Source organism: Mesorhizobium sp. Arg314 (assembly GCF_053714275.1).
On the sequence record NZ_JBSKBP010000005.1, the window covers coordinates 170,232 to 215,111 of the forward strand.

Annotated in this window: 38 protein-coding genes and 2 pseudogenes; 28 read left to right on the forward strand and 12 right to left on the reverse strand. The window is 64.5% G+C overall.

Annotation, left to right across the window (positions count from 1 at the left end):
• Positions 1 to 42: 42 nt before the first annotated feature.
• From ACWGS9_RS07750 to ACWGS9_RS07810, 13 genes and pseudogenes are all read left to right on the forward strand, one after another.
• Positions 43 to 222, forward strand: a pseudogene (locus ACWGS9_RS07750) (NAD(P)-binding domain-containing protein); the annotation flags it as partial.
• A gap of 110 nt (positions 223 to 332) precedes the next feature.
• The gene (locus ACWGS9_RS07755; protein ID WP_454504685.1) at positions 333 to 1,145 is read left to right on the forward strand and encodes a shikimate dehydrogenase family protein; all 813 of its coding nucleotides are present in this window, start codon (positions 333 to 335) and stop codon (positions 1,143 to 1,145) included.
• The gene (locus tag ACWGS9_RS07760; protein ID WP_454504686.1) at positions 1,138 to 1,944 is read left to right on the forward strand and encodes an SDR family NAD(P)-dependent oxidoreductase; all 807 of its coding nucleotides are present in this window, start codon (positions 1,138 to 1,140) and stop codon (positions 1,942 to 1,944) included. The genes ACWGS9_RS07755 and ACWGS9_RS07760 overlap by 8 nt, the downstream gene beginning before the upstream one ends.
• 10 nt (positions 1,945 to 1,954) lie before the next feature.
• Positions 1,955 to 2,295: pseudogene (locus tag ACWGS9_RS07765) on the forward strand (RidA family protein).
• Positions 2,296 to 2,367: 72 nt separating this feature from the next.
• Positions 2,368 to 3,156, forward strand: a complete 789-nt coding sequence (locus ACWGS9_RS07770) for a FadR/GntR family transcriptional regulator (RefSeq protein WP_454504687.1) — start codon at positions 2,368 to 2,370, stop codon at positions 3,154 to 3,156.
• Positions 3,157 to 3,438: 282 nt separating this feature from the next.
• Positions 3,439 to 4,149: an SDR family oxidoreductase gene (locus tag ACWGS9_RS07775; protein WP_454504688.1), complete on the forward strand. Its 711-nt coding sequence runs from the start codon at positions 3,439 to 3,441 to the stop codon at positions 4,147 to 4,149.
• Positions 4,150 to 4,160: 11 nt separating this feature from the next.
• Positions 4,161 to 4,910 (forward strand): SDR family NAD(P)-dependent oxidoreductase, encoded by a 750-nt coding sequence (locus tag ACWGS9_RS07780; RefSeq protein ID WP_454504689.1) that lies wholly within the window; start codon positions 4,161 to 4,163, stop codon positions 4,908 to 4,910.
• 82 nt (positions 4,911 to 4,992) lie between these two features.
• On the forward strand, positions 4,993 to 5,940 hold the full coding sequence (locus ACWGS9_RS07785; RefSeq protein WP_454504690.1) for a LysR substrate-binding domain-containing protein: 948 nt from the start codon (positions 4,993 to 4,995) through the stop codon (positions 5,938 to 5,940).
• 198 nt (positions 5,941 to 6,138) lie between these two features.
• Positions 6,139 to 7,809: a thiamine pyrophosphate-binding protein gene (locus ACWGS9_RS07790; protein WP_454504691.1), complete on the forward strand. Its 1,671-nt coding sequence runs from the start codon at positions 6,139 to 6,141 to the stop codon at positions 7,807 to 7,809.
• Entirely contained in the window at positions 7,806 to 9,902 is a 2,097-nt protein-coding gene (locus ACWGS9_RS07795) for a hydantoinase/oxoprolinase family protein (RefSeq protein ID WP_454504692.1), read from the forward strand. The genes ACWGS9_RS07790 and ACWGS9_RS07795 overlap by 4 nt, the downstream gene beginning before the upstream one ends.
• Before the next feature lie 11 nt (positions 9,903 to 9,913).
• Complete coding sequence (locus ACWGS9_RS07800; protein WP_454504753.1) at positions 9,914 to 11,530, forward strand: hydantoinase B/oxoprolinase family protein; 1,617 nt, start codon at positions 9,914 to 9,916, stop codon at positions 11,528 to 11,530.
• Positions 11,530 to 12,732 carry a pyridoxal phosphate-dependent aminotransferase gene (locus ACWGS9_RS07805; RefSeq protein ID WP_454504693.1) on the forward strand — a complete coding sequence of 401 codons (1,203 nt, stop codon included), beginning with the start codon at positions 11,530 to 11,532 and terminating at the stop codon, positions 12,730 to 12,732. The genes ACWGS9_RS07800 and ACWGS9_RS07805 overlap by 1 nt, the downstream gene beginning before the upstream one ends.
• 3 nt (positions 12,733 to 12,735) lie before the next feature.
• Positions 12,736 to 13,551, forward strand: coding sequence for an NAD-dependent epimerase/dehydratase family protein (locus tag ACWGS9_RS07810; protein WP_320215306.1), 816 nt, complete (start codon positions 12,736 to 12,738; stop codon positions 13,549 to 13,551).
• Between the two features lie 147 nt (positions 13,552 to 13,698).
• On the opposite strand, the gene ACWGS9_RS07815 is transcribed toward ACWGS9_RS07810, so the two are convergent.
• Together ACWGS9_RS07815 and ACWGS9_RS07820 are read right to left on the reverse strand one after the other, a co-directional pair.
• Entirely contained in the window at positions 13,699 to 14,679 is a 981-nt protein-coding gene (locus tag ACWGS9_RS07815; RefSeq protein ID WP_454504694.1) for a membrane dipeptidase, read from the reverse strand.
• Positions 14,676 to 16,124 carry an aldehyde dehydrogenase family protein gene (locus ACWGS9_RS07820; RefSeq protein WP_454504695.1) on the reverse strand — a complete coding sequence of 483 codons (1,449 nt, stop codon included), beginning with the start codon at positions 16,122 to 16,124 and terminating at the stop codon, positions 14,676 to 14,678. The genes ACWGS9_RS07815 and ACWGS9_RS07820 overlap by 4 nt, the downstream gene beginning before the upstream one ends.
• Before the next feature lie 100 nt (positions 16,125 to 16,224).
• Here ACWGS9_RS07820 and ACWGS9_RS07825 point away from each other — a divergent pair, with 100 nt between their 5' ends.
• From ACWGS9_RS07825 to ACWGS9_RS07845, 5 genes are all read left to right on the forward strand, one after another.
• Entirely contained in the window at positions 16,225 to 17,133 is a 909-nt protein-coding gene (locus tag ACWGS9_RS07825) for a LysR family transcriptional regulator (protein WP_454504696.1), read from the forward strand.
• A 15-nt stretch (positions 17,134 to 17,148) separates the two neighbouring features.
• Positions 17,149 to 18,153, forward strand: coding sequence for an Ldh family oxidoreductase (locus ACWGS9_RS07830; RefSeq protein WP_454504697.1), 1,005 nt, complete (start codon positions 17,149 to 17,151; stop codon positions 18,151 to 18,153).
• A gap of 254 nt (positions 18,154 to 18,407) precedes the next feature.
• Positions 18,408 to 19,805 carry a hypothetical protein gene (locus ACWGS9_RS07835; protein ID WP_454504698.1) on the forward strand — a complete coding sequence of 466 codons (1,398 nt, stop codon included), beginning with the start codon at positions 18,408 to 18,410 and terminating at the stop codon, positions 19,803 to 19,805.
• Complete coding sequence (locus tag ACWGS9_RS07840) at positions 19,802 to 20,383, forward strand: DUF3726 domain-containing protein (RefSeq protein ID WP_454504699.1); 582 nt, start codon at positions 19,802 to 19,804, stop codon at positions 20,381 to 20,383. The genes ACWGS9_RS07835 and ACWGS9_RS07840 overlap by 4 nt, the downstream gene beginning before the upstream one ends.
• A 12-nt stretch (positions 20,384 to 20,395) precedes the next feature.
• On the forward strand, positions 20,396 to 21,502 hold the full coding sequence (locus ACWGS9_RS07845) for a class I SAM-dependent methyltransferase (RefSeq protein WP_454504700.1): 1,107 nt from the start codon (positions 20,396 to 20,398) through the stop codon (positions 21,500 to 21,502).
• A gap of 57 nt (positions 21,503 to 21,559) precedes the next feature.
• Here ACWGS9_RS07845 and ACWGS9_RS07850 read toward each other — a convergent pair whose 3' ends face one another.
• Complete coding sequence (locus ACWGS9_RS07850; protein ID WP_454504701.1) at positions 21,560 to 23,629, reverse strand: oxidoreductase; 2,070 nt, start codon at positions 23,627 to 23,629, stop codon at positions 21,560 to 21,562.
• 213 nt (positions 23,630 to 23,842) lie between these two features.
• Between ACWGS9_RS07850 and argE (ACWGS9_RS07855) the strand changes: the two genes are divergently transcribed.
• A complete protein-coding gene (argE, locus tag ACWGS9_RS07855) occupies positions 23,843 to 24,994 on the forward strand; it encodes an acetylornithine deacetylase (protein ID WP_454504702.1) in 1,152 nt (383 codons plus the stop codon).
• 113 nt (positions 24,995 to 25,107) lie between these two features.
• Here argE (ACWGS9_RS07855) and ACWGS9_RS07860 read toward each other — a convergent pair whose 3' ends face one another.
• The 5 genes from ACWGS9_RS07860 to ACWGS9_RS07880 are packed head-to-tail and all read right to left on the reverse strand — an operon-like array spanning position 25,108 to position 30,019.
• Positions 25,108 to 26,043, reverse strand: coding sequence for a LysR family transcriptional regulator (locus ACWGS9_RS07860; protein ID WP_454504703.1), 936 nt, complete (start codon positions 26,041 to 26,043; stop codon positions 25,108 to 25,110).
• A gap of 47 nt (positions 26,044 to 26,090) precedes the next feature.
• Positions 26,091 to 27,581 carry an aldehyde dehydrogenase gene (locus ACWGS9_RS07865; protein WP_454504704.1) on the reverse strand — a complete coding sequence of 497 codons (1,491 nt, stop codon included), beginning with the start codon at positions 27,579 to 27,581 and terminating at the stop codon, positions 26,091 to 26,093.
• Positions 27,582 to 27,602: 21 nt separating this feature from the next.
• Positions 27,603 to 28,277 (reverse strand): DUF1028 domain-containing protein, encoded by a 675-nt coding sequence (locus ACWGS9_RS07870; protein ID WP_454504705.1) that lies wholly within the window; start codon positions 28,275 to 28,277, stop codon positions 27,603 to 27,605.
• 5 nt (positions 28,278 to 28,282) lie between these two features.
• Entirely contained in the window at positions 28,283 to 28,699 is a 417-nt protein-coding gene (locus tag ACWGS9_RS07875; RefSeq protein WP_320215312.1) for a RidA family protein, read from the reverse strand.
• A 45-nt stretch (positions 28,700 to 28,744) separates the two neighbouring features.
• Positions 28,745 to 30,019, reverse strand: coding sequence for a flavin-containing monooxygenase (locus ACWGS9_RS07880; RefSeq protein ID WP_454504706.1), 1,275 nt, complete (start codon positions 30,017 to 30,019; stop codon positions 28,745 to 28,747).
• Positions 30,020 to 30,321: 302 nt separating this feature from the next.
• Here ACWGS9_RS07880 and ACWGS9_RS07885 point away from each other — a divergent pair, with 302 nt between their 5' ends.
• Together ACWGS9_RS07885 and ACWGS9_RS07890 are read left to right on the forward strand one after the other, a co-directional pair.
• On the forward strand, positions 30,322 to 31,953 hold the full coding sequence (locus tag ACWGS9_RS07885; RefSeq protein ID WP_454504707.1) for an amidohydrolase: 1,632 nt from the start codon (positions 30,322 to 30,324) through the stop codon (positions 31,951 to 31,953).
• Between the two features lie 21 nt (positions 31,954 to 31,974).
• Positions 31,975 to 33,594 (forward strand): GMC family oxidoreductase, encoded by a 1,620-nt coding sequence (locus ACWGS9_RS07890; RefSeq protein WP_454504708.1) that lies wholly within the window; start codon positions 31,975 to 31,977, stop codon positions 33,592 to 33,594.
• Positions 33,595 to 33,876: 282 nt separating this feature from the next.
• Here ACWGS9_RS07890 and ACWGS9_RS07895 read toward each other — a convergent pair whose 3' ends face one another.
• The 4 genes from ACWGS9_RS07895 to ACWGS9_RS07910 all read right to left on the reverse strand — a co-directional run bounded on the left by ACWGS9_RS07895 (position 33,877) and on the right by ACWGS9_RS07910 (position 37,897).
• Positions 33,877 to 34,635, reverse strand: a complete 759-nt coding sequence (locus tag ACWGS9_RS07895) for an ABC transporter ATP-binding protein (protein WP_454504754.1) — start codon at positions 34,633 to 34,635, stop codon at positions 33,877 to 33,879.
• Between the two features lie 122 nt (positions 34,636 to 34,757).
• The gene (locus ACWGS9_RS07900; protein ID WP_454504709.1) at positions 34,758 to 35,561 is read right to left on the reverse strand and encodes an ABC transporter permease; all 804 of its coding nucleotides are present in this window, start codon (positions 35,559 to 35,561) and stop codon (positions 34,758 to 34,760) included.
• A 127-nt stretch (positions 35,562 to 35,688) separates the two neighbouring features.
• Positions 35,689 to 36,672: an ABC transporter substrate-binding protein gene (locus ACWGS9_RS07905; RefSeq protein WP_454504710.1), complete on the reverse strand. Its 984-nt coding sequence runs from the start codon at positions 36,670 to 36,672 to the stop codon at positions 35,689 to 35,691.
• Positions 36,673 to 37,039: 367 nt separating this feature from the next.
• The gene (locus tag ACWGS9_RS07910; protein WP_454504711.1) at positions 37,040 to 37,897 is read right to left on the reverse strand and encodes a GNAT family N-acetyltransferase; all 858 of its coding nucleotides are present in this window, start codon (positions 37,895 to 37,897) and stop codon (positions 37,040 to 37,042) included.
• On the opposite strand from ACWGS9_RS07910, the gene ACWGS9_RS07915 reads away from it, so the two are divergent.
• The 7 genes from ACWGS9_RS07915 (at position 37,881) to ACWGS9_RS07945 (ending at position 44,759) form a co-directional block, all read left to right on the forward strand.
• Positions 37,881 to 38,129 carry a hypothetical protein gene (locus ACWGS9_RS07915; protein ID WP_454504712.1) on the forward strand — a complete coding sequence of 83 codons (249 nt, stop codon included), beginning with the start codon at positions 37,881 to 37,883 and terminating at the stop codon, positions 38,127 to 38,129. The genes ACWGS9_RS07910 and ACWGS9_RS07915 overlap by 17 nt on opposite strands.
• A 53-nt stretch (positions 38,130 to 38,182) precedes the next feature.
• Positions 38,183 to 39,307, forward strand: a complete 1,125-nt coding sequence (gene argE / locus ACWGS9_RS07920) for an acetylornithine deacetylase (RefSeq protein ID WP_454504713.1) — start codon at positions 38,183 to 38,185, stop codon at positions 39,305 to 39,307.
• Between the two features lie 11 nt (positions 39,308 to 39,318).
• Complete coding sequence (locus tag ACWGS9_RS07925; RefSeq protein ID WP_454504714.1) at positions 39,319 to 40,242, forward strand: 2-hydroxyacid dehydrogenase; 924 nt, start codon at positions 39,319 to 39,321, stop codon at positions 40,240 to 40,242.
• 23 nt (positions 40,243 to 40,265) lie between these two features.
• Positions 40,266 to 40,619, forward strand: coding sequence for a cupin domain-containing protein (locus ACWGS9_RS07930; RefSeq protein WP_454504715.1), 354 nt, complete (start codon positions 40,266 to 40,268; stop codon positions 40,617 to 40,619).
• A gap of 147 nt (positions 40,620 to 40,766) precedes the next feature.
• The gene (locus ACWGS9_RS07935; protein WP_454504716.1) at positions 40,767 to 42,230 is read left to right on the forward strand and encodes an aldehyde dehydrogenase family protein; all 1,464 of its coding nucleotides are present in this window, start codon (positions 40,767 to 40,769) and stop codon (positions 42,228 to 42,230) included.
• A gap of 10 nt (positions 42,231 to 42,240) precedes the next feature.
• Positions 42,241 to 43,284, forward strand: a complete 1,044-nt coding sequence (locus ACWGS9_RS07940; protein WP_454504717.1) for a tartrate dehydrogenase — start codon at positions 42,241 to 42,243, stop codon at positions 43,282 to 43,284.
• Positions 43,285 to 43,301: 17 nt separating this feature from the next.
• Positions 43,302 to 44,759, forward strand: a complete 1,458-nt coding sequence (locus ACWGS9_RS07945; RefSeq protein ID WP_454504718.1) for an NAD-dependent succinate-semialdehyde dehydrogenase — start codon at positions 43,302 to 43,304, stop codon at positions 44,757 to 44,759.
• Positions 44,760 to 44,880 lie beyond the last annotated feature (121 nt).

The window sequence follows — 44,880 nt, forward strand, 5'->3', positions numbered from 1 at the left end:
TGGGAGTTGCGCGTGAAAATCGGCTTCATCGGGCTGGGGGTCATGGGTGCGCCGATGGCGCGGCATCTCGCCGATGCCGGACATGAGATCGTCACTGTCCTGAACCTCTCCCCCTTGCCGGAAGACCTGAAAGCATCGGTCGTCGCCTCCCCGGCCGAAGTGGCGCGCGTCTCCGAGATCGTCATCACCATGCTGCCCGACACGCCCGATGTGGAGCGCGTGCCTGCTCGGCTCGAGCCCGAGCCGGTGGCGCGGAAGCCGACCATTCGTCGCTCGTGCGGGCCCTCGAAATCCTGAGTGATCACGAACTGTCAAACAGAAAGGAATAACCGATGCGCGGAACCGGCAAAGCCGACATCTTCGTCATGCTGGCCCATCCCGTGGGCCATGCGAAGAGCCCTGGGATATTCAACGAAATCTTCGAGCAGAAGGGACTCGACAGCCTGATGGTGCCGCTGAGCTGCCGTCCGGAAGATTTCGGCACTTTCTGGGCCGGCATCACGGCGGCCGAAAACATCAGGGGTGTGATCATCTCGGTGCCCTACAAGGTCCCGGTCTACCACAAATGCGCGGCGGCTCATGACCGTGCCGCGCGCGTGCAAAGCGCCAACTCGGTGCGCCGGCAGGCCGACGGGACCTGGTATGCCGACAATTTCGATGGCGTCGGCTTCATCGATGGGCTGAAGGCGGGCGGCCACCAGATCGCCGGCAAGCACATCCTCCAGGTCGGCGCCGGCGGCGCGGGCTCCTCCTTGACCTATTGCCTGGCCGAGGAAGGCGCGGCCGAGATTCGTCTCACCGATGTCGACAGGGACCGCGCGCAAAAGCTCGCTGTGCTGGTCAACAAGTCGTTCCCCAATTGCCGCATCGAGATTGGCGAGCCCGATCCGTCCGGCATGGATATGGCGATCAACGCCACGCCGGCCGGCCTCAAAGCCAGCGACCCGCTGCCGATGGATGTGAGCAAGCTGACCCCGAACATGACGGTGGTCGACATCATCATGGAGCCGGCCGAAACGGCACTGCTCAAGGCCGCGAAAGCGATCGGCTGCCACATCCAGCCCGGACGGCCGATGATGGACTTCCAGGTCGAGGCCATGGCCGAATTCTTCGACATCGAGCGCAAGGATCGCCGCAATGGCTGATGCGAAGACCGCCGTCGTCATCGGCGGCACGTCCGGCATCGGACGCGCAATGGCCGAACGCTTCGCCGAGGATGGCTATCAGGTGGTCGTCGCTGGCCGCGATGCCGTCCGAGGCAAGGAGACAGCCAGCGCCTGCGAGAGTGCAGGCGCGCCACGCGCCCTCTTCGTGCAGACCGATGTCGGCAACCCCGCCTCTGTCGAGGCTCTGGCTGCAGATGTCGTAGACGCGTTCGGCACACCCTACGTGGTGGTCAATTGCGCCGGCATCCTGCAGAGCGGCAAGCACGTGCTGGACCAGGATCTTGCCGAAGACGAGCGGATGTGGCGCATCAACTATCGCGGCACGCTGCTGGGCTGCCAGGTGTTCGGCCGGCTGATGTCGGCCGCCGGGCGCGGCGCGATCCTCAATGTCGGCTCGCTTGCCTCTTTCGCGCCGCTGTCGCTCCCGGCCTACACACCCGGAAAGCACGCGGTTCTGGCGCTCACGCAGATGCTGGCCGCCGAGCTCGGTCCGCACGGTGTTCGCGTCAATGCCGTGGCGCCCGGCTACACGCTATCGGACGGACTGAAAGCAAAGATCGAGAAGGGCGAGCGCAACCCGCAAGCCATACAGGCCACCACCGCGCTGCGCCGTTTCGTCGAGCCGCGCGATGTCGCCGAGGCGGCCTTGTTCCTCTGCTCCGTCCGCGCCGCGTCGATCACCGGCGTCACCCTTCCGGTCGATGCCGGCTGGCTCGTCCAGGCGCCTTACGCGCAATATTTGCAAGGCAATCCCATCCGCCAGAAACCGACAATCTGAGAGGCATCCCGTGAGCGATATCCAGCGCTTCGATTTCGACACCCGCATCCATCACGGCGTCATCCACAACGGCACGCTCTATTTGACCGGCCAGGTCGCTCGGCCCGGCCAGTCCGCGGCCGACCAGATGCGCGAGGTGCTCGGCAAGATCGATGCGCTGCTCGGCAAGGCCGGGACGGACAAGACCCGCATCCTTCACGTCCAGATGTGGCTGGACGATGTGCGCGATTTCGACGAGGTCAACACGGTGTGGGATGCCTGGATGCCCAAGGGCCGGCGCGCTCGTCCGGCGAGGGACGGATGGCCAAACCCGGAATGCTGGTCGAACTCATCGTCACGGCGGCGGTTTGAATGGTCTTGCCGGTTCGGGCATCATCCCGAATCTGAACTTGAACGGCCCGAATCTTGGACGGAAGCACGTAAATGACGAAGCGCAAGCCGCTTTCCACCGTGGTGGCGGAGAGCCTGGCCGAAAAGATCAGCTCCGGACAGTTGCAGCCTGGCGCGCAACTGCCGACCGAGGTAGAGCTTTGCGCCGAATACGATGTCAGCCGTACCGTCGTGCGCGAAGCGGTGGCGCGGCTGCGCTCGGAGGGCATGGTGGTGCCGCAGCAGGGCCGCGGCATGTTCGTCAGCGAAACGCCGGTGCCACGCAATTTCTCGATCCCCGACGAGGCTCTGCGTACCCTGCCGGAAACCATCGCCTTGCTCGAACTGAGATTGAGCGTCGAAGTGGAATCCGCCGGGCTCTGCGCCGAACGCCGCACTGACAAGCAAGCCAGCGATATCCGGGCGATGATGGATGACATCGACGCCCAGCAGGCGGACCCCGCCGCGGTCCAGATCCACTACGACTACGATTTCCATCTCGCGATCGCCAAGGCGGCGCGCAACGAATTCATCCACGGCTTCCTGAGTTATCTCGGGCCGATGATCGTGCCGCGTTTCCAACTCGGCTACGTGGTCGAGCCTGCTCTCAAGGACAGCTATTACGCGCGCATCCACAGCGAGCACAAAGCCATCGTCGACGCCATCGAAAGGCAGGATGGCGGCAAGGCCCGCCAAGCCATGCGCAAGCATTTGCAAAACAGCCTGGGACGCGTGCGCGCCCTGGCCAAAGCCTCCGGCGTCGAGGCGACGGACGCCGAGCAAAAGGCCGCCGCGGCCTCGCTCTTCACCAGGTTGAAGAAGCCGCTATCGACAGGCGGATAGGTTCGGCGACTTGCGATCCTGAGCGCCCAGGCCGAAAGCAGCCGGCCAAGCGGTTGCGAAAGCCATGTTTTTGCTCCGCTGGACGGCGGAACACCTTTCTTGGTGCTCCGAAGCTATTGTTTTTCTTTGATTTGTGGCTTCGGAAATCGCATAGGCAGCGTGGAACATTTCGAGCGTCGAAACAGCTTTTCGAAAGTTTATCTTTCCTTTTTGCTGCTTTTCTTGGTTTCGCGGCATCGGCCCAAGCCGCAGACTGAGCATCAAGCAATCAGGGAAGCCCAGGTGACGACAGCCTTCATCACAGGTGCAACGAGCGGCATAGGGCGCGCCATGGCGATCGCCTTGTGCGACGCCGGCTACGACGTGTACGCGGTTGGCCGCAGCAAGGCCGCGCTCAAAGAGCTGCAGGCCGAACGTCCCGGCATCGTGCCGATCGCCGTCGACGTCACCGACCGTGAAGCGCTGGAATCGGTGCTGGCGGATCTCACCATCGATGTGCTGATCAACAATGCCGGCATGATGCCGCCGCTCGGCAATTTCGCCGACATGAAGATCGCCGACATCGACACCACGCTGGAGGTGAACCTCAGCGCGGCGATCCTGCTCACCCGCCTCGTCGTACCAAAGATGCGCGAGCGGCAATCGGGGCATATCCTGTTCACCGGCTCGGTCGCGGGCCACGCGGCGTTTTCCAACATTGCCGTCTATTCGGCCACCAAGGCGGCGATCTCCGGCTTTGCCGCCGCGCTGCGCGCCGACCTCTCCCAGTTCGGCATACGCGTCACCGAGATCGTCGCCGGCCGCGTCGAGACGCAGCTCTACAAGGACATTCTCGACGTCGATGCGCGCGCGGCCATGTACGCCGCAAAAGTGGTGCAGCCGGATGACGTGGCCAGGATGGTCGTCGGCGTGCTCGCACTCCCTGCATGGGCCGACGTGACCCGTTTCGACATCATGCCGACATGGCCGACCTCGCCGAGCGGCACCAAGTAAGGAAAACTGGAATGAAAGACCTTTCCGTTCTGATCGTTGGCGGCGGCGCCGGCCTCGGCGCCCTTCTCGCCCGCATGGCCGTGGAAGCCGGGGCGGCAAAGATCGGCATCATCGACATCAACCAGCAAGCCGCCGAGGCTGCGCTCGAACCGGCGAAGGCCAAGGGCCTGCCGGTCGCGGCTGCGGCTTGCGATATCCAGGTCGGCCCTCAATGCCACGCCGCCTTCGACGCGATCGTAGCCAAGCTCGGACATGTCGACACGCTGATCAACTGCGCCGCGATCTATCCGCGCCGCCCGCTGCTCGACATCACCGACGCCGATTGGGACGCCTCCAACGGCATCAACATCAAGGGCACCTACCACATGATGGTGGCCGCGGTTCGCCACATGCAGGCGCAGGATCCGAAAGCCCATGTGCGCGGCCGCATCGTCAACCTGACTTCCGTCGACGCCTTCAAGGCGCATCCGCAGAACGCGCATTACGCGGCCACCAAGGCTGCCGTGGTCAGCCTGACGCGTTCCTTTGCCCATCACGTCGCCAAGGACGGCATCCTGGTGAATTCCGTCGCGCCCGCCGGCATGGCCACCGAGAAGGCAACGGCCCTCGGCTTCCTCGAGGAGCTTGCCAAGGCAAGCCCGCTCGGCCGTGGCGCCGAGCCGGCCGAAATCGCCGAATGGGTGCTCATGACCGGCGGACCCAAGAACACTTACATGACGGGTGAAAACGTCATCGTTTCAGGTGGTTACATCTACGCATAAACCAACTTCGTCAGCCGGGCGCGGCTGACATTGGGCAGTGCATGATCGACGGAGTCTCGAACGAAAGGAGGCGGAATTCACCATGACCGGCAAGCTTCGCCTTCCTTCGCTCAACGCGCTGCGCGTCTTCCACGCCGTTGTGCAGCACAAGAGCTTCCGGCAGGCCGCCGACGAGCTGCTGGTGACGCCGCAAGCGGTAGGACAGCAGATCAAGCTCCTGGAAGACACGCTCCAGGTCACGCTGTTCGAGCGCAAGGGCCGCTCGATCGAGCTGACCGAATCCGCCATTCTGCTCTCGCACTACGTCAAGGCAGGCTTCGACGAATTCTCCGAGGGCGTTCGGCGCGTCACCAAGTCGAATTACCGCGACCGGATCAACCTCAATGCGAGCCCGTATTTCGCCACGCACTATTTGCTGCCGCGGCTTTCGCTGTTCCGCGAGATCCTGCCGGGCGCCGATTTGCGCCTGACCACCATGGTCGACCTGCCGGACTTCGGGCGCGACGACATCGATATGACGGTGCAGTGGGGCTACGGCAACTGGCCCGACTACGAGACCACGCTTTTGGTGCCGGACCCGAAGATCATCTGCTGCACGCCGGCGATCGGCGAAAAGATCAAGTCGGCGCATGATCTGAAGCGCTTCACGCTGCTCGACACCGTCAAGTCGAAGCGCCTGTGGCCGGACATATTGCGACACCTTGGCGTCGAGCTGACGGATGGCGACCGCAGCATCAGCTTCGACGACGCGGCGACCATGCGCCGGGCGACCCTGCAAGGCATCGGCGTCGGCCTGGTTTCCGTCATCGACGCCGAGGAGGATTTCCGCTCCGGCGCGCTGATCGCGCCGATCGGCCGCGACGCCATTGCCGATATGAGGCCGGAGGAAGTCCCCGGTTTCTATCTCGTCGTCCCGCGCGGGCATCTGCGCGTGAAGGCGGTGGCTGCCCTGCATCGATGGCTGGCCCAGGAGGATTGGCGGAGCGACCTCAAGATCTCCTTGCCGAAACCGACCCCGCTTTCCGACTGAGAAGCCTCATGGCGCAGTTGAAGCGCGCATTCGATCCGCAGGCCACGATGAATCCCGGCGTTCGGGTGCGCGTGCGACAGTAAAGAAAAACTTTCGAATGAACCGTATTTCTTGATTTCGCACCGGCCCGCTGGGGTGCAGGTATAAATCCGAAAGGCAGCATCGTCCGCTTGCCGCCATTTGTAAGGATGTCGAAGCATGGTCCGCAATGGCGGTCGCCTTCTTGTCGAGTGCCTGATCGCCTTGGGCGCGACCAAGAGCTTCGGCGTTCCCGGTGAGAGCTATCTCGCCGTTCTCGACGCGCTGCACGACACGCATGGCAAGCTGGACTATGTGCTCTGCCGCAACGAAGGCGGCGCGTCGTTCATGGCCTCCGCCTACGGCAAGCTCACCGGCACGCCGGGCATCTGCTTCGTCACCCGCGGCCCCGGCGTGACCAATGCCAGCATCGGCGTGCATACCGCGATGCAGGACAGTTCGCCGATGATCCTGTTCGTCGGCCAGGTCGGCACCGACATGAAGGGGCGCGAAGCCTTCCAGGAAATCGACTACCGCGCAGTGTACGGAACCGTCGCCAAGTGGGCGGTCGAGGTCGATGACGTCGCGCGGCTCCCCGAGATCGTGGCGCGCGCCTGGACCACCGCCTTGACCGGAAGGCCCGGTCCAGTCGTGGTCGCACTGCCGGAAGACATGCTGACAACGGTGACCGAGGCCGCACCACTCGGCGGCCCCGCGTCGATTTTCGAGGCCGCTCCGTCGCCGGACGCCATCGCATCGGCCCTCGATATGCTGGCGGCGGCCGAGAGGCCGGTGCTGCTCATGGGCGGCGCCAACTGGACGGCGGATGGTCGCGCCGCGCTCCAGGCTTTTGCCGAGGCTTCCGACATCCCGGTCGTCGCCGCCTTCCGTTATCAGGACCAGTTCGACAATCATTCGCAGGTCTTCGCCGGCGAGGCCGGCGTCGGCATGGTGCCGCATGTCAAGAACCTGATCCGCGATGCCGACGTGATCCTGGCGGTCAATGTCCGCTTCGGCGAGATGACTACGGACGGCTATACGCTGTTTTCCGTGCCCGAGCCGACCCAGAAGCTCATCCATGTCCACGGTTCCGACCGCGAGATCGGCAAGATCTATGTGCCGGCGATCGGCATCCATGCCGGCCCGAACGCCTTCGCCAAGGCGCTGACCGCGGTCAAGGGCGCCTGGGCCGGCTGGCGCGCGGCGGCGCGCAAGGCCTATGAGGGGACGTTCGCGGCGCCTGTGCAGCCTGGTCCTGTCGACATGGTCGCGGTCAGCGCCTGGCTGCGCGAGAACCTGCCGGCCGACGTCATCCTCACCAATGGCGCCGGCAATTTCACGGTATGGCCGAACAAGTTCTTCAAGTTCGGCCCGGAGGCCCGGCTGCTTGCTCCGCAATCCGGCGCCATGGGCTATGGCCTGCCGGCGGCGATCGCCGCCAAGGTCGCCTATCCGCAGCGCACGGTCGTCTGCTTTGCCGGCGACGGCGACTTCCAGATGAACTGCCAGGAACTCGGCACCGCCATGCAGGCGGGCGCGCAGCCGATCGTGCTGATCATCAATAACGGCATCTACGGCACGATCCGCGCGCACCAGGAACGCAACTATCCGGCCCGCGTTTCCGGAACCTCGCTCGAGAACCCGGACTTCGTGACGCTGGCAAGGGCCTATGGCTTTCACGCCGAGCGCGTCGAGACGACGCAGGATTTCGCGGCGGCGTTCCGGCGGGCGCTCAACTCCGCGACCGGCGCTGTCCTCGACATCGCCATATCGCCCGAAGCGCTCACACCCCGGCAGACCCTCTCCCAGATGCGCGACGCCGCGCTCGCTTCGCAGAAGGCCAAGGCATGACCTCCAGAACCGAAGACATCCGCCTCGGCGCCGACATCGGCGGCACCTTCACCGACATCGCCCTCGATGTCAGGGGAACGATGTTCTCCACCAAGGTGCTGACCAATTACGCGGCGCCGGAGCAGGCGATCCTCGATGGCATTGATGTGGTCGTCGGCGACGCCGGAATTTCGGCGGCCGAGATCGGCATCATCATCCATGGCACGACGCTCGCCACCAACGCGCTCATCGAGCGCCGGGGAGCCAAGACCGCGCTGGTCACGACGGATGGGTTCCGCGACGTGATCGAGATGCGAACGGAAAACCGTTTCGAGCAATATGATCTCAACCTGCAACTGCCGACGCCGCTGATCCCGCGCGAGGACCGCTTCACGGTCAAGGGCCGCATCGGCGCCGAGGGCCAGGAACTGCAGCCGCTCGACGAAGCCGCCCTCGAAGAGATCGCCGAGCGCATCGCGGCTGGGAGTTTCGGCTCGGTGGCGATCGGCTTCATCCATGCCTACGCCAATCCGGAGCACGAGCGCCGGGCACGCGAGATCCTGTCGCGCACGCTTAGCATCCCGATTTCGATCAGCGCCGAAGTCTCGCCGCAGATGCGCGAGTTCGAGCGTTTCAACACAGTCTGCGCCAACGCCTATGTGCGGCCGCAGATGGCCGACTATCTCGCCCGCCTGCAGACGCGCCTGAAGGACATGGGCGCCGAGTGCCCGGTTTTCATGATCCATTCGGGCGGCGGCCTGATCTCGGTGGAAACCGCTTCGGAATTCCCGGTGCGCCTGGTCGAATCCGGCCCGGCCGGCGGCGCCATCTTCGCCGCCGACATCGCCCGTCGTTTCGGCCTGGAAAAGGTCGTCTCCTATGACATGGGCGGAACCACCGCAAAAATCTGCCTGATCGAGGACTATGCGCCGCGCACCGCGCGGACCTTCGAAGTGGCGCGCACCTACCGCTTTTCCAAGGGCTCGGGCATGCCGATCTCCATTCCGGTGATCGAGATGATCGAGATCGGCGCCGGTGGCGGCTCCATCGCCTGGGTCGACGCCATGGGCCGGATCCAGACTGGACCCGAGAGCGCCGGATCGGAGCCGGGTCCCGCCTGCTACGGCCGCGGCGGCAAGCGTCCGGCAATCACAGACGCCGACCTCGTGCTCGGCAAGCTCGACCCCGACAATTTCGCCGGCGGCGCGATCAAGCTCGACACTGCCGCGTCGGAACAGGCCATCATGCGCGATGTGGGCGAGCGCCTGTCGCTCAACGCGATGTCGACCGCCTTCGGCATCTGCGAGGTGGTGGACGAGAACATGGCGAACGCCGCCCGCGTCCATGCCGTCGAGAACGGCAAGAACATCTCCGACAATCTGATGATCGCCTTTGGCGGCGCGGCGCCGCTTCACGCGGCAAGGCTCTGCGAAAAACTCGGCATCGACCAGTGCATCGTGCCGAGAGGCGCCGGCGTTGGATCGGCGATCGGCTTCCTCAAGGCTCCGTTCGGCTACGAGGCGCTGGCATCGAAGCTGACGCGCCTGTCGCGGTTCAAGCCGGCCGAAGTCAACGCCCTGTTGGCCGACCTCAAGGCATCCGCCGAGGGTTTTGTGCGCACCGGCGCCAGCGGCAGCATCGTCTGCGAGATCAACGCCTTCATGCGCTATGCCGGCCAGGGCTGGGAAATCCCGGTGCCGCTGGCGGACGAGCGGTTCGGCGACGATGCTGTCGCCAAGCTCAAGGAGTTGTTCGAGACCAACTACCAGCGCTTCTTCGGCCGCGCCATCGAAGGTCTGGACGGGCTGGAGATCGAGATCGTCACCTGGTCGGTGAAAGCCACCGATGTTCGTCCTGCCGTTACGAGACACGAACTGACCACGGGCAAGAAGTCGAACGAACCGACAACGACGCGTTCGGTTTTCGATCCGGCGACCGGCGCTCCGCAGACCTACGGCATTGTCGAGCGCGACACGCTTTGCGCCGGCGATCGCGTCTCAGGTCCGGTCGTCATCGTCGAGCGTGAGACCTCCACCGTCGTCACCACCAGCTTCGACGCCGTCATCCAGAGCGACGGCGCGATCCTCCTGATCCGCAAAGGCAGCCAGGCATGAGCGACCCAGGTATGAACAGCATTGGCGAAATCCGCATGCAGGTCATGTGGAACCGGTTGATCTCGGTGGTCGAGGAACAAGCGCTCACTTTGCTGCGGACCGCCTTCTCGACCTCGGTGCGTGAATCCGGCGACCTGTCGGCCGGGGTGTTCGACCCGCGCGGCCAGATGCTGGCGCAGGCGGTCACCGGCACGCCCGGCCACGTCAACACCATGGCCGAGGCCGTGCTGCATTTCATGAACGAAATCCCGCGCGAGAACATGTTCGAGGGCGACACCTATGTCACCAACGATCCCTGGCTCGGCACCGGGCATCTGCACGACATCACCATGGTGTCGCCCTCTTTCCTGAACGGCCAGCTCGTGGCCTTTTTCGCCTGCACGGCGCATGTCGTGGACGTCGGCGGGCGCGGCTTCGGCGCCGACGGCAAGTCGGTCTATGAGGAAGGCATCCAGATCCCGATCATGAAGTTCGCGGAAAAGGGCAAGGTCAATCTCGACCTCGTCCGCATCCTGCGCGCCAATGTCCGCGAGCCGAACCAGGTCGTCGGCGATTTCTATTCTTTGGCCGCCTGCAACGAGGTCGGCCACCGGCGCCTCGTCGACATGATGAAGGAGATCGGCCTCACCTCGCTTGACGGGCTCGGCGAATTCATCTTCTCGCGCACCCGCGACGCCATGTTGGAACGCATCGAGGCGCTGCCCAAGGGAAGCTGGTCGAACGAGCTGGTGACCGACGGCTACGACGAGCCGGTGAAGCTCGCCGCGACGGTCTCGGTCCGCGACGACCATGTCGAAGTCGATTTCACCGGCACCGACCCGATGAGCCGTTGGGGTATCAACTGCCCGATCATCTACAGCAAAGCCTATGCCTGCTATGCTCTGAAATGCATGGTGGCGCCCGACATTCCCAACAATGCCGCCTCGCTCGCCTTCTTCACTGTGTCGTCGCCCATCAACATCCTGAACGCGGTGCGTCCGGCGCCGGTGGCGCTTCGCCATATCTTCGGCCACATGGTTCCCGATCTGGTGCTGGGGGCTTTCTCCAAGGCGTTGCCCGGAAAAATCCTCGCCGAAGGCGCCGGCGCACTGTGGAACATCCATATTTCGGCGCGGCCTGTCGCCGGTGCGTCCGGCCGCCGTGCCGAGGTGCTGATGTTCAACTCCGGCGGCATGGGCGCGCGCCCCGAACTCGACGGCTTGTCGGCGACGGCTTTTCCGTCCGGCGTTCATACGATGCCGATCGAGGCCACGGAGCACACCGGTCCGATCGTGATCTGGCGCAAGGAGCTGCGCCCGAATTCCGGTGGCGACGGCGAATTCCGCGGTGGCCTTGGACAGGTCATCGAGATCGCCGCGACCGACGGCCACGAGTTCGACTTCTCGGCGATGTTCGACCGCGTCAATCATCCGGCCCACGGGCGCAACGGCGGCAAGCCGGGCGTTGCCGGCGTGGTCAAGCTCGACGACGGCACCAAGATGCGCCCGAAAGGCTGGCAGCATGTGCCGGCAGGGCGCCGGCTGATCCTCGAACTGCCGGGCGGCGGCGGCTATGGCGATCCGGCCAGGCGCAGCGCCAGCGCACGGGCCAATGACCGATCCAAGGGATACGTCTCGGAGAACGACTGATGAGCTATGTTGCCTCGCGCCTGTCGGTGGTGAAGCCGTCGGCTTCTATGGCGGCCTCCCAAGCGGCAAAGGCGCTGCGCGCCAAGGGCATCGACGTGATCGACCTCGGCTTGGGCGAGCCCGATTTTCCAACCCCCGATCACATCATCGATGCCGCCCATTTCGCGGCGAAGGCCGGGCAAACGCTCTATACGGCCGCTGCCGGCACGTCTGAAGTGCGCGAAGCCATCGCGGGAAAATTCCACCGCGAGAACGGGCTGGACTACACGGCCGACGACATCGTGGTGGCCAACGGCGCCAAGCAGATCATCTTCAACGCGCTGATGGCGACGCTGGAGACCGGCGACGAGGCGATCCTGCCGGCGCCCTACTTCGTCTCCTATCCGGAAATGGTGAAGCTGCTCGGCGGTACGCCTGTCGTCGTCGAATGCCCGGAGACCACCGGCTTCCGGCTGACGCCGGCGCTGCTGGAAAAGGCTATCACACCAAGGACAAAGTGGCTTTTCCTCAACATGCCAGGCAACCCATCCGGTGCGGTTTATTCGCAATCCGATCTCAAGGCGCTGGGTGCTGTACTGACAGAACACCCGCAGGTGCTGATCCTCTCCGACGAGATCTACGAACACATTCTCTTCGACGGCCGCGAGTTCGTTTCGTTCGGTAAGGCGTGCCCAAATCTCAAGGACCGCACGCTGATCGTCAACGGCGTCTCGAAATCCTATGCGATGACCGGCTGGCGGGTCGGCTACGCGGCCGGGCCGACGCCGCTCCTCAAGGCGATGTCGACGATCCAGAGCCAGTCCTGCACGTCGGTGTGCTCGATCGCCCAGGCAGCGACCGTCGCCGCGCTCAACGGCCCGCAGCATGAGGTCGCACGTTTCCGTCAGGCTTTCGAGCGGCGCCGCGACCTGGTCGTCGACGGCATCAGGAAGATCAACGGCCTGACGTTGTCGCCGCCGGATGGCGCCTTCTACGCCTATATCGGCTGCGCCAGCCTGATCGGCCGCAAGACACCCAAGGGCGTCGTGCTGGAGGACGACGCGGCTGTATCGAATTATCTTCTCAACGAAGGCCGGGTGGCGTCGGTGCCGGGCGTCGCCTATGGACTGTCACCCTATTTCCGCATCTCGACCGCGACCAGCGAAGAGGTGCTGACCGAGGCGATCTCGCGGATCAACGCCGCCGTCGCGCAAGTGGAGTAAAGAATGCCGCACTACGAACGTATCCTGATCACCGGCGCAGCCGGCCGGCTCGGCTCGGAACTGCGCAAGGGGCTGGTGCCGCTGGCCAAGACCATCCGCCTGGCGGGGCGCGAACCGTTCCACGATCTCGCGCCTCACGAAGAAGAAGCGGTCTTCGACCTCGCCGACATGGAGGCGACGATCGCGGCCACCAAGGATTGCGACGCGATCGTGCATTTTGGCGGCGCGCCGCTCGAATGCGAATGGCAGACCATTCTCGATTCCAGCATCCGCGGCTCCTACCATATCTATGAAGGCGCGCGGAAACATGGCGTGAAGCGTGTCATCTACGCCTCGTCGGTGCATGCCATCGGCTATCACGAGATCGAGGCGCATATCGGCGTCGACGCGCCGGTGCGCCCCGACAGCCTCTACGGTGTATCGAAGAATTTCGTCGAGAGCCTCAGCCGGCTCTACTGGGACAAATTCGGCATCGAAACCGCATGCCTGCGCATCTTCTCGTCCTTCCCCGAACCGGCCGACCGCCGCATGCTGTGGTCGTACCTCTCCTTCGCCGACTGCGTGCGCCTGGTCGAGGCATCGCTGACCGCACCGCGCGTCGGCCACACTATCTCGTTCGGCATTTCCGACAACAAGCTGAAGATGGTCGACAACAGTGGCGCGGACCACCTTGGATTTATCCCGCAGGACAGCGCCGAGCCGTTCCGCGCCGCCGTCGAGGCGAAGACCCCTGTTCCCGATCCGAAGAAACCGTCGGTGAAATATCTCGGCGGTTGGTTTTGCGAGCTGGGGCACCCGGACGACAAGCCGGCAGGGTAGAGCAATTCCAGGAGAAGTGCGAAGCGGTCAGGCTCGGCGACTTCGCCGCAGCTTTCCGCCCGGAATTGCGCAAAAGCTAAAGCCTTAGAGCGCTTCGGTGATTCTATGAACGCTGAACCGCTCCACCGCGCCAGCTGCAATGCCGGCTCAGGCCGGCGTCGAAGGCAGGCTGGCCTTGAGGAAGCGATGCCAGGCGCCGCCGAGCACAAGGGAAGTTTCGGCTTTGTCGAAGCCTGCCGAGAGAAGGCCTTGCGAAAGTCTCGGAAAATCGAGGCTCGATCCGAACCAGGACGGCTGAGGCGGGAAGCTTGCTGCCGCCTGTGTCTCGCGGGTCCAGCGGCCCTCGCGCATCCAGCGCACGACGCTGTCGGGCTGGCCCTGGCAGAGATCCGAGCCGATGCCGAGATGCTCCGCTCCCATGATCCGGGCGGCTTCCGAAGCCATTTCCCCGAATTGCCCCAGCGTCGTGTCGGAACCGTACGGAAGATGCAGCGGATAAAGCGAAAGGCCGAGCAATCCTTCCCCTTCGCGCAGCGCCTGCAGGACGGTCTTGGAAACATTGCGGTTGCTGTCGCGCAGCCAGCGCGGATTGGCGTGGCTGATGACCACCGGCCGCTGCGAGAGCGCGATCGTTTCCAGCGCGGTCCGCTCGCCTGCATGCGACAGATCGATGATCATGCCGAGCCGGTTCATTTCGGCGATCGCCTCGCGCCCCATCCGCGTTACACCGCTGTCCTCCTTCTCCATCCAGCCGCAGCCGAGCAGCGACTGGTTGTTGTAGGTGAGCTGCACGAAGCGGATGCCGAGATCGAAGAGCATTTCGATCAAGCCGATGTCGTCTTCCATCGGCATTGGGTTTTGCAGCCCGAGGAAAATAGCCGTGCGGTTCGTGGCGCGGGCGCGCTCGATGTCACCGCTGTCGCGCGCCAAAAGGATGAGGTCCTCATTGTTGCGGAAGTGTGTGCGCCAATCGACGAGGTGGCGCACTGTCTCGCGGAAACCTTCATGGTAGCCGACCGTGGCGTGGATCGCCGTCAGCCCGCCCTGGCGCATCTGTTCAAAAATATCTCGCGACCAGTTGCAATATTGCAGCCCGTCGATGAGCAGTTGAGGCGCGTGGCTGGTCATTCGGCCGCGCCCGCGTGGATATAGGACGTCTTCACCTGGGTGTAGAACTCGACCGCAGCGCGTCCCTGCTCGCGCGGACCGTAGCTGGAGGCGCGGACCCCGCCGAACGGCACGTGATAGTCGGTGCCGGCGGTCGCAAGGTTGACCATGACGCAGCCCGAGCGCGACGCGTGGCGGAACTTCGTGGCGCGCGCCAGCGAGCGCGTGACGATGCCCGCCGTCAGCCCATAGGGGGTGTCGTTGGCGAGGAAGATCGCCTCGTCGAGATCGTCGGCGGGAATGACGCAGGTGATCGGCGCAAACATCTCTTCCTGGTTGATGCGCATGCGCGAGCGCCCATTGAGAAACACGGCGGGCGCCATGTAGTGGCCACGGTGCGCCAGGTCGAGCGCCTCGCCTCCTGTCGCAAGCTCGGCACCTTCGCTTTTGCCGAGCGCCACATAGTCGAGATTGGCGGCGAGCTGCCCGGCGCTGATCACCGGCCCCATCTGGACGCCGGCCTGCAGGGCATGGCCGACCTTCAACGCTTTGGTTTTCGCCAACAGCTTTTCGACGAAGGCATCATGCACCGGCCGGTGGACAATCAATCGAGAAGACGCCGTGCATTTCTGGCCCGAACCGCCGAAGGCGCCGTTCACGGCGAGGTCGACCGCGCGGTCGAGATCGGCGTCGTCCATGACCACGAACGGATTCTTCGACCCCATTTCCAGCTGCAGCTTCACGAACCGCGCGGCGGCCAAGGCCGCGATACCGGAGCCGACGGCACCGGAGCCGGTAAAGCTCAGCCCTTGTATGTCGGCATTGGCTGCGAGCTCGCGGCCGATCGTCGACCCCGATCCCATCACCAGGTTGAACAGGCCTTTCGGGATCGCCTGCCGGCTGATGATCTCGGTCAGCGCCCAGGCGCTGGCCGGTGTGACGCTGGCCGGTTTCCAGACCACCGCATTGCCGAAAGCCAGCGCCGGCGCGATCTTCCAGGACGCGGTGGCGATGGGAAAATTCCAGGGCGATATGATCGCGACGACGCCGAGCGGCTCGCGTTCGATCAGGACATCCACGGCTGCCCTGACCGAGTCGGCCGAAGCGCCGAGATTGCGCAACGCCTCCGCAGCGAAATAGGTGAAGAACTGTCCGGCGCGATAGACCTCGCCGACGCCCTCGGGAAGGGTCTTGCCCTCTTCGCGCGAAAGCAGTTCGCCAAGCTCCTTCGAGCGCGCCATCAACTCGCGTCCGATAGCATCGAGAACGGCGGCTCGCGCTTCGAGGCCGACCGCTGCCCACTCCCGCTGGGCTTCATGAGCCGCCGCCACGGCGTCATGGCTATCGGACGGCTGCGCCTGTGCGAAACGCCCGACAACATCGGTCACGTCGGATGGATTGATATCCTCGACCCAGTCGACGCCGTCGCGCCACTCGCCTGCAATGAAGTTCCGACCGTTCAGCATTCTGTCCGACCTGCATCAATTCGGTTGACAACGACCTAACCAATGCTGTGAACTTCAATCAAGCTCAATTTTTGGCACAAATGTTCAGGCAAGCTTAACAGTGACCAAAACCATCAGCCTGACCGGCATGCGCAGCTTCGTCGCGGTCTGCGAGACCGGCGGCGTGCGTGCCGCGGCGGATCAGATCGGCCGCACGCCGTCCGCCGTGTCGATGACCTTGAAACAGCTGGAAGACGATATTGGTGCGCCGCTGTTCCAGAGCGAACGCAAGGGTGCGCTTTCGCCGGTCGGCCGCATCGTGCTCGATGAGGCGCGCGCCATGATCGCCCATTACGATCGCGCCTGCCTGGCGATGACCAGCTACGCGGCGGATATGCAGGGACGCTGCGACGTGGCAAGCGTGCCTTCGGTCGCCGTGACCTTGCTGCCGCGCGCGATCGCCCAGCTTCGCGCCGAGGGCAGCAATTTCGACATCCACGTCCGCGACAGCGATTCCAGCGCCATCGTCGACGCGGTCGAAAACGGCATGGTCGAGGTCGGGCTGTGCGTGCTGGCAACCCGGCGGCCGCAACTCAGCTTCGAGCCACTGTTCCACGAGCCGCTCGATTTCGTCTGCCCGGTCGATCATCCTTTGGCAAAATCGAAGCGTCCGTTGAAATGGGCGCAACTCGACGGTGAGAGCTTCATCCAAAATGGCGCGGCCGCGGCGCTTGGCATTGCCGAGACCGAGGCTCTTGCCGCCGGCTCCAAACTCACCGCGACCAATGTGAGTTCCAACCTGGCTATGGTGGAGGCCGGGCTCGGCGTCACCATCCTGCCCCGGCTCTGTCGCTGGAAATGCAGCCATGCTGTGCGCTTCCTGCCGCTTGCCGATCCGCGCTCGAGCCGGACGGTCGGCTGGATCGCCAAGGAGGGCCGCAACCTGCAGCCCGCCTCGCTGCGGTTCATCGAATGCATTCGCCTGCAGACACGGGCGAGCGAAGGAGAGCTCGGCTATGCCGCGGCATGATTTGTGGGTGACCGGATGACACGCCTGACGCAAGCCCGGATCGAGACGCTCGCGCGCACAGCCCTGATACGTCACGGCGCCAGCGAGGCGCAGGCCGAGGCCCTGGCTGCCGGCATCGCGGCGGCAGAACGCGACGGCCTGAAATCGCACGGCCTGATGTATCTGCCGACCTATTGCGAGCATCTGACCTGCGGCAAGGTTCTGGGGCTGGCAAAGCCGCGCCTGACGCAACCCGCTCCGGCGGTCGTTGCCGTCGATGCCGGCAACGGCTTTGCCCACGCCGCAATCGCCACCGGCCTGGCGCCGCTGATCGAAGCGGCCCGCGCGCAAGGTGTCGCGGCTCTCGCGATCCGCAATTCCTACAATTGCGGCGCGCTGGGCTATCACACCGAACGCATCGCTGAGGCCGGCCTGGTCGGGCTGGGGTTCACCAACGCGCCGGCCTCGATCGCGCCCTGGGGCGGACGCAAGGCGGCCGTCGGCACCAATCCCTGGTCGCTCGCGGTCCCGGACGGACAGGGCGGCGCGCGCCTCGTCATCGATCAGAGCGCGAGCGTCGTCGCCAAGAGCGAGGTCATCAAGCGCGCCCGCGCCGGCGAACCGATCCCTCCCGACTGGGCCTTCGATCAAAGCGGCGAGACAACCACCGACGCCAGCGAAGCGTTGAAGGGCTCGATGGCGCCGGCTGGCGGCTACAAGGGCGTCGGCTCCGCCCTTTTGGTGGAAATCTTTGCCGCATGCCTGACGGGAGCCAATCCCGGGCTGGTCGCCAGCCCCTTCTCCGGCACCGCCGGAGGCCCGCCGGGAACCGGTCAGTTCTTCCTGGCGGTCTTACCCGACGCGACTTCGGCAGGCGCGTTCGCAGGCAAGCTGGAAACCGTGACCGGCGCCTTCGTCGGCGAGGCGAGACTTCCCGGGACAAAGCGCTTCGGCGCGCGCGAGCGCAACTCAAGCGAAGGCATCGAAGTGGCGGCCGAAACGCTTGCCACTCTCGAGAAGCTCGCAGGGACCGCTGCATGACGGCGATCGCGCTGCGTCCGCCAGATGTGGTCATGCGCCTGCAACGGCTTGGCGCGGCGCATCCGACACGGCTCAGCTTCCTGCGCCAGCTGATCCGCCGCGCCACCAGGGAGCAGTGGCACGTACGCAAGGACCGGTTCGAACTGGACGACCACGGATTTGGACGCGCGGTCTATGCGGTCGAGACACCAGCAAGGACTTATAGTCTGGTGGCGTTTTCGACGCCGCTCGACGACGAGAGGCGTTCCGACCGTGTGATCGCGCAGGCCTGGGATACGAGCTACGTGCTTTATGACGGCTTGCCGGACGCTGCCGAGGTCGCGCGGCTGGAAGCAAATGCACCCTTGCAGGAGGCAGGCCGTTTCACGAGCCGCGAACTCGTGCTGGCCCGCGCGAACAAGAGCGTCAGGCTGTTCGAAGAAGTCGCTTCAGCGCTGGCGCATGGACAGCAGCCGGACGAGGAGCAACTGCTCGGTGTCGGCTATCTGCTGCGCACGACGGCGGTCTACGGCAACGGCAAGTTCGGCATCGCCGATCGCGACGAGATCGCCTCGCGGCCGGAGCTTTCCGGATCCTTCCAGGCAGAGATGCTCACGGTCTGGTTGATCCGGTCCTTCACCCTCGACCTGGCCGACCACGTCGCCCACAGCCGCAATCCCATCGGCGCGGCGAGGCTTGCGCCGGATTTGCGCCGGGCGCTCGGGGTGGGAAATGCGACGGGGCTGGGCATGGCCCCCTTCCTCGTTCGCCATCCGCTTTTGACGCATAGCTGGTTCCTTGCCCGCGAAACCGCGCTGGCGCGGGTTCGCGCTGAACCGCATGCCGGCGAAGCGGAACGAAAAGCGTTTTTGCAGACCCTCACTGACCTGCGCCGACGCGTCGCCCGTTGGCACAGCGACGACAGCCGCCAGGCCGTCGCAACCCGGTTATTGGCCGACGATCTCGACACGCTGGCGGAAAACCTGGATCAGCTTCTGGCGAAGCCCCATCCCTGGGATGAGCTCTATCGCTTCGCGGAAGACCGCTTCTCGCTTGAGGGGCAGGAGGCCTGCCTCTCCCTGATCCTCGAGCCGCACGGCGCTTTGGTTGATGAGCTCGGCGACACGATGAAGGCCGACGAGACACCCGGCCATGGCATCGATGGCAGCGTGACTTGCGGTTCGCTTCGCCAGGCGCTTCTCGGCAGCTACTCCTGGGCGGCGAGCGCCGACTTCGCCGATCCGGCCGCCAATGCGCGGTTTTGGTACGTCTCGGCGGAGAAGCTCGAGCCCCGACTTGGCGAGCGCTTCGAGGAGGACGGCGCCGAGCTTGAACAGCCTCTGGCCACCGCGCGCGATGCACTCAGCCTGGCAGCAGCGCTAGCAAACGAACCGGCCTCAGGCCGCGTCGCGGACTTCCTGCTGCGCCGGCCTGAATGGCGCCACGCGGTGCGGCGCGCCCAGATCGTCGCCAAATTCCCCTATGCCGAAATCCACGACAATCTGATCGGCGCGGATCTGAGACCTGTCGACATATTGCGCGCCAAGCTGGCGTTCTTTGGTGCGCGCAGTTTCGATCCTCGCTCCGATCGCTGGCTGCGGATCGCGCTCTTCAGCGGCGAGCCTCTGATCGAGGATGTCGCCACGGCGGTGCCAGCTGGGGGAACCGCGTGATCGACTTGTCGCTCAACGAGGTGGAAGCACTGAGCACCAAGGCGGCGCGGGGCGCGGGATTTTCGTGGGGTCTGGCCGAGGATGTCGGGCGGGCCGCACGTAGGATCGCTATCGACGACGAAGACTGGGGCCAGGCCATGCTGAGCCTTGTCGAAAAGGCGCAATCCTTCGCGGCGCCCGATCCTGCCCGCGCGGCGCGCTGGCGGAGCGGCGAGGCTGACAAGCCTGCCGAAAGGCCGCTCTGTCCCATCCGAACCGCAGCCCTGCTGCTCGACGATCCGCCTCCGGCGGCCGCGATGCCGCTGTCGATCCTGAATGTCGGCCTGCCGATCTGGCTCGACGCCATGCTGCGCCGCTCGAACATGCGCATTGCGCAGCCGGTCGGGCCGCTTACGCCTCGAACCGATATCGTTATCGAAAGCCGCAGCAGGGCAGAGCAGCCAATCACGGGCCGCCGCGGAGCGATCGACGAACGCACGCTCGCGGCGCTGAATTCTTTCGCGGCCAAAACCTATGTGCCGGAAAGCGAAAGGTCGCGCGTCCGCGGAGCCGGTGGAGGACGCGTGGACGATGAATAAAGGGAGAAGGAAATGAGCGCAGCCGACGGCCAGAAAATCGCCATGCGGGGGTCGGGCTATTATTCGGCCAACACCGTCGGCGCCAAATACGTCATCGACAAGGTCGGCGACCTCGTCGTCGAGGCTGTCGCCAGGATGCCTCGGTTGGCCGACGGCCAGCCATTCGCGATCGCCGATTTCGGCGCGGCGGATGGGGGCACCTCGATGGACATGATGCGGCGGCTGGTTGGCGCCTTGCGGGAGACGGAACCGCATCGGGCGATATCGATCACCTACACCGACCTGCCGCATAACGATTTCTCGACCCTGTTCCGGCTCAGCCAGGGCCTTCTTGGGCCTTCCACCGACATGCCGCTGGCGGACACCCCTGCCCTCTACATCTTCGGCAGCGGTACCAGCTTTTACCGGCAGATCGTGCCGGACAATTCCCTGTCGTTCGGCTTTTCCGCCACGGCGATGCACTGGATCAGCAAAAGACCCTGCATGATCGCCGACCATGTTCAGGCGGTCGGCGCGACCGATGCCGAGCGCGAGCAATTTCGCGCCCAGGCCCTGCGCGACTGGGAGACGATCCTGCTTGCCAGGGCGCGCGAGCTGCGGTCCGGCGGCAGGCTCGCGCTGGCCAATTTCTGCGTTGACGACGAAGGCCGCTATCTCGGCCACACGACAGGCGCCGATATGTTCGATAGCTTCGCGCGCCATTGGCGCGATCTGCTTCGCGCCGGGCGGATCAGCGAGACGGAATACGTCAACGCGACGTTCCAGCAATTCTACAAGACACCGGAGGAATTCGCCGCGCCGTTTCGCGATCCCGCCTCGCCGGTGTCGCAGGCCGGACTAAGGCTGGAGACGATGTTTACCATGGTGACGCCCTGCCCCTATGCACAGGCCTTCCGCACCCATCGCAATGCACAGGATTTCGCCAGGGCCTATGTGCCAACGCTGCGCTCCTGGTCCGAGACCGTTTTTGCGAACGCGCTCGATACCTCGCGTCCCGCAGGCGACCGCTCCGCAATCATCGACGATTTTTACAACGCCTATGAAGCCGATGTCGCGCGAACACCTGAAGAGCACCGCATGGACTACGTCCATTGCGTAACGGAGATCGTCAAGTCGTAACGGGCCGGTATCGTGCGGCTTCCCCATTGCCGCCCGACCACAACGGCCGGACGGTCTCTATTCCGCCGCCAGCGCCGTCACTTCCCGACGGAAAGGCAAGGCATCGCCGATACCGGGTTCGTCCAGCTCACGGGCGAAGCGGTGGCCGGCATAGGTGGCCCAGGCGATCGGCCCCGGTGCTTCGGCGTCGCCGACGACCTTGATCGAGCGGATGCCATTGTCGGTCCACTCGTGTTTCCGCGCCTTGAGCTCGCGCCAGACGCCGTCGTCCTGATTGCGCGACGTGACCAGAACGACCGCGTCGGCCGTCAGTTCGTGGCGCGCGCCGGTATAGACGCAGGCCGAGACGACGCCGCCCGAAGCGATAGTCGTGACGGCCCTGTTGAGGACGATATCGACTCCCAGCTCCGCCAGGCGGCGGTGGATGGCACCCTGCTCCAGCGTGTTGCGCGTCCAGTCCGAGACATAGGCCGACGGGGTCACCAAGGTCACCTTGGCGCCCCGACGCGCCATCAGTTCCGCAAGGACGCCGCCCATGTAGTAGTGATCGTCGTCGAACAGCACGACGTTGCCGGAAGGGACCTTGCCGTCCATCAGATCGTCGGGCGTGTAGACCGGCATGGCGGCTTCGATCGGCATCGGCACGACATGGGCGCGGGCGACGCCGTCCCGCCGCCAGGTCGATCCGGTCGCGACGGCGACATTCTGGAAGCCGAAGGACAGGATGTCGTCCGCCGTCAGCCGGCTTTCGAAATAGATATCGACGTTCGACATCTGGCTGAGCTGATACTGGCGATAGTCGCGCACCCTGCCCCATGCCGAGAGGCCCGGAAGCAAGCTCTCGCGCGCCACGCGTCCGCCGAGCTCGGTGCCGGCTTCCGCGATCGCCACCTGGTAGCCGCGCAGGCCGAGCGCGCGGGCTGCCTCCAGCCCCGCGGGTCCGGCGCCGACGATCAGCACGCTGTCGCTGTCACCCTTGGCCTGCATCCGCTCCGGATGCCAGCCCTTGCGCCATTCCTCCATGAAGGTCGGGTTCTGCGTGCAGCGCGAGATCGACATCGTCATGTCGCCGGTGATGCAGATGTTGCAGCCGATGCATTCGCGGATTTCCTCGATGCGTCCCTCCTCGACCTTCTTGGGCAGGAAGGGATCGGCGATCGACGGGCGCGCGCAACCGATGAAGTCGAGCGTACCCGACTTGATCATCCTGACCATCACATCCGGCGAGGTGAAGCGGCCGACACCGACGACCGGCTTCGAGGTCAGCTTCTTGATGCCGGAGACCAGGCTTTCCTGCGCCGCCTCTTCCTTGAAGCGCGACGGCCCGGAGCAATCCTCCCAGGCGCCATGGGCGAGGTCCCATAGATCGGGCAGGTCGGCATGCATCTCGATCATGTCGCGAACTTCCGAGTTGGCGAAGCCAAGCTCGCCGATCATCTCGTCCAGCGACAGCCTGAGCGTCAGGCCGCAAGTGTCGCCGATCGCGTCGCGCCCTTCCTCGATCAGCTCGCGCATCAGCCGCGAGCGGTTTTCCAGCGAGCCGCCATATTCGTCGTTGCGCTGGTTGGTGGCGGTCGACAGGAAATGCTGGATGATGCCGAAGCCATGCGCGCCGTAGAGGCATACCAGGTCGAAACCCGCCTGCTTGGCGCGTTTGAAGGCATTGCGATGCCAGCGGCGCAGGTCGCGGATATCCTCTCTGTCCATGGCGCGCGCCTGCACCGGATCGTTGGTGAAGGTGCGGATCGGCAGGGCTGACGGCCCGCGCGGGACTTCCTTGGTGTAGAGATTGGGACCGTTGATGCCGGAATAGGCGAGCTGGACACCGGCGAGCGCCCCGTATTCGTGCATGGCTTTGGCCATCTTGGCCAAGGCCGGAATGTCGGCGTCGTCCCATAGCCTGAGCTCGATGAACGGCGTGATCTCGGAAGTGTGATGCATCTCCGTCTGCTCGGTGAAGATCACGCCCCATCCGCCTTCGGACTTCATGCGGCGCATCTCGGCCGCCGCCGACGGATCGCGATAGCCGCCGCCATTGCAATGGGGAACCTGATAGAAGCGGTTCTTGGCGGTCACCGGACCGATCTTCATCGGCTCGAACAGAATGTCGTAGCGTGGGTCGCGCATGTAACTCCCCTTCCCGTCGGCTTGGCGCTGCCGAGACTACTCATAAGTTGGCGCCGGCGCGGGAAAACTACGGAATTCTTCTGCGCCGATTAGGACGCGCCTAATCGCGCGTCGGGTGGATTAGCCTGCGATGAACCGGGGCTGAGCCAAATGCGACTTCAGGACAGCGGGCGCGCGATGTAGACAGCCGGTTGCGGCAACGGGACAAGATAAATGGACAGCATCAGGATTCTCGAACGGCTGATCGCCTTCCCGACGGTGAGCCGCGACTCGAACCTCGACCTCATCGGCTATGCGGCGGACCTGCTCGAAGCGGGCGGCGCCGCCTGCAAGATCATCCACAGCGCCGACGGGCATAAGGCCAACCTCTTTGCCACCATCGGCCCGGCCGACAAGCCCGGTATCATGCTGTCCGGCCACACCGACGTGGTGCCCGTCGACGGCCAGAACTGGACGCTGCCGCCATTCGCGATGACCGCGCGCGAGAGCAAGCTTTACGGTCGCGGCGCTGCGGACATGAAGGGCTTCGTGGCCTCAGCGCTCGCGGCCTGCCTCAAGGCCTCGAAGATGCAGCTTCGCATGCCGCTGCACCTGGCGCTCTCCTACGACGAGGAGGTCGGCTGCCTGGGCGTGCGCGACCTGATCGAAATGCTGAGCGCGGCGCTGCAACGTCCGCTGCTATGCATCGTCGGCGAGCCGACGAACATGCAGGTGGCGACGGGGCACAAGGGCAAGCTTGCGGCTCGCGCCGTCTGCAGGGGACGGGAAGGCCATTCCGCTCTCGCCCCGCTGGCGCTCAACGCCATCCATCTCGGCTGCGATTTCGTGCGCGCGCTGCGTGACGAGCAGGACCGGCTGGCCCGCGAAGGCGCTCGCGACGGCGACTACGACATTCCCTATACGACGGTGCATGTCGGCAAGATCAATGCCGGCGTGGCGCTCAACATCGTGCCCAACCTTTGCAAGATCGATTTCGAGATCCGCAACGTTGCCGCCGACGATGCCGCCGGCATTCTCGACAGGCTGCGCATTGCCGCGGCGCGTATTGCCGCAGACGCCGCGTCGATCGCGGCAGAGGCCGCAATCGACATCGAGATCACCAACACCTATCCGGGCCTCGACACGCCGGCCGCTTCGGAAGCGGTCGCCTTCGTCAAATCGCTCACCGGTGCCAACAGCACCATGAAAGTCGCGTTCGGCACGGAAGGCGGACTGTTCAGCCGCGATCTCGGCACGCCTGCCGTAGTCTGCGGACCGGGCTCCATGGCGCAGGGGCACAAGCCGGACGAATTTGTCAGCGTCGAACAATTGCGGCGTTGCGACGAGATGCTGGAGAGGCTGCTGACGCGGCTCACCGATGGTTAGAGCAATTCCAGGAAAGCGCGCAGCGGTCTTCCGTCCGGAATTGCGGAAAAACAAAGAATTGGAGCAGGTCAGCGATTACATCAAACGCTGAACTGCTCTGGCCGTAATATCGCTCATTTGACGATGCGTTCGGTGCCGAAGACGCCTTGCTCGACGACGAAGCGGCGACAGTGGTCGATGAAGGCCTGCACCGTCAGCCTGCGGTGCTCGGCATTCGGCAGCGCAATTCCCATGGTCAGCGGCCTGATGTCGCCCAGCAGCGGCACGAAGACCAGCAGCTTGCCGTCCGGCGACATGGTGTTGAGCGGCCGCATATTGGCGATGCCGTAGCCGAAACCATTGGCCACCATCGAACGCATGACGGCGATGTCGCCGGTGCGCTCGGCTATCTTGGGCCGCAATCCCTTGGGCTGAAATGCCGAGAGGAAATATTCGCGGCTATAGGGCAGATCGAGCAGCACCATCGGCTCGTCGACCAGTTCCTCGGGCGTGATGCCCGCCTTCGCCGCCAGATGATGCGCGGCCGGCAGCATCACATAGGCCGGCAACTGCATCAGCGGCTCGAACGTCATGTCCTGCGACAGTTCGAGATCGTAGGTAAGTGCTGCGTCTATTTCGCCACGCTGCAGCATCTCGAACAATTGCCCCTGGTTGCGCTCGAACTGCCTGACGCGCACATCCGGATAGGCGTCCTCGAATTTCCTGCGCAGCGCCGGCAGGACGATCTGCGCGAAAGTGAGCAGGCAGCCGATCGCCAGCGGTCCGCGTACCTTTTCCGCGATATCGCCGGCAATGTCGTGCAGCGCGTCCGCGTCGTTGAGCAGGCGCGCGGCTTCCTTGAGGAACAAGCGCCCGCCCGCGGTGAGCGCAAGGGCATGCGAATGCTTGCGCACGAACAGCTGCACGCCGAACTCAGCTTCGAGCTGGGCGATCGACGCCGAGATCGACGGCGGCGAGACATTGACCTGCTCGGCCGCCTTGGCAATCGAACCCGCTTCGCCGACGGCGACGAAATATTCGAGTTGTCTGAGCGTGAAGCGGAGCGGCATGGTCCTATGTTGCCGGTTTGCATCCTGTGATCAAGTCGGGCCGCTGCTCAGTACTTGATCCAGGTGGTCTTCAGCGCGGTGTACTTGTCGAGCGCGTGCAGCGACAGGTCACGCCCGAAGCCGGACTGCTTGAAGCCGCCGAAGGGCGTCATAGGGCTCAGCGCATCGACGGTGTTCACGGAAACCGTGCCCACACGCAATCGCTCGGCGATACGATGGGCGCGCGACAGGCTGTCGGTCCAAAGCGATGCGGCCAGGCCGTAGACGCTGTCATTGGCAATCCGCAGCGCCTCCTCTTCGCTGTCGAAGGCGATGACCGACAGGACCGGGCCGAATATCTCATCGCGGGCAAGCGGATCGTCGGGCGAAACGTTGTCGAATATCGTAGGCTGCACGAAGCTGCCGCGCCCATCGACCGCGACCCGGCCACCGCCGGTCACCAGCCGGGCCGACTTCTTGCCACCATCGATGAAACGCATCACCGCTGCGGCGTGTCGCGCGTCGACCATCGCGCCCATCCTCGATGCCGGGTCGAGGGGGTCGCCGGGTTGCGTCGCCGACGCGCGCTCAGCCAGTCTGTCCACCAGCGCATCCTTGATGCTGCGCTCCACCAGAAGCCGGGAATTGGCCGAGCACACCTGTCCCTGGTTGAAGAAGATGCCGAAGGCAGCCATGTCGGCCGCCGCATCCAGATCGCCGCAATCCGCGAACACCAGATTGGGGCTCTTTCCGCCCGTCTCCGGCCAGACCTGCTTCATATTCGATTGGCCGGAATATTGCAGGAACAGTTTGCCGACGGCGGTCGATCCCGTGAAGGCGAGGCAGTCCACATCCATATGGCGGCCAAGCGCCTGGCCGGCCGTCTCGCCGAGGCCCGGCACAACGTTGAGCACGCCGGCGGGCAAGCCGGCCTCCATGGCGAGCTCGGCCAGCCTGAGCGCCGAAAAAGGCGACTGCTCGGCCGGCTTCAGCACCACCGAATTGCCCGCCGCCAGCGCCGGCGCGCATTTCCAGGTCGCCATGTCGAGGGGGAAATTCCACGGCACGACGGCGCCCACGACCCCGACCGGCTCCCTCCGCACCAGAGCGAGGTCACCCTGGCCCGTCGGCGCCACCTCGTCATAGACCTTGTCGATCGCCTCGGCGTACCACTGGAAGATCGCCGCCGAGCCAGGCACGTCGATAGTGGCGGCGTCCCTCACCAGCTTGCCCATATCCAGCGATTCCAGCAGCGCGAGCTCCTGCAGGTTCTCGCGCAGCAACTCCGCCAGCCGCAGCAGCACCGCTTTGCGATGCGCGGGGCTCGTTCGCGACCAGACGCCGGCCTCAAAACTGCGCCGCGCCGCGGCAACGGCAAGATCGATATCCTCTCCCCCGCAGGAGGCGACTTCAGCAAGCGTCGCTCCCGTGGCGGGATTGATGCTGGCGAAAGTCCGGCCGGAGCGCGCGGGCACCGGCTTGCCGTCGATGAACGCCTTGTCGCGGAAGCGGATCGCGGACGCCTTGCCGATCCAGTGCTTATGGCTGAGTTCGCTCATGCTGGCTCCAGACTGTCGGGGCTACTCGTCACCGGGAACGCCGTAGCTCGGCGCATCGGACGGGTTGAGGGCGCGGGTGACGTAGGCATCGAGCTGAGGCTTGTAGATCTCCCACAGCGTTGCCAGCTGCTCGATCGGACACGCTTCCGTCCAGTCGCAACGCAGGTCGGCGACGGGCCAGGACACATCGCGCACCAGCTTCATGCCGGCGGAGCGGACAGGCCCGGCCTCGCCTCCGGCATGAAGCGCGGCGCGCATCGTTGCGATCAACCGGTCACCGAGGTCGCCTTCGGAGGCGAGATAGGCGTCGACCATCGCTTGCGGAACCTTGTCGTTGGCAAGCAGGTTGCCGCCGCAGGCGACGTCCTCGCCGCGCGCCTCGGCCCAGATGCCGAGCGCTTTCGGTCCCGAGTGAATTGCGCTGCCGCCGGCCGAGTCGACAGCCAGAACCTGCCGGTAGTCGGCGAAAGCGGTCGTGCGTTTCAGGATCGCGACGGCCTCAGCGGCGGAGGCGCCGCGCGCCATCAACTCCAATGCCCGTGGCCCGAGCGTCGGGTCGGTGACGTTCTGGCTGGCGACCGCGCCGACGCCGGCCTGCGCATAGGCGCAGCGCGCCGCGACCGCGGGGGACGACGAGGACACCGCCACCCCGAACATGCCCGTGCGCCGGCATCGCGCGACGATGGAAAAGGTCATGGCGCTCAGTCCGGGATGACGGCGGTGCCGTCGATCTCGACCAGCCATTCCGGCCGAGCCAGGGCGGACACGACCAGACCGGTCGAAACCGGGTGGACGCCTTTGATATATTCACCCATCGTCCGGTAGACGGCTTCGCGATGGCGGACATCGGTGAGGTAGACCACCACCTTCACCAGATGCTCCATCGTGCCGCCGCATTCCTCGATGAGCTGCCTGATGTTCTGCATGACCTTATGGGTCTGCTCGACGGGATCGTGGCTGTCGATGGTCTTGGCCGTATCGAGATCCTGCGGGCATTGCCCGCGCAGATAGACGGTCCGGCCGCCGCGCGTGACGACCGCCTGGCAGAGATCATTGTCGAGCTTCTGCTCGGGATAGGTATCCTTGGTGTTGAAGGTTCGAATTCGCGTATGCGCCATCTTGGTCTCCATCAGGGTCGGGCTCGCAGCGGTCGTCGGCTCTGGTCAGGCATCCACGGGCTCGCGCTTAGCGGCGGCGTGATAGGCCAGATATTTTCGCTGCGTCGAAATACGGTCGGCCACGTGCTTGGCATCATGCCAGACGCCCCAGATGAAACTCGACCCTCTTCGCGACTGCCAGGGCAGCCCCAGGAAATAGATCCCTGGCTCGGTCGAGACGCCGCGATGGTGCCTTGGCCGGCCCTTCTCGTCGAAAGCATCGACCTTCAGCCAGCTGTAATCGACGGCGAATCCCGTCGCCCAGATGATCGCCGCTACCCCAGCCTCGGCCAGGTTGAGCTCGCCAAGCGGATTTGTCACGCATTCCGGATCGGGGTCGATCCGGCGCGCCGAGGGCTCTTCCGCAAGGTCGAGACCGTTGCGAGCGACATAGGCGTCGGCTTCGTCCAGCAGCGACATCAGGTTGGCGTCACCGCGGGCAATGTTTTTCGCAAGGTCGGGCGCGAAAGTCATGACACCGTCGTGGTATCTCTTGGTCATGCCGACGAGCGTAAGTCCCTGCGCGGCCAGGCGACGGAAATCGATCGTTTCGCCGCCACGCGCGCCGCTGACCGCGATCGTCACATGTTCCGTGCCGGGTCCCGGAGTTTCGAGGTCCCATTTGCCGAGGACGCCCAGCCACCAGCAGAAATCACGCCCGCGATAGGCCCGCGGCGGACGATCATGCGGGCCGACCGAAAGATAGACGCGCCTGCCGGCGCGCTGGAGCTCATCGGCAATCTGCACGCCTGAGGATCCCGCGCCGACCACCAGCACCGCGCCTTTTGGCAGCTGCGCCGGGTTGCGGTAGGCGCTCGAGTGGATTTGCAGGATGCCAGTATCGGCAGGAATGACGGGCGGGATGACGGGGACCTGGAACGGACCGGTCGCGGCGACGACGCTGTTGGCCTCGATTACGCCATCCGACGTCTCGACGCGGAATCCGGGCCGACCGACATTTCTCTGCACAAGCTTGACCTCGACGCCGCAACGGATCGGCGCATCGATCTGCTTTGCATAGGCGACGAAATAGTCGGCGACCTCCTCCTTGGAAGGAAAGCCATCGGGACCGGTCACGGGAAACTCCATGCCCGGGAACCGGTCATGCCAGGCCGGACCATTGGCAACCAGGGAGTCCCACCGCTGCGAGCGCCAGCGCTCGGCGATCCGGCCACGCTCGAGAACAAGATGCGGTACACCGCATTTGCTCAGGTGCTCGCTCATAGCCACCCCCGCCTGGCCGCCGCCGACGACAAGCGTGTCTACCTTCTCAACCGACATATCCACGTCTCTTTCGATGGGGCTTTCGCCGCTGTGATGGAGGTCCGTCTTGGTTTACTGGCGGGCCGCAGGAGCGAAAATTATGATTTCATGTGTCAGTGCTTAGCTTATCCCTAAACGCTGGAATGCGAACGCCGAGGGGCACTCAATTCGAGCGATCACGATCGGCAAAACCACCTCCGGACATCGAGAAAAGCTTAGGCAGACCCTAAGCACGGGTGCTGGAAAAAGTAATTCTTGTGCCCGGGATTTGGTGGTTCCCTGCGTCACCCCGCATCAGAGCGACGATCGCTGAGAGTGAAATGGCGCGAGAGACCCTTTACGCAAACGGCGCGCTATACACGGTCGATGCGGCGAATCCCGTTGCCGAGGCGATGCTGGTTCGCGGCGACCGCATCGCGGCTGTCGGCTCGTGGTCCACCGTCAAAGCGCAAGCATCCAAGGACGCCGAAATCGTCGATCTTCAGGGCCGGTTCGCAATGCCGGCCTTCATTGACTCTCACGTCCATTTCGCCTGGGGAAGCAAATATCTCGATGAAGTGCGGTTGCGCGAGGCCAAGACCTTTGGCGACGTCCTCGACCGGTTGAAGGCCTATTCGCAAGCCCATCCCGACCGCGCATGGATCGTGGGCAGCGAATTCAGCTACGGCTACCCCGATCTCCCCGAAGGCGGCTTCCACAAATCGCTTCTCGATCAAGTTGTTGCCGATCGCCCGGTTTTCTTCCGCTCCGGCATGGCTCACGCCGCCTGGGTGAACAGCAGGGCGCTGGAGCTTGCAGGCATCACGCGGGACACACCCGATCCCGAAGGTGGCGAGATCGTGAAAGACGAGAGCGGTGAGCCGACCGGATGGTTGAAGGAGAAAGTGTGGTCCAAGTTTGAAGCATTGGTCCCTCAATCCGCGCAATCGGATATGCGATCGGCGCTGCTCTCCGCCATCAAGGAAGCAAACCGTTTGGGACTGTCGCGGGTCCAAAGCGCGGGGACGGATGACGAAGCAGTCCCCTTGTTGGCTGAGATACTCGCGAACGGTGAACTGAGCCTGCGCTTCACGCTTTCGAGCATTGCCAATCCGGATTCGAACCTCGACGAGGTGATTGCGCGCGTATCGGGATGGCGGAACGACCTTGATCCCGCCTTTCTCGACGGACGTGTCATCAAATTCTTCCTGGACGGCGTCCTGGAATCCCACACAGGCCTCATGCCTCAGGGCTATGCCGACAAACCGGATCAAACCGGAACCTGCCTGTGGAATGCGCCGGCTTATAATGCGGCCGTCAGCCGTGCGCAGCAGGAAGGCTTTCAGGTCTGGACGCACGCGATCGGCACCGGCGCCATCGAAATGGCCCTCGACGCATATGCATCGGACGGAGAACGCTCGCGGCAGCGCCGGCCACGGGTCGAGCACTGCGAAATACCCACCGCGCGCGACATCGAGCGTTTTGGCCAGATAGGCGCGATAGCCAGCTTCCAGCCCGCGATGATCTATCCGCGCGACCAATGGCTGGGGATGGAGGGCCTTTGGGAAGTGCGTGTCGGCTCCAAGTCCTTGCCGCGCGCCTTTCCCGTCCGCTCCGTTATCGAGGCCGCCGGTGCCGTCGCGTTCGGTACGGATTGGCCTATCGTCGATCTCAATCCCCTCGTCGGCATCAGGAATGCGGTGCTGCGTCAAAGCCGGGATCATCAGCCGGAAGCAGGCTGGGTCCCGCAGCAGAGGATCACCGTCGCGCAGGCGCTCCACGCCTATACGCTGGGCGCGGCCTTTGCGGGCCACCGGGAAAGGGATGAGGGCAGTCTGGCGGCGGGCAAACTCGCCGACTTCATCGTTCTTTCCGATAATCCGCTGCAGGTCGAGCCGGACAAACTCGCGGATATCAAAGTGCTGAAAACGATCGTCGGCGGCAAATCGGTCTGGGAAGAACCCACGGCTTGAAACCGCGTCTTTGGGGGTTGGATGGAAGCGGCTGAATTTGACTACATCGTCGTCGGCGCCGGTTCGGCCGGTTGCGTGGTCGCCAATCGGCTGAGCGCCGACCCGTCCGTCAAAGTGTGCCTGATCGAGGCCGGCGGCAGCGACAACAGCCTGCGGGTCAAAGTGCCGGCAGGCATTCTCTCGCTCTACGGCAACCCCACCTACGACTATTGTTTCGTCGGCGTGCCGCAGCCTCGGCTCAACAACCGCAGGATTCCGGTCAACCGAGGCAAGGCGCTGGGCGGATCGAGCTCGATCAACTCGATGGTCTATATTCGCGGCGCCGCCGAAGACTATGACGAGTGGGCCGGGCTCGGCTGCGCCGGCTGGGCTTACCGCAACGTGCTGCCCGTGTTCAAGAAACTGGAGCGCAATCTGATCGCCCAGGACCCGCGCTATCACGGCATCGACGGCGAGCTGCTGGTCGACAATCCGCGCGATCCGAACGTGCTTTCCGGCATGTTCGTCAAGGCCGGGAAGAATGCCGGCCTGCCCGCCAACACCGACTTCAATGCCGAGCGCCAGTTCGGCCTCGGGGTCTACAATGTCACGCAGGACCGGGGCCAGCGCTTAAGCAGCTTCAGCGCCTTCATGCGTCCGGTACTCGATCGCAAGAACCTGACACTGCTCAGCGAATGCGAGGTGATCGACCTAGTCATTGCCGAGGGGCGCGCTAAAGGAATGCACGTGCGGCACGAGGGCCAGCGGAAGACGCTCTCGGCCAGCCGGGAGATTGTGCTCTCGGCCGGCGCCATCAACTCGCCCAAGATCCTGATGGCGTCGGGCATCGGGCCGGCAGCCGAGCTGCAGCAGATCGGCATCACGCCGGTTCTCGATTTGCCGGGCGTCGGCAAGAACCTGCAGGACCATGTCGACGGCATGATCACCGTGCGCTCCAGGAGCACCAGGACGCTCGGCCTGTCGATCGCCAACCTGCCGCGCATCGCGGCGGCGCCCTTCCAGTATTTCGCGCGCCGCAAGGGCATGCTCACCACCAACTATGTCGAAGCCGGCGGCTTTGCCAAAACCAGATACGCGAACGGCCTTCCCGACATTCAGTTCCACTTCGTGCCCGGCTATCGCAGCCATCGCGGCAGGCTGATCGAATACGGCCATGGCTACGCCATTCACACCTGCGTGCTCCGGCCGAAAAGCGTAGGCGAGATCAGGCTGTCACGGGACAGTTTTCGCCGGGACGTCTTGATCGACCACCGCTTTTTCGCGGACGATGAGGACGCCATGGTGCTGGTCGAAGGCATCAAGATCGCGCGCAAGATCCTTGCCGCATCCGAGTTCGACGAGGTGCGGGGCAAGGAGATGCTTCCGGGCAAGGATGTCCGCAGCGACGACGAAATCCTCGCCTATCTGCGCGCCGAAGCGCTGACCGTTTACCACCCGGTGGGGACCTGCAAGATGGGAACGGACGGCATGGCCGTCGTTGACCCGGCAACCCTGAAAGTTCGAGGCCTGGATGGGCTTCGGGTCGCGGATGCCTCGGTCATGCCGAAGCTGATCGGCGGCAACACGAATGCGCCAAGCATGATGATCGGGCAGAGGGCTTCGGAGATGATCCTTGGCTCGGCGTGCAACGGCGGCAAGTAGGTCGCCGCTGTTTCGGCGAGTCATCGCGAACGTCCCGGAATTGATGACGCCGAGGCGTCGCCGCGGTGCCGAATTCTGATCCGCTGCATCCCTCGGCCAACGTCACGGAATGGATCCTCGGGTCTCCGCGTCCGCTTCGCTCCCGCTCCGCCCGTGGATGACGAAGCTGAGAGGCTTCGGCCAATCCCCAGCGTCTGCGCTGATTTCACGGAAATGAACGGTGAAAATCTTGCCGCCGACAAGCCTGCAGCCTTTTCAGAAACCCTGTGTCGAGAGACTAGTTTAGTGATCCTCGTCGATCTCGTCATGCAAAAGGCCAAGGATGCGGCGCTTGAGCGCGATGAAGTCGGGTTCGAGGATCACGTCCATCGAGCGCGGCCGGGGAATGTCGACCTTGATCTCGGCCTTGATCTTGCCGGGCCGCGCCGTCATCACCAGAACGCGATCACCCAGCACCAGCGCCTCGTCGATATCGTGGGTGACGAAAAGCACCGTCTTCTGCTGCCGCTCCCAGACGCGCAAAAGCAGCTTCTGCATGGTGCCGCGCGTCTGGCTGTCGAGAGCGCCGAAGGGCTCGTCCATCAACAGCACGGCCGGGTCGTTCGCAAGCGCGCGCGCGATCGCCACGCGCTGCTTCATGCCGCCTGAGAGTTGCGCGGGATAATGATCCGCGAAGGGCGCAAGGCCGACCTCGTTGAGATACTGGTCGACGATCTGCTTGCGCTGCTCTGTGGGCAGACCCTTGCGCTTGGGCCCGTACTCGATGTTGGCGCGCACCGTGAGCCAGGGAAACAAGGTGTAGCTCTGGAACACCATGCCCCTGTCGGCGCCGGGTTCGACCACTTCCCTGCCATCGACCTTGATGCTGCCAGAAGTCGCGTCATTGAGGCCGGCCGCAAGATAGAGCAGGCTGGACTTGCCACATCCCGAAGGGCCGACGATGACGCAGAATTCGTTCCTGGCCACCTTCAGCGACACATCGTCCAGCGCCAGCACGCCATTGGCGTCGCCGTAGCGCAATGTCACATCTTCGACGGCCATCGTGGTGCCGGCCGACCGCGGATCGCCGACCGCCGAGGCCGCTCCGGCCGGATTGTTCGCCTTGATGGATTCGGTCATTGCTGCCCTTGATCCGGCTGCGGTTTGCGAGGATGCGTTCAAAATCAAGGTGCCCATGGCGCGACCCTCGCTCGGATGATGCGGAATGTCGTGTCGGTGATGAGGCCGAGAAGCCCGATCGCGGCGATCGCCATGAAGATCACATCGACCTGGAAGCCGCGCATCGCCTTCAGGCTGATGTAGCCGAGGCCGCTCGACGCCGCGACGAGTTCCGCCACGACCAGATATGTCCAGGCCCAGCCCATGGTAACGCGAAGCGTGTCGAGGATCGCGGGAAGTGCTGCAGGGAAAATGACATGCCACACCGCCTCGCTGCGCTTGGTGCCCAACGTGTAGGAGGCGTTGACCAGGTCCCTGGACACGCTGCGCGCACAATCGGAAATCATCACGAGTTGCTGGAAGAAGGTGCCGAAGAAGATGACCGCTATGCGCTGTTCGATGCCGATGCCGATCCAAAGGATGAACAGGGGCACGAAGGAGGTGACAGGCAGATAGCGGATGAAGTTGACCAGCGGCTCCAGCGGCGCCTGCACCGCCCGGTAGGTGCCCATCCACAGCCCCAGCGGCACCGCGATCAGCGAGGACACGATGAAGCCGAGAAGCACCACCTTGGCGCTGGTCAAAGTGTGGTAGAAAAGGCTGCCGTCCAGAGACATGCGATAGGTCGTCTGCAGCACCGTTCCGGGTGTCGGCAGGAACATGTTCGGCACGATGCGGCCATAGGACAGGAGAGCCCAGCCGCCGATCACGACGACCCACATCGCCAGCGCGAGCGTGGTTGCCGTGGTGGCGGGAATGTTGGCGAATGGGGTCGTCAGGCGTGTCCACGCCGTCCGCCTCTGTGCCATTAGATGGCCTCCGTTGATTTAAGCGCGTAGCGCTGGAAAACGCGGCCGGCCCCGGGAGGCCGACCAACTCTGGCTTTCGGAAAAACGCTGCCGGCCCGGACGGGCCGACCCCGGCGATCTCGAAGGCTCACTGCTCCTTGATGAAATCGGTATCGAGGATGGTTTTGGCGTCGATCGTCATCTTGAGCTTGCCGGCCTTGCCCCAGATGTCCTGCGCGAAATTCACCAGATTGGACGCCTCGCTCTTCTCAGGGGTGCCGAAGAAATCGAGGTTGCGGGCACGATCGTAGTAGCGCACGCCCTTGGCGCCGGCGGCGAAGTCCTCGGGCTTTTCGAGATAACCGCCAATGCCCTTGGCCATGATCTCGTAGGCCTTGTCCGGGTTGGTCTTGATGTATTCGACCGCCTTGTAATAGCCCTTGACCAGGGCCTTCACGTCCTCGGGATGCTTCTCGATCAGGTCGCATTTAAGCGCGATCACATCGACGATCAGGCCAGGCGTGGTCGTGGAATCGATCAGCACCTTGCCCTTGCCGCCCTTGCGGACTTCGGTGAGGTGCGGCTCCCAGGTCACCGCGGCGGGAACCTGGCCGGCGATGAACGCGGTCGCCGCATCATCGGCGGTCATGTTGGTGATGGTGACGTCGTCCTCGGTCATGCCTTCCTTTTTCAGGAGCACGTTGAACCAGAATTCGGATATGGAACCCTCGTTCAGGGCCACCTGCTGGCCCTTCAAATCCTTCAGCGACTTGACGTCGGCCTGCGTGACGACGCCGTCGCCGCCGTGGCTGTCGTCGAGCGCCAGCACATATTTGAAGCAGAGCTCGTCCGAGCGGTACTTCATCAGCTCATCGACGGTGGACGCGGCGCCATCGAGGTCGCCACCGGCGACCGCCGCCATGTAAAGCGCTGATTCTTCGATGACCTTCAGGTCGACGTCAACGCCGGCCTCCTTGAAGTAACCGAGGTCGCGGGCAAGAAACAGCGGCCCGTAGCCAACCCAGGTGGTCATGCCGAGGCGAATGGCGCCTGCGTTGGCGGGAGCGGCAAGCCCCAGGCCCAGCAGGCCTGCGCTGACCGCGGTCATCAGGCAATTTCGGAATGTCTTCATTGTCGTGGTTCCCCATGGCTGTTGCTGGCATCGGCCCATTCGAACGGCCTATGCCAAGCGGTGTTTCGGCAGCCGCTCTCTTGTTATGCGTCGCCTCCCGGGCGGGCCTAGCGTGTTCTAGGCCCTGCAAGAGAGCATCCGGGCCGGGTCGCCAAAAGAAGTCTTTTTCTGTCCTTTGCTTCGCCGAAACCGAAGCGACCGGCCAGCGGGGCGGCTCGCAGCATCCGGGGGCGGATCGCGAAAGGTTGCGCCCGGCAGTCGAAATAAAATCATGCGGCAGGGCTGCTTTTTTGCGTGCCGCAGCTGGTGCCGGAAGAACTGGCTGCGGAGGCGTGGACTGCTGCGACCACCCCCATCCGGGGCTGAACTACCCCAGAGTTTGGCTGGCGAGGGCATAAGTCATCGGGGCAGTTGCATCGCCGACGGAATAATCGGCGAGGCGTTTGCCCATCGACATGGTCAGCACGGTGTCGAAAACAGGCATTCCGCTGTGCGACAGAAATGCGCCGAACTCACGGCTCTCCATATGCGTATCCACCCGGACAAAGCTGCCCAAATGCTCGGTCACGTGCGGTCGAACCACCGCGATGGCATCGGCATCGTCCTTCGCCACCACAGGGCCGACGACGTGGCCACGGCCGAACGGGCGGCATAGGGCGAAGGCCTTAAGTGCCCCAGCGTCGAAGAGCCCGTAGCCGATGGACTGGTCGAACAGCTTTTGGACAAGTGCTTCCCTGCGAACCCCGAAACCGGCCGCGTCGAGCGCGATGATCGCCGGCACATGCTCCACCCGCAATCGCCGCACCGCGCTATCCGCCTTTTCCATGCCTGCCGACCCAATCGCATGGACAATCCCCTGGCATTGATAAACGGTCTTCTCCGGCTGGAAGTCGAGCGAGAGATAGAGCCGCCTTGCTGCACGGGTTGCATTGAGGCGCAAGTTGCGGTCGACGACCTTGTCGAAGACCCGCTTCATCAGCCATTGCCCCGCCCCCAGCGTCTGAAGTCGCGGCGAGGTGATGACCATCCCCACCGTCGACAGGCCATCGCCATGCTCGAACCACATGGCCGAACCGAGAACCCTGCCGATCTCGTCGAGCGCCACGAGGCCTTGTCCTGTTTCGCGCAGGAACTGCCAATCCTCTGCCCGATGCGGCCACCCCACCGACAGGGAGAGCGCATGCAACCGGTCCAGCTCGACACCTTCAATGTCGGCGATCCGCATTGAGAAGGCATCGATTTTCAAGCTTCCGGACGGCTTCAATTTCCTGCCTCTGAAAGATCGCGAAGGGGTGACACACAACACAATGGCCGCACCTGCCCCTGTCAACGCTAAACAACCAGACCGATACGATTTGCTCGAATGCCGCGTGCCAACGCAAGATTCAACTGAAACACTTCCGCTTTCGGCACGCAATCGCGAAGGAATGCATACATTCTCTGCGGCAATTCTGTAGTTACGGCCGGCCGCGCCGAACCCGGCGAACCCGAAAATGCCTTGAGGGCTGGAATGGACGTCTTCGTCATCCTCGACCGTCTCGTCGCCTTTCCGTCGGTCGCCGGCAAGCCGAACGGCGACATTGCGGGCTGGATCGAGGCCTATCTCGGCGAACATGGCGCAAAGGTCACCCTGCTGCCCGGGCCTGAAGGCGACCGTTCCAATCTTTTCGCGACGATCGGCCCCGCCGATGTCGCGGGCTATATCCTGTCCGGGCACATGGACGTCGTCCCCGCCGGCGAGCCGCAATGGAGCTCGCCCCCCTTCACGCTGCGCCGCGAGGGTGAACGGCTCCATGGACGCGGCACCACTGATATGAAGGGGTTTCTGGCCGCAGCGCTCGCGGCAGTGCCCGCGCTGACGAGACTGCGCCTTGCCAGGCCAATCCACCTTGCCTTCTCCTATGACGAGGAGGTGGGATGCCGTGGCGTGCCGCACCTGATCGCCCGCCTTCCCGAACTTTGCGCGAAGCCACTCGGCGTCATCGTCGGTGAGCCGAGCGGCATGCGCGCCGTGCGCGGCCACAAGGGCAAGGCGGCCGCTCGCCTGACGATCCACGGGCGCTCCGGCCATTCCTCGCGGCCCGATCTCGGCCTCAACGCCATCCACGCCATGGCCGGTGCTCTGAGCGCGGCCGTCGGCGAAGCCGAGCGGCTGACGCACGGTCCATTCGACCTTGCCTTCGAGCCGCCCTACTCCTCGCTACAAGCGGGCGTGGTGACGGGCGGGCAGTCGGTCAACATCATTCCCGGCACTTGCACGCTGGACCTGGAGGCTCGCGCCATACCCGGCGTGGACCCGGCGAGCCTGCTCGCGCCGGCCAAGGCGCGGGCTGAGGCCCTTGCCGCCGACGGCTTCTTGGTCGAGTGGACGCCGATGAGCGCCTATCCGGCGCTGTCGCTGCCACAGGACGCGCAGCTGGCTGAATTGCTGGGCGAACTGACCGGCGAAGCGCCTTCAGCGGCCGTCAGCTACGGTACGGAGGCTGGCCTTTACCAGGCCGCCGGGATCGATGCGATCATTTGCGGACCGGGCGATATCGGCCGCGCCCATAAGCCGGATGAGTACATTCTCACCGGTGAACTCGCCGCCTGCCAGCGATTGATCGAGGCGCTGGGCGCCCGCTGCGCGGCCTGAAGGGAACCGGAATGACGTTCCTTTTCAATTCCGATGCGCAGCGCGGCTCGATCTTCGCCGAGGCGTTCGCCAAGGAACTGCCGGACGTCCCCTTCACGATGGATGGCGCGACGGTTCATCCCGACTCCGTACGCTATCTCATTACCTGGACCGCGCCGGAAGACCTCGCGCGCTACAGAAACCTGGAGATCCTGTTTTCCATTGGCGCCGGCGTCGATCAGTTCCGCCTCGATACCTTACCGGAACAAGTGAAGATCGTGCGCACGGTCGAGGAAGGCATCGTGCGCATGATGCAGGAATACGTGACGCTGGCCGTGCTCGCCCTGCATCGCAATCTGCCCGCCTATCTGGCACAGCAACGCGCCGGCGAATGGCGTGACATCCCACAGCTGCAGGCCGGGTCGCGCCGGATCGGCGTGCTCGGCCTCGGGCAACTTGGGCAGGCCGTACTCGATCGCCTGAAGCCCTTCGGCTTTCCGCTCGCCGGCTGGAGTCGGTCGCCACGCCAAATCGAGGGCGTGACCTGCCACTATGGCGAGCTCGGGTTGGAGCGGACGCTGGCTGCCAGCGACATACTGGTCTGCCTGCTGCCTCTGACCGAGGCGACGCGCGGGTTCCTCGATGCCGACCTGTTCGCGAAACTGCCGGAAGGCGCGGCGCTCGTCCACACCGGCCGGGGGCCACAGCTCGCCCATGAAGCCCTCATCGCCGCGCTCGATAGCGGGCATCTATCGGCCGCAATCATCGACGTGACCGATCCCGAACCGCTGCCTGAAGGCCACCCGTTCTGGGCTCATCCGAAGATCATCCTGACCCCGCATGTCGCCAGCGTCACCCAGCCCTCGACCGCCGCGCGGTCGGTCATCGAGAACATCCGACGCCACCGCGCCGGTCTCGACCCCATCGGGCTCGTCGACCGCTCGCGCGGTTATTGAAGTCCAACCCGAAAGGCCATCCTTTGTCCCTGCTCAAGTCCGTCGACACCAACCCAAGCTTTTCACCGCGCGAATCCGAGGCGCTGCCCGAACGGCTGATCGCCGGCTGCCCCGCCTTCAAGACCTGGGCGCAGGACGCCGCCAAGGACGACCTCGTCCATACCGGCGTCTGGGAGGCGACGCCGGGTGAGACGCGCTCGGTCAAGGGGGAGACGTTCGAATTCTGCCACATACTCTCCGGCGTGGTCGAAATCACGCCCGACGCTGGCGAGGCGGTGACCTACCGCGCCGGCGACAGCTTCGTGATGAAGCCTGGCTTCACCGGTGTCTGGAAGACCATCGAGACGGTGCGCAAGATATACGTGACGGTAGGGTAGCGTCCGCGTCAGGCGCTGACCTCGGCGGAAGATTTTGCTGTCCCTTGCCCCCAGCACGCAACATTCGTCGGCGGCGGATCACCGAACAGCGCATGCTGCGTGCCGGCACGCGTTAGGCTCGGGCCGTTGCTGCCGAGCGGTTTTCCCATGAGCCTGAGCTTCGATCCTGACACGATCCCCCTCCCCGTTGGCCATTTCGTCGGCGGGGAGCTGATTTCGGCCGAGGGTGCGATCGAGATGCGGCGTCCTTCCGACGGCAAGGCTTATGCCGCCTGCCCCGTGGCCAGTGCCGACGTGGTGGACCGTGCTGTGGAGAGCGCCAAGGCGGCGCTGAAAGCCAGCAACTGGGGCGGCGTTCGGCCGCGCGAGCGCACCAGGGCGCTGCAGGCCTGGGCCGACCTGATCGAGGCCGAGGCCGCAACGCTTGCCAGGGTCGAGGCGCTATGCTCGACCCGGCCCGTCGGCCAGCTCGTCGCCGGCGACATCGCCGTCACCGCCGAGCAGATTCGCTTCTTTGCCGAATTCGCCGACAAGGAAGGCAGCGAATTGGCGCCGACCGACGACGCCAGCCTCGGCATGATCATGAGCGAGCCCTATGGCGTGGTCGGCGCGATCACGCCCTGGAATTTTCCCATCTCGATGGCCGGATGGAAGCTCGGCCCGGCGCTGGCCGCAGGCAATGCGGTTGTGTTGAAACCTTCCGAGATGACGCCGTTCTCGGCTGCCTATTTGGCGCAGCTTGCCGTCAGAGCTGGTCTGCCGGCCGGGCTGATCAACGTGGTCTTGGGCGATGGGCCGACCACCGGCACGGCGCTGACCGGTCATCCCGAGATCGCCAAGGTCAGCTTCACCGGCTCGACCCGCGCCGGCTCGGCGATCATGGAGAACGTCGCGCGCACCGGCGTCAAGCCGATGACGCTGGAGCTCGGCGGCAAGAGCCCGCAGCTCGTCTTTGCCGATGCCGATCTCGACAAGGCGGCGGCTGCGATCGCCGGCAGTGTCACCTTCAACGCCGGCCAAGCCTGCGTGGCCGGCACGCGCCTGATCATCGAAAAGAAGGTGGCCGACAGGCTGACCGCTGCGATCCTGGAGAAATTGAGGGCGGTGCGGCCCGGCCCGACCTGGGATGAGACGACGCAGTATTCGCCGATCATTTCGGAGCGGCAGCGGGCGCGTGTCGACGGCATCGTGCGGGCAGCGGTCGCGGCCGGCGGCGAATGCCTGACCGGCGGCAACGCCATGGACGATCCGGGCTATTTTTACGAGCCGACGCTGATTGCCAATGTCGACCAGGCAAATCCGGCGATCGTGGAGGAAATCTTCGGTCCTGTTCTGACCGTCCAGAGCTTCGAGACCGAGGAGGAGGCCCTGGCGCTATCCAGCCATCCGACCTACGGGTTGGCTTCCGGCCTGTTCACGACCGACCTGTCCCGCACGATCCGTCTTGCGCGCAAGCTCGAAGCAGGCACCGTCTGGGTCAACCGCTACAGCCGCTCGCGCGACCATATCCTGCCGACCGGCGGCTACAAGCGCTCCGGCATCGGCAAGGATCTCGGCCGCGAGGCCTATCTCGCCAACCGCAGGACCAAGAGCGTCCTGATCAGCCTCTAGAGAGATGCCGATGAAGTCCTATTCGATCGCCCTGATCCCCGGTGACGGCATCGGCCGCGACGTGACCGCCGCCGCCTGGACGGTATTGGAAACGGTAGCCAAACAGTCCGGCTTTGCCTTAACCGGAACCGAATTTCCCTGGTCCTGCAAATTCTACAAGGAGACCGGCCGCATGATGCCGGAGGAAGGCATCGACACCTTGCGCGGCTTCGACGCCATCCTGCTCGGCGCGGTCGGCTGGCCGGCGGAGGTGCCGGATTCCGTCTCGCTGCACGGCCTGCTGCTGCCGATCCGCAAGGCATTCGTGCAATACGCCAACATCCGCCCGCACCGCCTGCTGCCGGGGGTGACGGGGCCGCTGCGGGCTGAGAGCTTCGACATATTGTGCATTCGCGAGAACACCGAAGGCGAGTATTCGGGCGCCGGCGGGCGCGTGCATCGAGGCACGCTGGACGAGGTCGCCGTCGAGACCTCGATCTTCACCCGCGCCGGCGTCGAGCGCATCCTGCGCTTCGGCTTCGAGCAGGCGCGGGCGAGGCGCGGCAAGTTGGCCTCCGTCACCAAGTCCAACGCCCAGAAATACTCGATGGTCTTCTGGGACGAGATCACGCGCGAGCTGGCGGCGGAGTATCCTGATGTCACAGTCACCAGCTACCACGTCGACGCGCTCGCCGCGCGCATGATCATGGCGCCCGACAGCCTCGACGTGGTCGTGGCCTCCAATCTCTTCGGCGACATCCTGACCGACATCGGCGCGGCGATCCAGGGTGGGCTCGGCTACGCCGCTTCCGCCAACATCAACCCCGGCCGCTCGGCGCCGTCGATGTTCGAGCCGGTGCACGGCTCGGCGCCCGACATCGCCCATCTCGGCATCGCCAATCCGATCGCCACCATATGGTCCGGCGCGATGATGCTCGATCATCTCGGCGAAACAGCCGCTGCCGGCCGCATGATGAAGGCGCTCGAAGCGACGACCGCGCGCGGTATTGGAACCGGTCCCGGCAAAGACAGAACTGACGCCATAACAGCCGCCGTCGTCGCGGCGCTCAGCTGAATGCAAGGTCGTCTGCAATGAAAAACCTGAAGGACAAAAGCCTGTTCCGCGAAGCCGGCCTGATCGGCGGTGAATGGGTCGCTGCCGGCTCCGGCAAGACCGTCGATGTCATCGATCCGGCGACGCAGGCCGCCATCGGTACAGTGCCCGATATGGCCGGCCCTGAAACGCGCGCGGCCATTGACGCCGCGGCCTCCGCCTATCGGGATTGGAAGAAGAAGACCCATGCCGAGCGCGCCGCGCTGCTGGAGGCCTGGCATGGGCTAATGCTTGCGCATCTTGACGATCTGGCGCTGATCCTGACCACGGAACAGGGCAAGCCACTGGACGAGTCTAGAGGCGAGATCCGCTACGGCGCGTCCTTCGTCAAATGGTTCGCGGAAGAAGCGCGCCGCATCAACGGCCACACCATCCCCTCGCCCACGCAAGACCGCCGCATCATCGTGCTGAAGGAACCGGTCGGCGTCTGCGGCATCATCACGCCGTGGAATTTTCCCAACGCGATGATCACCCGCAAGGTCGCGCCGGCGCTGGCCGCTGGCTGCACGGTGGTGATCAAACCGTCCGAGTTCACGCCCTATTCGGCGCTGGCCCTTGGCGTGCTCGCCGAACGGGCCGGCATCCCGGCCGGCGTCATCAACATCGTCACCGGCATGCCGGCCGAGATCGGCAACGAGATCATGTCGAACGAGACGGTGCGCAAGATCTCCTTCACCGGCTCGACGCGGGTCGGCTCGCTGCTGATGCGCGGCGCAGCCGACAGCGTGAAGCGGCTCAGCCTCGAGCTCGGAGGCAACGCCCCCTTCATCGTCTTCGACGACGCCGACCTCGACCTCGCCGTCGAGGGCGCGCTCGTCTCGAAATTCCGCAATGGCGGCCAGACATGTGTGTGTGCCAACCGCATCCTCGTCCAGGCTGGAATTTATGAGGCGTTCGCGGCGAAGCTCACCGCCCGCGTCAACGCCATGACGGTGGGGCCCGGCACGCAGCCCGGCGTCGCCATCGGGCCGATGATCAACATGGCGGCGGTCGAGAAGATCAACCGCCATGTCGAGGATGCGCTCGCCAAAGGTGCTGCGATCGTCACTGAGAAACCGCCGCTGCCGGAGGGCCCGCAATATGTCGCGCCGCTGGTGCTGACCGGCGCCACAGCAGAGATGCAGCTCGCCGGCGAGGAGACCTTCGGCCCGGTCGCGCCGCTCTTCCGTTTCGAGACCGAAGAGGAAGCGATCGCACTGGCCAACGGCACGCCCTACGGGCTTGCCTCTTACTTCTACACCGAGAATTTGAAGCGCGCCTGGCGCGTTGGAGAGGCGCTGGAGTTCGGCATGGTCGGGCTCAACACCGGCTCGGTCTCGATGGAAGTCGCCCCCTTCGGCGGCGTCAAGCAGTCCGGCCTCGGCCGTGAGGGCGCGCAGGCCGGCATCGAGGAATATCTCGAGATGAAGAGTTTTCATATGGGAATAGGGCAGTAAGGAGTAGGGCAGCAGGGCAGCAGGGAATAGAGCACTCCTTACTGCCTTACTGCCTTACTGCCTTACTGCCTTACTGCCTTACTGCCTTACTGCCTTACTGCCTTACTGCCTTACTGCCTTA

Coding starts and splice junctions, on each gene's coding strand:
- ACWGS9_RS07935 (WP_454504716.1), top strand. CDS start 40,767: ATGAGCCTGAGCTTCGATCCTGACACGATCCCCCTCCCCGTTGGCCAT.
- ACWGS9_RS07915 (WP_454504712.1), top strand. CDS start 37,881: ATGTCGGCGATCCGCATTGAGAAGGCATCGATTTTCAAGCTTCCGGAC.
- ACWGS9_RS07760 (WP_454504686.1), top strand. CDS start 1,138: ATGGCTGATGCGAAGACCGCCGTCGTCATCGGCGGCACGTCCGGCATC.
- ACWGS9_RS07940 (WP_454504717.1), top strand. CDS start 42,241: ATGAAGTCCTATTCGATCGCCCTGATCCCCGGTGACGGCATCGGCCGC.
- ACWGS9_RS07900 (WP_454504709.1), bottom strand. CDS start 35,561: ATGGCACAGAGGCGGACGGCGTGGACACGCCTGACGACCCCATTCGCC.
- ACWGS9_RS07755 (WP_454504685.1), top strand. CDS start 333: ATGCGCGGAACCGGCAAAGCCGACATCTTCGTCATGCTGGCCCATCCC.
- ACWGS9_RS07830 (WP_454504697.1), top strand. CDS start 17,149: ATGACACGCCTGACGCAAGCCCGGATCGAGACGCTCGCGCGCACAGCC.
- ACWGS9_RS07800 (WP_454504753.1), top strand. CDS start 9,914: ATGAACAGCATTGGCGAAATCCGCATGCAGGTCATGTGGAACCGGTTG.
- ACWGS9_RS07865 (WP_454504704.1), bottom strand. CDS start 27,581: ATGAGCGAACTCAGCCATAAGCACTGGATCGGCAAGGCGTCCGCGATC.
- ACWGS9_RS07780 (WP_454504689.1), top strand. CDS start 4,161: ATGAAAGACCTTTCCGTTCTGATCGTTGGCGGCGGCGCCGGCCTCGGC.
- ACWGS9_RS07850 (WP_454504701.1), bottom strand. CDS start 23,629: ATGCGCGACCCACGCTACGACATTCTGTTCGAGCCGATGAAGATCGGT.
- ACWGS9_RS07890 (WP_454504708.1), top strand. CDS start 31,975: ATGGAAGCGGCTGAATTTGACTACATCGTCGTCGGCGCCGGTTCGGCC.
- ACWGS9_RS07810 (WP_320215306.1), top strand. CDS start 12,736: ATGCCGCACTACGAACGTATCCTGATCACCGGCGCAGCCGGCCGGCTC.
- ACWGS9_RS07795 (WP_454504692.1), top strand. CDS start 7,806: ATGACCTCCAGAACCGAAGACATCCGCCTCGGCGCCGACATCGGCGGC.
- ACWGS9_RS07905 (WP_454504710.1), bottom strand. CDS start 36,672: ATGAAGACATTCCGAAATTGCCTGATGACCGCGGTCAGCGCAGGCCTG.
- ACWGS9_RS07815 (WP_454504694.1), bottom strand. CDS start 14,679: ATGACCAGCCACGCGCCTCAACTGCTCATCGACGGGCTGCAATATTGC.
- ACWGS9_RS07860 (WP_454504703.1), bottom strand. CDS start 26,043: ATGCCGCTCCGCTTCACGCTCAGACAACTCGAATATTTCGTCGCCGTC.
- ACWGS9_RS07805 (WP_454504693.1), top strand. CDS start 11,530: ATGAGCTATGTTGCCTCGCGCCTGTCGGTGGTGAAGCCGTCGGCTTCT.
- ACWGS9_RS07785 (WP_454504690.1), top strand. CDS start 4,993: ATGACCGGCAAGCTTCGCCTTCCTTCGCTCAACGCGCTGCGCGTCTTC.
- ACWGS9_RS07770 (WP_454504687.1), top strand. CDS start 2,368: ATGACGAAGCGCAAGCCGCTTTCCACCGTGGTGGCGGAGAGCCTGGCC.
- ACWGS9_RS07945 (WP_454504718.1), top strand. CDS start 43,302: ATGAAAAACCTGAAGGACAAAAGCCTGTTCCGCGAAGCCGGCCTGATC.
- ACWGS9_RS07910 (WP_454504711.1), bottom strand. CDS start 37,897: ATGCGGATCGCCGACATTGAAGGTGTCGAGCTGGACCGGTTGCATGCG.
- ACWGS9_RS07845 (WP_454504700.1), top strand. CDS start 20,396: ATGAGCGCAGCCGACGGCCAGAAAATCGCCATGCGGGGGTCGGGCTAT.
- ACWGS9_RS07885 (WP_454504707.1), top strand. CDS start 30,322: ATGGCGCGAGAGACCCTTTACGCAAACGGCGCGCTATACACGGTCGAT.
- ACWGS9_RS07895 (WP_454504754.1), bottom strand. CDS start 34,635: ATGGCCGTCGAAGATGTGACATTGCGCTACGGCGACGCCAATGGCGTG.
- ACWGS9_RS07925 (WP_454504714.1), top strand. CDS start 39,319: ATGACGTTCCTTTTCAATTCCGATGCGCAGCGCGGCTCGATCTTCGCC.
- argE (WP_454504713.1), top strand. CDS start 38,183: ATGGACGTCTTCGTCATCCTCGACCGTCTCGTCGCCTTTCCGTCGGTC.
- argE (WP_454504702.1), top strand. CDS start 23,843: ATGGACAGCATCAGGATTCTCGAACGGCTGATCGCCTTCCCGACGGTG.
- ACWGS9_RS07870 (WP_454504705.1), bottom strand. CDS start 28,277: ATGACCTTTTCCATCGTCGCGCGATGCCGGCGCACGGGCATGTTCGGG.
- ACWGS9_RS07875 (WP_320215312.1), bottom strand. CDS start 28,699: ATGGCGCATACGCGAATTCGAACCTTCAACACCAAGGATACCTATCCC.
- ACWGS9_RS07880 (WP_454504706.1), bottom strand. CDS start 30,019: ATGTCGGTTGAGAAGGTAGACACGCTTGTCGTCGGCGGCGGCCAGGCG.
- ACWGS9_RS07820 (WP_454504695.1), bottom strand. CDS start 16,124: ATGCTGAACGGTCGGAACTTCATTGCAGGCGAGTGGCGCGACGGCGTC.
- ACWGS9_RS07790 (WP_454504691.1), top strand. CDS start 6,139: ATGGTCCGCAATGGCGGTCGCCTTCTTGTCGAGTGCCTGATCGCCTTG.